The sequence below is a fragment of the Methylosinus sp. genome (genome assembly GCF_036560965.1).
Lineage (GTDB): Bacteria > Pseudomonadota > Alphaproteobacteria > Rhizobiales > Beijerinckiaceae > Methylosinus.
The window spans coordinates 55,047-108,426 of sequence record NZ_DATBQF010000054.1 but is presented as its reverse complement, the minus strand read 5'-3'; the positions used below and the strand labels follow the sequence as shown (position 1 = coordinate 108,426).

The 53,380-nt window shown below is 64.4% G+C and carries 59 protein-coding genes (1 of these 59 running past the window's edge); 18 read left to right on the top strand and 41 right to left on the bottom strand.

Annotated elements, in window-relative coordinates; genetic code table 11:
• Positions 1–3 precede the first annotated feature (3 nt).
• From kdpC to VIF40_RS13880, 6 genes are all read right to left on the bottom strand, one after another.
• Positions 4–603, bottom strand: coding sequence for a potassium-transporting ATPase subunit KdpC (kdpC, locus tag VIF40_RS13905; protein WP_331938104.1), 600 nt, complete (start codon positions 601–603; stop codon positions 4–6).
• 12 nt (positions 604–615) lie between these two features.
• Positions 616–2,736 (bottom strand): potassium-transporting ATPase subunit KdpB, encoded by a 2,121-nt coding sequence (gene kdpB / locus VIF40_RS13900; protein WP_331938103.1) that lies wholly within the window; start codon positions 2,734–2,736, stop codon positions 616–618.
• A gap of 17 nt (positions 2,737–2,753) precedes the next feature.
• Positions 2,754–4,463 (bottom strand): potassium-transporting ATPase subunit KdpA, encoded by a 1,710-nt coding sequence (gene kdpA / locus VIF40_RS13895; RefSeq protein ID WP_331938102.1) that lies wholly within the window; start codon positions 4,461–4,463, stop codon positions 2,754–2,756.
• 34 nt (positions 4,464–4,497) lie between these two features.
• On the bottom strand, positions 4,498–4,587 hold the full coding sequence (gene kdpF / locus VIF40_RS13890) for a K(+)-transporting ATPase subunit F (RefSeq protein ID WP_064031928.1): 90 nt from the start codon (positions 4,585–4,587) through the stop codon (positions 4,498–4,500).
• Positions 4,588–5,105: 518 nt separating this feature from the next.
• Positions 5,106–5,378, bottom strand: coding sequence for a hypothetical protein (locus VIF40_RS13885; RefSeq protein WP_331938101.1), 273 nt, complete (start codon positions 5,376–5,378; stop codon positions 5,106–5,108).
• A 142-nt stretch (positions 5,379–5,520) separates the two neighbouring features.
• The gene (locus VIF40_RS13880) at positions 5,521–6,717 is read right to left on the bottom strand and encodes a cation:proton antiporter (protein ID WP_331938100.1); all 1,197 of its coding nucleotides are present in this window, start codon (positions 6,715–6,717) and stop codon (positions 5,521–5,523) included.
• 236 nt (positions 6,718–6,953) lie between these two features.
• Between VIF40_RS13880 and VIF40_RS13875 the strand changes: the two genes are divergently transcribed.
• Together VIF40_RS13875 and VIF40_RS13870 are read left to right on the top strand one after the other, a co-directional pair.
• The gene (locus VIF40_RS13875) at positions 6,954–9,656 is read left to right on the top strand and encodes a sensor histidine kinase KdpD (RefSeq protein WP_331938142.1); all 2,703 of its coding nucleotides are present in this window, start codon (positions 6,954–6,956) and stop codon (positions 9,654–9,656) included.
• Positions 9,653–10,339, top strand: coding sequence for a response regulator transcription factor (locus tag VIF40_RS13870; protein WP_331938099.1), 687 nt, complete (start codon positions 9,653–9,655; stop codon positions 10,337–10,339). The genes VIF40_RS13875 and VIF40_RS13870 overlap by 4 nt, the downstream gene beginning before the upstream one ends.
• A 14-nt stretch (positions 10,340–10,353) precedes the next feature.
• Here the strand turns inward: VIF40_RS13870 and kdpA (VIF40_RS13865) are convergent, their stop codons facing one another.
• The 4 genes from kdpA (VIF40_RS13865) to VIF40_RS13850 form a co-directional block, all read right to left on the bottom strand.
• Positions 10,354–12,063, bottom strand: coding sequence for a potassium-transporting ATPase subunit KdpA (gene kdpA, locus VIF40_RS13865; protein WP_331938098.1), 1,710 nt, complete (start codon positions 12,061–12,063; stop codon positions 10,354–10,356).
• A gap of 1,306 nt (positions 12,064–13,369) precedes the next feature.
• The gene (locus VIF40_RS13860) at positions 13,370–13,702 is read right to left on the bottom strand and encodes a hypothetical protein (RefSeq protein ID WP_331938097.1); all 333 of its coding nucleotides are present in this window, start codon (positions 13,700–13,702) and stop codon (positions 13,370–13,372) included.
• Positions 13,703–14,013: 311 nt separating this feature from the next.
• On the bottom strand, positions 14,014–15,456 hold the full coding sequence (locus tag VIF40_RS13855) for a sigma 54-interacting transcriptional regulator (protein ID WP_331938096.1): 1,443 nt from the start codon (positions 15,454–15,456) through the stop codon (positions 14,014–14,016).
• A gap of 380 nt (positions 15,457–15,836) precedes the next feature.
• On the bottom strand, positions 15,837–16,898 hold the full coding sequence (locus VIF40_RS13850) for a site-specific integrase (protein WP_331938095.1): 1,062 nt from the start codon (positions 16,896–16,898) through the stop codon (positions 15,837–15,839).
• A gap of 106 nt (positions 16,899–17,004) precedes the next feature.
• On the opposite strand from VIF40_RS13850, the gene dusA reads away from it, so the two are divergent.
• Positions 17,005–18,018, top strand: coding sequence for a tRNA dihydrouridine(20/20a) synthase DusA (gene dusA, locus VIF40_RS13845; RefSeq protein WP_331938094.1), 1,014 nt, complete (start codon positions 17,005–17,007; stop codon positions 18,016–18,018).
• A 10-nt stretch (positions 18,019–18,028) separates the two neighbouring features.
• On the opposite strand, the gene cobS is transcribed toward dusA, so the two are convergent.
• Positions 18,029–18,802: an adenosylcobinamide-GDP ribazoletransferase gene (gene cobS / locus VIF40_RS13840; RefSeq protein WP_331938093.1), complete on the bottom strand. Its 774-nt coding sequence runs from the start codon at positions 18,800–18,802 to the stop codon at positions 18,029–18,031.
• Positions 18,803–18,999: 197 nt separating this feature from the next.
• On the bottom strand, positions 19,000–19,257 hold the full coding sequence (locus VIF40_RS13835) for a hypothetical protein (RefSeq protein ID WP_331938092.1): 258 nt from the start codon (positions 19,255–19,257) through the stop codon (positions 19,000–19,002).
• A gap of 169 nt (positions 19,258–19,426) precedes the next feature.
• Between VIF40_RS13835 and VIF40_RS13830 the strand changes: the two genes are divergently transcribed.
• From VIF40_RS13830 to pqqE, 5 genes are all read left to right on the top strand, one after another.
• Positions 19,427–20,125, top strand: a complete 699-nt coding sequence (locus tag VIF40_RS13830) for a phosphatidylserine decarboxylase (protein ID WP_331938091.1) — start codon at positions 19,427–19,429, stop codon at positions 20,123–20,125.
• 26 nt (positions 20,126–20,151) lie between these two features.
• Complete coding sequence (gene pssA / locus VIF40_RS13825; protein ID WP_331938090.1) at positions 20,152–20,991, top strand: CDP-diacylglycerol--serine O-phosphatidyltransferase; 840 nt, start codon at positions 20,152–20,154, stop codon at positions 20,989–20,991.
• Between the two features lie 224 nt (positions 20,992–21,215).
• Positions 21,216–22,145, top strand: a complete 930-nt coding sequence (gene pqqB, locus VIF40_RS13820; protein WP_331938089.1) for a pyrroloquinoline quinone biosynthesis protein PqqB — start codon at positions 21,216–21,218, stop codon at positions 22,143–22,145.
• Positions 22,142–22,903 (top strand): pyrroloquinoline-quinone synthase PqqC, encoded by a 762-nt coding sequence (gene pqqC / locus VIF40_RS13815; RefSeq protein WP_331938088.1) that lies wholly within the window; start codon positions 22,142–22,144, stop codon positions 22,901–22,903. The genes pqqB and pqqC overlap by 4 nt, the downstream gene beginning before the upstream one ends.
• 11 nt (positions 22,904–22,914) lie before the next feature.
• Positions 22,915–24,381, top strand: a complete 1,467-nt coding sequence (gene pqqE / locus VIF40_RS13810; RefSeq protein WP_331938087.1) for a pyrroloquinoline quinone biosynthesis protein PqqE — start codon at positions 22,915–22,917, stop codon at positions 24,379–24,381.
• A 13-nt stretch (positions 24,382–24,394) separates the two neighbouring features.
• On the opposite strand, the gene VIF40_RS13805 is transcribed toward pqqE, so the two are convergent.
• Complete coding sequence (locus tag VIF40_RS13805) at positions 24,395–24,889, bottom strand: cupin domain-containing protein (protein ID WP_331938086.1); 495 nt, start codon at positions 24,887–24,889, stop codon at positions 24,395–24,397.
• A gap of 230 nt (positions 24,890–25,119) precedes the next feature.
• On the opposite strand from VIF40_RS13805, the gene VIF40_RS13800 reads away from it, so the two are divergent.
• Positions 25,120–25,494, top strand: coding sequence for a flagellar export protein FliJ (locus VIF40_RS13800; protein ID WP_331938085.1), 375 nt, complete (start codon positions 25,120–25,122; stop codon positions 25,492–25,494).
• Positions 25,495–25,508: 14 nt separating this feature from the next.
• Here VIF40_RS13800 and VIF40_RS13795 read toward each other — a convergent pair whose 3' ends face one another.
• The 3 genes from VIF40_RS13795 to VIF40_RS13785 are packed head-to-tail and all read right to left on the bottom strand — an operon-like array spanning position 25,509 to position 27,854.
• Positions 25,509–26,069, bottom strand: a complete 561-nt coding sequence (locus VIF40_RS13795; protein ID WP_331938084.1) for a hypothetical protein — start codon at positions 26,067–26,069, stop codon at positions 25,509–25,511.
• Positions 26,060–26,914 carry a DUF692 domain-containing protein gene (locus tag VIF40_RS13790; protein WP_331938083.1) on the bottom strand — a complete coding sequence of 285 codons (855 nt, stop codon included), beginning with the start codon at positions 26,912–26,914 and terminating at the stop codon, positions 26,060–26,062. The genes VIF40_RS13795 and VIF40_RS13790 overlap by 10 nt, the downstream gene beginning before the upstream one ends.
• 4 nt (positions 26,915–26,918) lie before the next feature.
• Positions 26,919–27,854: a TIGR04222 domain-containing membrane protein gene (locus tag VIF40_RS13785; RefSeq protein ID WP_331938082.1), complete on the bottom strand. Its 936-nt coding sequence runs from the start codon at positions 27,852–27,854 to the stop codon at positions 26,919–26,921.
• Between the two features lie 160 nt (positions 27,855–28,014).
• On the opposite strand from VIF40_RS13785, the gene VIF40_RS13780 reads away from it, so the two are divergent.
• A complete protein-coding gene (locus tag VIF40_RS13780) occupies positions 28,015–28,986 on the top strand; it encodes a UPF0104 family protein (RefSeq protein ID WP_331938081.1) in 972 nt (323 codons plus the stop codon).
• 90 nt (positions 28,987–29,076) lie between these two features.
• Here the strand turns inward: VIF40_RS13780 and VIF40_RS13775 are convergent, their stop codons facing one another.
• From VIF40_RS13775 to VIF40_RS13750, 6 genes are all read right to left on the bottom strand, one after another.
• On the bottom strand, positions 29,077–29,352 hold the full coding sequence (locus VIF40_RS13775) for a DUF1153 domain-containing protein (protein ID WP_159725907.1): 276 nt from the start codon (positions 29,350–29,352) through the stop codon (positions 29,077–29,079).
• Between the two features lie 206 nt (positions 29,353–29,558).
• Complete coding sequence (locus tag VIF40_RS13770) at positions 29,559–29,903, bottom strand: septal ring lytic transglycosylase RlpA family protein (protein ID WP_331938080.1); 345 nt, start codon at positions 29,901–29,903, stop codon at positions 29,559–29,561.
• 285 nt (positions 29,904–30,188) lie between these two features.
• Positions 30,189–30,590, bottom strand: coding sequence for a DoxX family protein (locus tag VIF40_RS13765; RefSeq protein ID WP_331938079.1), 402 nt, complete (start codon positions 30,588–30,590; stop codon positions 30,189–30,191).
• Positions 30,591–30,630: 40 nt separating this feature from the next.
• On the bottom strand, positions 30,631–31,242 hold the full coding sequence (locus VIF40_RS13760; RefSeq protein ID WP_331938078.1) for a malonic semialdehyde reductase: 612 nt from the start codon (positions 31,240–31,242) through the stop codon (positions 30,631–30,633).
• Positions 31,243–31,299: 57 nt separating this feature from the next.
• On the bottom strand, positions 31,300–32,010 hold the full coding sequence (locus tag VIF40_RS13755; RefSeq protein ID WP_331938077.1) for a hypothetical protein: 711 nt from the start codon (positions 32,008–32,010) through the stop codon (positions 31,300–31,302).
• Between the two features lie 124 nt (positions 32,011–32,134).
• Complete coding sequence (locus VIF40_RS13750) at positions 32,135–32,344, bottom strand: cold-shock protein (protein ID WP_018264633.1); 210 nt, start codon at positions 32,342–32,344, stop codon at positions 32,135–32,137.
• A gap of 376 nt (positions 32,345–32,720) precedes the next feature.
• Between VIF40_RS13750 and VIF40_RS13745 the strand changes: the two genes are divergently transcribed.
• On the top strand, positions 32,721–32,966 hold the full coding sequence (locus tag VIF40_RS13745; RefSeq protein ID WP_331938076.1) for an acyl carrier protein: 246 nt from the start codon (positions 32,721–32,723) through the stop codon (positions 32,964–32,966).
• A gap of 10 nt (positions 32,967–32,976) precedes the next feature.
• On the opposite strand, the gene VIF40_RS13740 is transcribed toward VIF40_RS13745, so the two are convergent.
• From VIF40_RS13740 to VIF40_RS13715, 6 genes are all read right to left on the bottom strand, one after another.
• On the bottom strand, positions 32,977–33,342 hold the full coding sequence (locus tag VIF40_RS13740; protein WP_331938075.1) for a hypothetical protein: 366 nt from the start codon (positions 33,340–33,342) through the stop codon (positions 32,977–32,979).
• A gap of 103 nt (positions 33,343–33,445) precedes the next feature.
• Positions 33,446–34,060: a Holliday junction branch migration protein RuvA gene (ruvA, locus tag VIF40_RS13735; RefSeq protein WP_331938074.1), complete on the bottom strand. Its 615-nt coding sequence runs from the start codon at positions 34,058–34,060 to the stop codon at positions 33,446–33,448.
• Positions 34,057–34,581, bottom strand: a complete 525-nt coding sequence (gene ruvC / locus VIF40_RS13730; RefSeq protein ID WP_331938073.1) for a crossover junction endodeoxyribonuclease RuvC — start codon at positions 34,579–34,581, stop codon at positions 34,057–34,059. Before ruvC ends, ruvA begins: the two co-directional genes overlap by 4 nt.
• Positions 34,582–35,085: 504 nt before the next feature.
• The gene (locus tag VIF40_RS13725; protein WP_331938072.1) at positions 35,086–36,234 is read right to left on the bottom strand and encodes a hypothetical protein; all 1,149 of its coding nucleotides are present in this window, start codon (positions 36,232–36,234) and stop codon (positions 35,086–35,088) included.
• Entirely contained in the window at positions 36,231–37,505 is a 1,275-nt protein-coding gene (locus VIF40_RS13720; RefSeq protein WP_331938071.1) for a hypothetical protein, read from the bottom strand. Before VIF40_RS13720 ends, VIF40_RS13725 begins: the two co-directional genes overlap by 4 nt.
• A gap of 179 nt (positions 37,506–37,684) precedes the next feature.
• On the bottom strand, positions 37,685–38,821 hold the full coding sequence (locus VIF40_RS13715; protein WP_331938070.1) for an L-lactate dehydrogenase: 1,137 nt from the start codon (positions 38,819–38,821) through the stop codon (positions 37,685–37,687).
• Positions 38,822–39,027: 206 nt separating this feature from the next.
• Between VIF40_RS13715 and VIF40_RS13710 the strand changes: the two genes are divergently transcribed.
• On the top strand, positions 39,028–40,482 hold the full coding sequence (locus VIF40_RS13710) for a DUF1800 domain-containing protein (protein ID WP_331938069.1): 1,455 nt from the start codon (positions 39,028–39,030) through the stop codon (positions 40,480–40,482).
• A 2-nt stretch (positions 40,483–40,484) separates the two neighbouring features.
• Positions 40,485–41,711: a DUF1501 domain-containing protein gene (locus tag VIF40_RS13705; RefSeq protein ID WP_414684810.1), complete on the top strand. Its 1,227-nt coding sequence runs from the start codon at positions 40,485–40,487 to the stop codon at positions 41,709–41,711.
• A 17-nt stretch (positions 41,712–41,728) separates the two neighbouring features.
• Here VIF40_RS13705 and VIF40_RS13700 read toward each other — a convergent pair whose 3' ends face one another.
• Complete coding sequence (locus VIF40_RS13700; RefSeq protein ID WP_331938068.1) at positions 41,729–42,166, bottom strand: iron-sulfur cluster assembly scaffold protein; 438 nt, start codon at positions 42,164–42,166, stop codon at positions 41,729–41,731.
• A 130-nt stretch (positions 42,167–42,296) separates the two neighbouring features.
• Here VIF40_RS13700 and folE point away from each other — a divergent pair, with 130 nt between their 5' ends.
• The 3 genes from folE (at position 42,297) to VIF40_RS13685 (ending at position 44,548) form a co-directional block, all read left to right on the top strand.
• On the top strand, positions 42,297–42,926 hold the full coding sequence (gene folE, locus VIF40_RS13695) for a GTP cyclohydrolase I FolE (protein WP_331938067.1): 630 nt from the start codon (positions 42,297–42,299) through the stop codon (positions 42,924–42,926).
• A 58-nt stretch (positions 42,927–42,984) separates the two neighbouring features.
• Positions 42,985–43,380 (top strand): phosphoribosyl-AMP cyclohydrolase, encoded by a 396-nt coding sequence (gene hisI / locus VIF40_RS13690; RefSeq protein WP_331938066.1) that lies wholly within the window; start codon positions 42,985–42,987, stop codon positions 43,378–43,380.
• Positions 43,381–43,501: 121 nt separating this feature from the next.
• Positions 43,502–44,548 (top strand): patatin-like phospholipase family protein, encoded by a 1,047-nt coding sequence (locus VIF40_RS13685; RefSeq protein WP_331938065.1) that lies wholly within the window; start codon positions 43,502–43,504, stop codon positions 44,546–44,548.
• Positions 44,549–44,636: 88 nt separating this feature from the next.
• Here the strand turns inward: VIF40_RS13685 and VIF40_RS13680 are convergent, their stop codons facing one another.
• Both VIF40_RS13680 and VIF40_RS13675 read right to left on the bottom strand, forming a co-directional pair.
• A complete protein-coding gene (locus tag VIF40_RS13680; protein ID WP_331938064.1) occupies positions 44,637–45,068 on the bottom strand; it encodes a CBS domain-containing protein in 432 nt (143 codons plus the stop codon).
• A 38-nt stretch (positions 45,069–45,106) separates the two neighbouring features.
• Positions 45,107–45,898 (bottom strand): rhomboid family intramembrane serine protease, encoded by a 792-nt coding sequence (locus tag VIF40_RS13675; protein ID WP_331938063.1) that lies wholly within the window; start codon positions 45,896–45,898, stop codon positions 45,107–45,109.
• 162 nt (positions 45,899–46,060) lie between these two features.
• Between VIF40_RS13675 and VIF40_RS13670 the strand changes: the two genes are divergently transcribed.
• Complete coding sequence (locus VIF40_RS13670; RefSeq protein WP_331938062.1) at positions 46,061–46,657, top strand: PAS domain-containing protein; 597 nt, start codon at positions 46,061–46,063, stop codon at positions 46,655–46,657.
• 80 nt (positions 46,658–46,737) lie between these two features.
• On the opposite strand, the gene smbP is transcribed toward VIF40_RS13670, so the two are convergent.
• Complete coding sequence (gene smbP, locus VIF40_RS13665; RefSeq protein ID WP_331938061.1) at positions 46,738–47,073, bottom strand: small metal-binding protein SmbP; 336 nt, start codon at positions 47,071–47,073, stop codon at positions 46,738–46,740.
• Positions 47,074–47,220: 147 nt separating this feature from the next.
• Positions 47,221–47,427, bottom strand: a complete 207-nt coding sequence (locus VIF40_RS13660) for a hypothetical protein (protein WP_331938060.1) — start codon at positions 47,425–47,427, stop codon at positions 47,221–47,223.
• 408 nt (positions 47,428–47,835) lie between these two features.
• Between VIF40_RS13660 and VIF40_RS13655 the strand changes: the two genes are divergently transcribed.
• A complete protein-coding gene (locus VIF40_RS13655) occupies positions 47,836–48,045 on the top strand; it encodes a hypothetical protein (RefSeq protein ID WP_331938059.1) in 210 nt (69 codons plus the stop codon).
• Positions 48,046–48,052: 7 nt separating this feature from the next.
• On the opposite strand, the gene VIF40_RS13650 is transcribed toward VIF40_RS13655, so the two are convergent.
• The 8 genes from VIF40_RS13650 to VIF40_RS13615 all read right to left on the bottom strand — a co-directional run.
• A complete protein-coding gene (locus VIF40_RS13650) occupies positions 48,053–49,147 on the bottom strand; it encodes a flagellar basal body P-ring protein FlgI (protein ID WP_331938058.1) in 1,095 nt (364 codons plus the stop codon).
• Positions 49,147–49,611 (bottom strand): flagellar basal body P-ring formation chaperone FlgA, encoded by a 465-nt coding sequence (gene flgA, locus VIF40_RS13645; protein ID WP_331938057.1) that lies wholly within the window; start codon positions 49,609–49,611, stop codon positions 49,147–49,149. The genes VIF40_RS13650 and flgA overlap by 1 nt, the downstream gene beginning before the upstream one ends.
• Positions 49,608–50,396, bottom strand: a complete 789-nt coding sequence (gene flgG / locus VIF40_RS13640; RefSeq protein WP_331938056.1) for a flagellar basal-body rod protein FlgG — start codon at positions 50,394–50,396, stop codon at positions 49,608–49,610. Before flgG ends, flgA begins: the two co-directional genes overlap by 4 nt.
• Before the next feature lie 18 nt (positions 50,397–50,414).
• Complete coding sequence (locus tag VIF40_RS13635; protein WP_331938055.1) at positions 50,415–50,735, bottom strand: flagellar hook-basal body complex protein FliE; 321 nt, start codon at positions 50,733–50,735, stop codon at positions 50,415–50,417.
• Positions 50,732–51,151 (bottom strand): flagellar basal body rod protein FlgC, encoded by a 420-nt coding sequence (gene flgC / locus VIF40_RS13630; protein WP_331938054.1) that lies wholly within the window; start codon positions 51,149–51,151, stop codon positions 50,732–50,734. Before flgC ends, VIF40_RS13635 begins: the two co-directional genes overlap by 4 nt.
• Positions 51,152–51,159: 8 nt before the next feature.
• The gene (locus VIF40_RS13625) at positions 51,160–51,543 is read right to left on the bottom strand and encodes a flagellar basal body protein (RefSeq protein WP_331938053.1); all 384 of its coding nucleotides are present in this window, start codon (positions 51,541–51,543) and stop codon (positions 51,160–51,162) included.
• Between the two features lie 74 nt (positions 51,544–51,617).
• Positions 51,618–52,706: an EscU/YscU/HrcU family type III secretion system export apparatus switch protein gene (locus VIF40_RS13620; protein WP_331938052.1), complete on the bottom strand. Its 1,089-nt coding sequence runs from the start codon at positions 52,704–52,706 to the stop codon at positions 51,618–51,620.
• A gap of 13 nt (positions 52,707–52,719) precedes the next feature.
• A protein-coding gene (locus VIF40_RS13615; protein WP_331938051.1) for a flagellar motor switch protein FliG crosses the window boundary here: on the bottom strand, positions 52,720–53,380 show its 3' portion. The gene runs 362 nt beyond the window's last position; the window shows 661 of its 1,023 coding nt (coding positions 363–1,023); its start codon lies beyond the right edge, outside the window; the stop codon is at positions 52,720–52,722.

Here is a 53,380-nt window from a genome sequence, read left to right as displayed (position 1 = left end):
TCGTCAATGAAGCTCGTCCAACGCCAGATTGAGCTCCAGAACGTTGACGCGCGGCTCGCCGACGAAGCCGGCGAAACGCTGCTCGATCTGCGCCTCGACCAGGGCGCGGACGCGGCTCTCGGGCAGCTTGCGCGCGGCGGCGATGGCGGACGCCTGCGCCAGCGCGAATTGCGGCGAGATATGCGGATCGAGGCCGGACGCCGAGGTCGTCACAGCGTCGGCGGCCACCATGTCGATGCGGCCCGCCGCGAATTCCGTCTCGATCGCGGCGTTTACGCGATCGACGAGCTTTTGCGAGGTTGGTCCGAGATTGGAGCCACCGGAGTTCGCCGCATTATAAGGCGCGTCGACCGTCTTGCTCGAATCATTCGGGTCGGGCGCGCTCGTCGCCGAGGGGCGGCCATGGAAATAGTTGTCTGCGGCGAAGTTCTGACCGATCAGCCGTGAGCCGACGATGACTCCTTTGCGCTCGATGAGGCTGCCATTGGCCTCGTCGTGGAAGGCGAGCTGCGCGATGCCGGTGATCGCCAGAGGATAAGCGAGCCCCGTGAGAAGCGTGAACAATACGATCATGACGATCGCAGGACGAATTTGGGAGAGCATTGTTAGGCTCCTTTACGCGAGATGCAGAATCGACACGATGATGTCGATCAGCTTGATGCCGACGAAGGGAATGATGACGCCGCCGAGGCCGTAAATCAGCAGATTGCGCCGCAGCAGCGCCGCAGCGCCGATCGGCCGATAGGCGACGCCCTTCAACGCTAGCGGGATCAGCGCAATGATGATCAGCGCGTTGAAGATCACCGCCGAGAGGATCGCCGATTGCGGCGAGGCGAGCTTCATCACGTTGATCGCGCCGAGCTCGGGATAGGTCACGATGAACAGCGCCGGAATGATCGCGAAATATTTCGCGACGTCATTGGCGATCGAGAAGGTCGTGAGCGAGCCGCGCGTCATCAGGAGCTGCTTGCCGATGGCGACGATCTCGATGAGCTTGGTCGGATCGCTGTCGAGATCGACCATGTTGCCGGCCTCGCGCGCCGCCTGCGTGCCGGTCTGCATGGCGACGCCGACATCGGCTTGCGCGAGCGCCGGCGCGTCATTGGTGCCGTCGCCGCACATGGCGATGAGGCGTCCGCCCTGCTGCTCTCTCCGAATATAGGTGAGCTTGTCCTCGGGCGTCGCCTGCGCGAGAAAATCGTCGACCCCGGCTTCCGAAGCGATCGCCGCCGCCGTGACCGGATTATCGCCCGTCACCATCACCGTCTTGATGCCCATGGCGCGCAGCTCGGCGAAGCGCGCCTTGATGTCGGGCTTGATAATGTCCTTGAGATGCACGACGCCAAGCAGGCGATCGTTCTCGCTCACGGCGAGCGGCGTGCCGCCGGCGCGCGAGATGCGCTCGACCGCGCGGGTGAAGTCTTCCGGCGCGCGCAACGTCGCGACGCCGGCGCGCTCCAGAATCTCCGTGACCGCGCCGCCCGCCCGCCCGCCGCCGACCTCGGCGTGACCGGCGAAGGGCTGCGTCTGGGCGAGAACCGCGTCGACCGCGCCTTTGCGCAACGAACGGCCAGGCAGATCGAGACCCGAGATCCGCGTATGCGCGGAGAAGGGAACGACGCGCGCGTCGGAGCCGAGATCCGGGGCCGCGAGGCCGTAACGGCTCTTGGCGAGAGCGACGATCGAGCGTCCCTCCGGCGTCTCGTCCGCGAGGGACGCGAGCAGGACGGCCTCCGCGAGCTCATGCTCGCCGACGCCGCCGACGGGGATGAACTCGTCGGCCATGCGGTTGCCGAAAGTGATCGTGCCGGTCTTGTCGAGCAGCAGCGTGTCGACGTCGCCAGCAGCCTCGACCGCGCGGCCCGAAGTGGCGATGACATTGAAGCGGATCAGGCGATCCATGCCGGCGATGCCGATCGCCGACAAGAGGCCGCCGATCGTTGTCGGGATGAGGCAGACGAGCAGCGCGATCAGCACAGTCAGCGACAGCACCGTTCCCGAATAGTTGGCGAGCGGCCACAGCGTCGTGCAGACGATCAGAAAGATGATCGTCAGGCCCGACAGCAGGATCGACAGCGCGAGCTCGTTCGGCGTCTTCTGCCGCTCGGCGCCTTCGACGAGCGCGATCATGCGATCGATGAAGGTCGAGCCGGGCGCTGCGGTGATCTTCACCCGCACCCAATCGGACAACACAGTGGTGCCGCCGGTGACGGCGGAACGATCGCCGCCCGCCTCGCGAATGACCGGCGCGGATTCGCCGGTGATCGCCGACTCGTTGACGGAAGCGACGCCTTCGACGACCTCGCCATCGCCGGGAATGAGATCTCCCGCCTCGACGAGCACGACATCGCCGACCCTCAGATCGAGCGCCGAAACGAGATCGAAGGCGTCGCGCGAGCCGCCCTTCATCCTCTTGGCCTTCGTGTCGGTTCGCGTGCGCCGCAGCGCATCGGCTTGCGCCTTGCCGCGGCCCTCGGCCACAGCTTCCGCGAAATTGGCGAAGAGCACTGTGAACCAGAGCCAGGCCGCTATCTGGCCCGAGAACAGCGCGGTTCCGTCGTGCGCGAAGAGATCGCGAACGAACAATATCGTGACGACGGCCGAGACGGCCTCGGTGACGAAGATCACCGGATTGCGCGCCAGCCTGCGCGGATCGAGCTTCTTGAAAGCGTCGATTGCCGCGCGGCCGACGATGGCCCGATCGAGCAGGCCAGGAGCAGCGACTTTGGACGACATTTGCGTGGATCTCCGGATCAGAAGGTCTTGCCGGCCGCGAGCAGCAGATGCTCGACGACGGGACCGAGCGCGAGCGCCGGGAAATATTGGAGCAGATAGAGGATGACGATGACGCCGATCAGCAATCCGACGAACAGAGGTCCATGCGTCGGGAACGTGCCGCTGGAGGCTGGGGCCTTCTTCTTGGCGGCGAAGGAACCCGCCATCGCCAGCACGGGAATGACATAGGCGAAGCGTCCGAGCGTCATCGCCAGGCCGAGCGTGGTGTTGTACCAAGGGGTATTGCCGGTAAGGCCCGCGAAGGCGGAGCCATTATTGTCGGTCGTCGAGGCGAAGGCGTAGAGAATCTCCGACAGGCCGTGCGGGCCGGCATTGTTGAGGCTCGCGAGCGCGCTCTGCAGCAACACCGAAGCCCCGGAGAAGCCGAGCACGCAGAGCGGGTAGATCAGCACGGCGAGCATGGCGAGCTTCATCTCGCGCGCCTCGATCTTCTTGCCGAGATATTCCGGCGTGCGGCCGACCATCAGGCCCGCGACGAAGACGGCGACCACGGCGAGCACCAGGAAGCCATAGAGGCCGGCGCCCACGCCGCCCGGCGCGATCGAGCCCATGAGCATGTTGAACAAGGGAACGAGACCGCCGATCGGCATGAACGAATCATGCATCGAGTTGACGGCGCCTGTGCTGGTGCCGGTCGTCGCAGTAGCGAAGAGCGCGCTGGTCGCGACGCCGAAGCGCACTTCCTTGCCCTCCATATTGCCGGGCGAAGGATCGACGCCGATCGACGCCAGCAGCGGATTGCCGCCGGCCTCGGCCCAGTAGGCGATGAGCACGCCCGAGACGAGCACGATGAGCATAGTGATCGCAATCGCGCGGCCCTGACGAAAGTCGAGCACGGCGCGGCCGAAGGCGAAGGCGAGCGCGAAGGGGACGACGAGCAGTGACCAGATCTCCAGCATATTGGAGATCGCGTTGGGGCTTTCGAACGGATGGGCCGAATTGGCGTTGAAGAAGCCGCCGCCATTGGTGCCGAGCTCCTTGATCGCCTCCTGGCTCGCGATCGGGCCGATCGAGATGACCTGCTTGGCGCCTTCGAGCGTCGTCGCCTCGACGGAGCCGAGAAGCGTCTGCGGCACGCCGAGCGCAACGAGCACGAGCGCGACGACGATCGACAGCGGAAGCAGCACATAGAGCGTCCCGCGGGTGAGATCGACCCAGAAATTGCCGACCGTCGGCGACTCGGCCCGCGCGAAACCGCGCACCAGCGCGAAGGCCATGGCGAGGCCGGTCGCCGCCGAGAGGAAGTTGTGAACGGTGAGACCGAGCATCTGCACGAGATGGCTCATCGTCGTCTCGCCGGAGTAATTCTGCCAGTTGGTGTTGGTGATGAAGCTGATCGACGTGTTGAAGGCGAGATCGGACGGCACCGGGTCGAAGCCCTGCGGATTGAGCGGCAGGACGTTCTGCAGCCTCTGCAGCGCGTAGAGCGACACAAAGCCCGCGACGCTGAAGACGAGCATGGCGATCGTATAGACGAACCAGCTCTGCTCGCGCGCAGGATCGACGCCGGAAAGCCTGTAGAATGCGCGCTCGACCGGAAGGATAACGGGCGTCAGAAAATTGCGCTCGCCCGCGAGCACGCGGGCGATGAAGGCGCTGAGCGGCACGGCCGCGACTATGACGGCTGCCAAAACGAAGGCGATTTGCGCCAGGCCAATGGCGTTCATGATATTTTCCTTTGCGGAACCCGAAGTGCTCGGTTCAGAACTTTTCGGGATGAAGGAGCGTGTAGAGGAGATAGGCGCCGAGCAGCACGGCGACGCCCAAGCCGATGATCGGTTCGAACATCATTCGTTCCTTTTTCAGAGGCGCCCGCAGGCGCGTGCATAAAGGCCCATCAGCACGAACAGAAAGGCGCCGAGGCCGACATAGACGAGGTCGAGCATAGTCTGTCTCCATATTGACAATGCGTAGGGATATGCCTGCAAAGCACATAAAGGCGCTATTCGGATTTGCGCCTTATGACATAAGGACGGCATAAAAAATCGACGCGCCCCGCCGTAGGCCCGGGTTGTCGATCGAAGCGGAATTCTTTGATATTGGCCGCAGATCAGGGTCGCGCGCGTAAACTGCGCAAGCGGGCGTCACGGGGACGCCCCTTTGCGCGGCGCTGGCGTCGAAGCGTCACACCCATCAGGATGAACAATGCTCCGGCTCCAAGCCCGATCAGCGAATGATTCATCCGCGACCTCTCGGCGTGACCAATGTGGCAAATCGACCCGAAGAGCGGATCGGACGCGCGCAGTCCTCCTCGAAGGACGAACCGCAGCGCTCTCATGAATGACGCAAGACGCAGTTCGAGGCCGCCATCAATGGCGCTCTACCCATCCCGTAGAATATGCATCGCCAAAAAGCTCCGCCGCTCTGCGGCTATCGACGCTGGGCCTCCCCATCTTCTCGAGCGCATGTCGACGACGCCTCAGCCGAGCCAAGGCGCGCGCGCGCCTTTCATCCTTGGAAAGTTCCCACTCCAATTCAGGCGCCGAGCGATTGTCCCACGCGCCGCGGTAGATTCGCCAAGCATAGGCGTAGGCAACCACCAGCCCGATAAACGCGACCGCGATTTCCAGAAAGCCGAACACTTCCGCCTCCCACTCTGGGGTGAACGAGGAGGAGAGTGCCGCAGTCCGACGTAAAGAGGCTATACGAATTACCGCCCCCTCACATAAGGATCCCATAAACAAAAGGCAGATCTCGCGCCAACGCGGGCCATTAATGATCGCGCTAGCGAAAACCGAGACGTTTCAGCACGATCGGCATCGTCAATCCCTGCACGATAACCGAGAAAGCCACGACGCCGAAGGTGACGACCACGACTTCCTCGCGCAGCGGTAGGCTCGTCGGAAGCGACAATGCCAGAGCGAGAGCCAGAGCGCCACGCAACCCGCCCCACCACAACACATGTTGCTCGCGGAGCGGGATCGCCCAATTCGAACGACTGAACATCAGGCTCAGCGGGTAGACGGTCAATCCTCGGGCGACGAGGACCAGGATGATGGCGATCGGCAGCGCAGCCAATTCTCTGGATTCGAACGTCGTGCTCGCGATAGCCGCGCCCATTAGCAAAAAAACCACGGAATCGGCGAGAAAAGCAGCGAACTCCCAGAACAAGAGAATGAACTCACGCCCCCTCGAGCTCAAGAAGCCCTTTCTGTCCGGCTGCCGAGGCCCGAAGTTGCCGATGAGAAAGCCAGTGCCGACAGTGGCGAGCACGCCAGACACATGCAATTGCTCGGCGAGAAAAAATGATCCAAAGGCGGCGACGGTGGTCAGAGCGGCTTCGATCATATGTTCCGACGTGCGCCAGGCCACCAGCATAGCAGCGCCTGCGCAGACGATTCCAACGGCGACGCCGCCTAAGACAATGCGCGCCAGTGCGCCCACGGTCGAAAGACTCACGGGCTCTCCGTCACCTTGCGCCCACGCGAGCGCTACGACGAAGAGAACCGCCGCGACCCCGTCATTGAACAGACTTTCGCTCTCGACCAGAACTCGGAGGCGACCCTTCAGCCCCTGATCCTTGAACATCGCAATGACCGAGACCGGATCGGTCGCAGCTATCAGCGCGCCGAAGACGAGAGCTGTGGGCGCCGGCCAATGAAGCGCCAGCGCCATTCCACACGCGACAACGCCCATGGCGATGACCGTTCCAAGGCATGACAAGACCAATATCGGCGGGGCGTCTCGTAGCAGATCGCGGGCCGACAGGGTGAGCGCCGCCTCGAACAGCAGCGGCGGAAGTATCAAATGGAAAATGAGGTCATGCGTCAGTGGAACGCCCAAATTCGCTTTCGACAAGGCCAGAACAGCCCCCGTCGCGACAAGTCCGACGGTGTAAGGGAGCTCGAATCGCCGCGCGGCTATTGCGACGATCATCGCGACCGCGAGCACGCCGATGATTTGTTCGACCGAGTTGTCCATTTAGCGATTCTGCCGCGAGGGAAGTTCCAGCTCTGCCTCGGCCATGATAAAGACTCGTCCTCTCGCCTTCATCCAAAATCGAAGCCGAGCATCGAAAATCGGCGCCGGCCCCGATGGCCAGGAGCTATGCTTCACCCGAGACGGGCATGAAGGTCTCGTGGTTCTTGCACACGCTGCGCCCGTTGTTCAATCTGGCTTCCACTCGAAGCGGCACGGCAATTGGACTCGTAGGACGAATGGCCGAAACGGAAAGGAACTTCGAACGGCGCCCTGATCCCGACGCGCTTCTCGCGCTGGCGGACCAGGAAAAGGACGGCAAGCTGCGCGTCTTTTTGGGCGCGGCTCCCGGCGTAGGAAAGACCTACGCCATGTTGGCCCGGGCACGGGGGCTGAAGATGGACGGCGTCGACGTCGTGATCGGCCTCGTGGAGTGTCACGGTCGGTGCGAAACAGAAGCGCTGCTGGAAGGTCTCGAGATCCTCCCCCGTCGTAAGATCGAATATCGCGGGCGCGAGCTCGAAGAGTTCGACATCGACGCTGCGCTGACGCGCAGACCGAAGCTCATCGTCGTCGACGAGCTCGCGCATACTAACGCGCCCGAGAGCCGGCACCCCAAGCGCTGGCAGGACGTCGAGGAGTTGCTCGGCGCCGGCATCGACGTCTGGACCGCTCTCAATATCCAGCACCTCGAAAGCTTGGCCGATGTCGTCGCCAATATAACGGGCGTCGCGGTGCGAGAGACCGTGCCCGACCGCATGCTGCAGGATGCGGCCGATGTCATCCTGGTCGACGTCACGCCAGACGACCTCCTTCAAAGATTGAAGGAAGGGAAGGTCTATGTTCCTGAAACCGCCAAGCGCGCCATCCAGAATTTTTTCACGACCCGTAATCTGACCGCGCTACGCGAGCTGGCCCTGCGCCGGACGGCCGAGCGCGTCGATGACCAGATGGTCGATTATCTACGTCAGAGCGCCATCGAAGGCCCATGGGCGACCTCCGAACGATTGCTCGTATGCGTCGGACCCGACACACTATCGGAAATCGTCGTCCGCGCGGGCGCTCGCCTCGCGACCGGCCTCAATGCATCCTGGATCGCCCTTTACGTCGAGCGCTCCGGACAGGAAGAACGAAGCCCCAAGCGCCTCGAGCGCATCGACGACGTGATGAAGCTGGCGGAACGCTTGGGGGGCGCGATCGAGCGGCTCTCCGGTCCAGATGTCCCGACCGAGGTGTTTCGTTTCGCTAGCCGAGAGAATATTACGCAAATTGTAATCGGCCATTCACGCGCCGGATTCGTCTCCAGGCTGCTGCATCGGTCTTTGACCGAAGAAATCGTACGACGCTCGCGAGACATCGCCGTGCATGTCATCCCGGATAGCCAAGTAAAGCCGGAAGCCGAAAGCGGCATGCAACGGCGCGTCCCACGCGGATCCGAATTTTGGGTGGGCATGGTAGCCGCGGCGGCTTCGGTGGCATGCGCGGTCGGCGCCGTGCGATTGCTGGAGTTATGGCTGGCGCTACCGCCTCGTTCGACCATTTTCTTCATTTCCGTTGCGCTTTGCGCGCTGGGTTTCGGAACGTACTCGGCGATCGCAGCCTCGATTTTCTCATTTGCTGCTTTCGACTTCTTCTTTTCCGAGCCGCGCTATCAGCTGACGATTTCACAACCTGTCGAATTCCTCTCACTGCTCGTCTTTCTCGTCGCCGCGATCATCATCGGGGCGCTCGCTGGGCGCGTGCGCGAACAGTCCCAGTACATGCGCATGCGGACACAGGCGGCTCAGGCCCTGTTCGAATTTTCGCGCAAGCTGTCCAGCGCCCCCAAGCTCGATGATGTGCTTTGGGCCGCGGCGGTCGACGCGCAAAAAGCGCTCGATGCGAAATGCGCCGTTCTGCTCTTGCCCGACGATGGCGAGCTGCGCGTATCCGCCGCTTGGCCTCCTATCGATCAATTGGACCCCGGTGAGTCCAGCTCAGCCCGATGGGCCTACCAAAAAGCCGAACCGGCCGGATGGCGCACCGCGACCTTGCCGAATGTCCGTTTTCAATTTCGTCCGCTTGCGACGACCCGGGGCGTCGTCGCCGTGCTCGGCATCGAACCCGAGAAGCCCGACGAGCCGCTGTCGCCGCAAACGGAACGGATGCTGACCTCGATCCTCGAGCAGACGGCGATTGCGATCGATCGCTCCCTCCTGGTCGGCGAATCCGTGAAAGCGGCCGCTCTCGAGGAAAATGACAAGCTCCGCACGACCCTGCTCGCGTCGCTCTCTCACGACCTGCGCACGCCGCTCGCCTCGATCACAGGAGCGGTCACGAGCTTGCGGCAGCTCGGAGATAGGATGACGGCGGACGACCGTCAGGATTTATTGGCTTCGATCGAGGAAGAGTCCGGACGCCTCTCGCGCTTCGTCGTCAATCTGCTGGACATGTCGCGCATCGAATCGGGCGCTCTCAAGCCCCGTCGTGAGCCGGTGGACATCGGCGACGCCGTCCACAATGCAGTCGAGCGAAGCCGCAAGGAATTTCCGCAACTCGCAATCTCCGCCAGCCTGGCGCGGGACTTGCCGGTCATTCGCGGCGACTCTAATCTATTGAGCCAGATCCTGTTCAACCTGCTCGACAATGCGCATAAATATGGCGGCGATTCCGCGGCTCTCTACGCGAGACGCGATGGAAACGAGGTTGTCCTCACCGTCACCGACGAAGGGCCGGGCGTGAAGCCCACGGATCTCGAGCGCATCTTCGAGAAATTCTATCGCGGAGGGCGCGTCGATGGACGGAAGGCGGGAACCGGCCTCGGTCTATCGATTTGCCGCGGGCTCGTCGAAGCGATGGGCGGAACAATTGTCGCGCAAAGCCCCGCGATACGCCGGCGCGGCACGCGCTTCATATTGCGCTTCCCCATTCCCGAGGAGCAGCGACAAGGGGCGCCCGCATGAGCGGCCCTCGCATTCTCATTGTCGATGACGAACCGCAGCTTCGCAGGGTCCTGCGACCAGCTCTCGGCGCCTGCGGTTACGAGGTGATCGAAGCGGCGACGGGCAGAGCCGCCCTCGAGGCGATCGCAGCCTCGGCGCCCGATATCGTCGTGCTCGACCTCGGTCTTCCCGATATGGATGGAAAAGAGGTGCTCGCGCGAGCGCGCGCCTTTTCACAGGTGCCGATCTTGATCCTCTCGGCCCGCGAACGAGAGGCCGAGAAAATCGCCGCGCTCGACTCCGGCGCGAATGACTATATCGAAAAGCCATTCTCGATCGGCGAGCTCCTGGCTCGGCTGCGCGCCGCCTTGCGTCACACACCCCGGACCGAGGGCGGACCTCGAGAAGTCGAGAGCTGCGGCCTCCGCGTCGATATGGACAAACGGCTAGTGACGAAGAATGGCAGGCCGATCAAATTGACGCCAAAAGAATACGACCTCCTGACGGCTCTCGCGCGGCATCCCGGCCGCCTCCTCACGCATAGTCAAATCCTTTCCTCGGTCTGGGGCCCTGCTCATCGGCAAGACACGCAATATCTCCGAGTTTTCATCGGTCAATTGCGCGCCAAGATCGAGGACGACCCCGCAGCGCCAAAGATCGTGCTGACCGAGCCGGGCGTCGGATATCGCTTCGTCACGGCATGACGGCTCGCAGATCGTCAGAATGTCCGGCCGTGCGACATCAGCGCCTGTTCGGCCAGCGGGCCGAGAGTCAGCGCGGGGAAGAAGTCGAGCAGCGTGATGATCAGCGCGATACCGAGTAGTAGCAGGGAGAACAGCAGGCCATCCGTCGGAAATGTGCCCGATGAGGGCTTGGCCTTTTTCTTTCGGGCAAGTGACCCTGCGATAGCCATGATCGGTATGATGCTTCCCAGACGGCCGATCAACATTACGACGCCGGTGGACGTGTTGAACCAAACCGTATTCACCGAAAGCCCACCAAAAATCGAACCATTGTCGGCGCTCGTCGAGGCGAAAGCATAGAGGAGCTCGCTGAAGCCATGTGGTCCTGCGTTGCCAAGACTGTCGAGCGCGGTTTTGAGATTGACCGATACAGCGGCGAAGCCGAGCACCAATGCGGGAGTGAGCAACAGCGACAACATTGCGAGGCGAATTTCCCGCGCCTCGATCTTCTTGCCGAGATATTCCGGCGTGCGGCCTACCATGAGACCGGCGATGAAGACCGAGAGAATGGCGAGCAGAAGCATGACGTAGAGATTCGTTCCCACTCCGCCGGGAGCGATACATCCCATCAGCAGATTCAGCATCGGCACGAGCCCGCCGATGGGCGTCAATGAATCGAGCACGGCATTGGCTGCGCCTGTTCCCGTTCCCGTCGTAGCGGCGGCGAAGAGCGCAGCGCCCGCTTGTCCGAAACGCAGATCCTTTCCCTCGAGGTTGCCGCCCGCAGCGTCGACGCCCAGCTCGGTCAAGAGCGGGTTGCCGGCCGCCTCACTCCGATAGAGAAGCACGAGGCTGACGAAGAAAATGATCGACATGGTGATCAGGAGGCTGCGCCCCTGACGTAGATTGCCCACCATTCGGCCAAAGGCGAAAATGAAGGCGACCGGAAGCACGAGCTGGCTCCAGTTCTCGGCCATATTGGACAATGCGGTCGGATTTTCAAACGGGTGCGCCGAATTGACGTTAAAGAATCCGCCACCATTGTTCCCGAGCAACTTTATCGCTTCCTGGCTCGCCACAGGTCCTATCGCGATCGTCTGTCTCGCGCCTTCGAGCGTCGTCGCCTCGAACGATCCGGACAAAGTCTGCGGAACGCCGAGAGCGACGAAGAGCAGAGCCGTGAGAATCGACAGCGGAAGGAGCACGTAGAGAACTGAACGTGTCATGTCGACCCAGAAGTTTCCGATCGTCGTGGATTCGTTACGAACGAAGGCGCGCGTCAATCCGATTGCGAGGGCCATGACAACGGCCGTGTCGAGAAAATTGTGCGCGGTCAGGCCGGCCATTTGAGCGAAATGGCTCATTGTCGTTTCGCCAGCGTAAGCTTGCCAATTGGCGTTGGTGATAAAGCTGATCGCGGTATTGAACGACAGGTCAGGCGCAAGCCCGTCGCGGCCCTGAGGATTGAAAGGAAGGACGGCTTGCGATCTCAAAGTCAGATATAGACAGAGAAAGCAGCCGCCGACAAAAGTCAGCATCGAAAGCGTGTATCGCAACCAGTCTTGTTCTTCATCTGGATCGATGCCGGACAGTCGGTAAATGCCTCGCTCCAACGGACCGACAATGGGACTGAGAAAAGTCCGACGGCCTTCGAATATTGCCGCCATGAAGCTTCCGATAGGAATGGCGCATACGACGACGAGCGCCAAGACGATGATGATTTCGAGCCAGCCGAAGGCGCTCATGTTGTCCTCGCTTCTATTTGCACTGCATTCATAGAAGCGTCAGGACATTCTTCGTTTGGCGGAGTTGCATCGCGGCCGCACCCGCCAAGCCCGAAACGGATAAGAGTGACCGGATATGGCATTTGCTCCGGCGAGAACCAAGAGAGCCGCGAGGCCGAGAGCAATGATCGGCTGATCGAGAGCGCCCAGCTCCGATTGAACCAGTTCCAACATGTTCGTCTCCTATCGCTGTTGAAGCTGACAAACTATGTTGGATAGTCTCGTAAAGGCGCCATTCCGAATGTGCTCCCCAGACGTAAGGACCACATAAAGCGCAGCGCCTGGTATAAATATCGACTTCGCCATGCGCCACATCGCTCTAGGCGTTCGGCGTGACCTCGATCTCCCCCCGCGCCCGACCTCGAGCATGACCTGGAAGTGCGGATTTTGTCACGCTCCAGTTGATGACGATGGAGCGGGTGCATTGCCTCACGTTACTGTTACGTCCATGCAAGAGATCCCGCTTCGGTCACACGGAGATTCGGCCAATCATTCGGCCGAATACGCAACAACTCGCCATACGACGGCGCGTCCTGCGCTTCCACCTATCACCGCGGTTTTGTAAGCGCGGTCGCGTTTATACGATCCTTGCGCGCTCTGGTCTCGGTTCGTATCGATCCTTTACCTCGAGATGACGCATATTGTTCGTACCCTGCAACTCGACGCAGGGCTGACGATTGGCCAAAGGCGCGGGCGCCGAAGAGGGGATCGCATGATTGCCGTGAAAGAGATATCCAGCCATCGGAGCGTAAGGTAAGCGCTCACCGAAGAGATCGAGCTAGTAGAAGGCGCAATTCAGGTGAGAACCGCATCCTTCCACAGGTCTGACGAGTGGTTAAAGAAGCTGTTCGACTGGCACGCTCGGCTCATAGAGGCGCTCGAGCATGAGACGGCATAGTGTTCATGATTATCCGACTCTGAACCGCCGACGTGCGCCAGCGTTCGTTTGAACTCTTGCTCGTCGGCGGTCAGGAACTTTGCATATTTCTCAAGCCCGACCGATGCGCGGCCGCAGCCATGCCATCACGATATCGTACGGCTCTCGCCTGCTGCGAGGCAAACTGTGGCGCTGCAGGGCTACCGTCGCAAAAGCAGCCGCCTGCTGGATCGTTTGTCGTTTCTCACGCGCAAGCGAAGTCCATTCTCGAATAATCGTGCGTCTCGGATTCGATTGGGCCATCTGACTCTCCATTGTCGAGGTGACGGGAAGGCTCACAATGGGATGCGGCGTCATGTTGCGACGCCGCATTCCCCACGTGATGGCGCATCACGCCGCCTTCTTTAGCGGATTGGGTTGAAGTCTCCGCGCTACGAGCGCACGGCCGCACTCATGGATCGAGTCCTGCTGGATCACGTAACGCCGCGTCTCCAGCAACATGCGAAGGCTCTGATTGGCTGCTGGTTTCTGAGCATCGACCCAGACGACCAGGACTCCAGCGGGGCTGAGAAACTTGCGGAGCCAGTCCAACGTCGTCTCGAGATCATGAAGCGTGCGCCCGCGCCAATCGATAAGCGCAATGTCGTATTGACCCGCCGGGCGCCCGCAATTTCCGCTAGATGCCGTTCGAGCGTAGCCGCGTCGTTGCAGCTCGATCATCATAGCTATGCTATTCGACCCAGCCATGAGGATGCGATGCTGCTTCGTGCAGTCGCCGAGCGCAAGCATCGGATCAATAATTCTGTGACCAGAAGCGACCCGAACACCAGCCATGACATCACCTGTTGAATGCGAGCTGAGGAAGAGACGATCGCGATGTGACCATCGACGTCTCATCGTCATCCGCGATGACGATGGCGATCATTGTCACGAACGCGAATAAACGTTCCATTCAGAAAATGGACGCTCGAAATAAGAGCCGCATAAAAAAGGTCGCTTCTGGGGACAATTATCAGGCTGCTCCGCACGAGCGACTAGAGCTTGGAAAGCCTAGGATGAACATCGAGGCCGATCATTTTCTTTCGCAACGTATTGCGATTGAGACCGAGCAATTCGGCGGCTTTGATCTGGTGACCGCCAGTAGCCGCTAACGCCTCCGTGATCAGTGGCGCTTCAATCTCGCGGATGACACGGTGATACAGGCCTGGCCTGGGCAGGCGATCGCCGCAGTCCTCAAATAGCTTTCTCAAGACGGGTTTGACCGCGCCAGCGAACGGCGGTTCTTCGCCAACCAGTGAGCGAACAACAGCGCCGCCGAGCTCGTATTGCAGTTCCTGCTCGACGAGTTGCTCCGTTATGATGCTCTGCGGATGAAGAATGGCGATGCGACGAATGAAATTTTCCAGCTCGCGTATATTCCCTGGCCAGCGATAGCGCTTCATGCAATCGAGGGCCCGTGGATCAACATGTTTCGGCGCTGATCCTTCTCTGGCCAAGATTTTCAGGAAGTGATGGACGATATCCGGAATGTCCTCTGTGCGCTCGCGCAAAGGCGGCACGCGCAGAGGCGCTACGTTCAATCGGAAATATAGATCCTCGCGAAACAGACCGTGCCGAACGAGCGCGCGCAGGTCCTTACTGGTAGCGGCGACGATACGGACACTCGTCTTGACGGGCGCACGACCGCCGATGGTCACATATTCGCCCCGCTCGAGAACACGCAAGAGTTGCGCCTGCGCCTCCATCGGCAATTCGCCGATTTCGTCGAGAAACAAGGCGCCACCTTCGGCCTCCGCGAAACGGCCGCCCCAGCAGGATTCAGTGCAGCCGAATCCCCTCGGATCGTGCCCGAATAACTCGCTCTCGATCTGCTCTTGCGGAATAGCCGCCAAATTGACGCCGACGAACGGGCCTCCGCTGCGTTTGCCTTGCGCCTGAAGGGTGCGCGCAATCGCCTCCTTGCCCGTGCCGAACTCACCCTCGATCATTACCGCGAAATCCGTCCGAGCGAGATGGGCGAGCAAGCGATGAATGTCCTGCATGGCTTGCGAGCATCCGTTTAACGGGATCCCCGCGATCTCATCGTAAAGGCGCAGCTCGTTCTTTTCGCGCGGCTCGGCAATAGCGCGACCTACGACGCCAATCAGTTCTTTTGCATCGAACGGCTTGGGCAGATAGCCATAGGCGCTGTGCTCGCAGGCGGGGATTGCGGTCACAAGATCACTCTGCGCGCCCGTCACGATGATAGGGAGGTCTGGCCGCAGCTTCTTGATGCGTGGCAGCAGCTCATAGGCGCTCTGCTCTGGCGTGGCAGTGTCGGTCACCACGAGATCGCCTTCACCCGATTGCACCCACCGCCACAAGGTCGCCGCCGCTGCAGTCGCGCGCACTTCGTAACCCGCGCTCGAGAGCGCCTGCGCTACGGCGATCCGGTCCGCGGCGTTATCGTCGGCAATGATAATTTCGCCCTGAGCCATTCCGCCGCCCTCGAATATCGGAGAGAGATCTTTCACCACAAGATGGGCGTTTCTTCCTGGCCAAATTCGAGGACTATCAGTAACAACGCTAGAATTAGAATGGCGGAGGCGACTCCGAGCAGATCATATGTCAGCCCTCGCCCATGCGCCTTATACGGCCCAGCCGTATGCCTTTGCGGCTGCAACATGCTCATGCTGTCCCTCATTCGACGCAAAGCGCAAACTGCGGCGAAATGGGATAAAGATTCCATATGTCTTTGATCGCTCGCCCATAAGGGCAGCATAAAGGAGAGAGGCGGATGGCAATTTCAGGGAACGGAGTTTATTGTCATCTGCAAAGCGCACCGAGAATTGGACATCTTGGCAGCGTAGCCGAAATTCTATGCAGCCATTCCCCTTTTCCTCGTGTGCAATTGCTCAGGTTTGAGGTGCGTATACCGGCGAAGCATCTTCCAATCTCGATGGCCGGTGACCAGGGCCACCTGTTCGATCGAAAATCCCGCCTCGAACAGACGGCTTGCGCCTTCATGCCGTAGGTCATGAAAGTGTAGGTCTGAGATCTTGAGCTGGCGACACGTCCGCCGAAACGCGGTCCCCACAGATCGACTGTTGTACGGGAAAATTCGCCCCTCGCCGCTTTTCGAAGCTTCCTTCTGCTCGTGAACGAGAGCGCATGCGTCATAGCCGCTCACGTCGAGAAGCGGAATCTTCTGATTGTTTCCCGACTTCCGGCGTGGGTCTTTCCGATCTCTGACGAGAAGCATCTTATGGTCGGGATCGAAATCCTCCCATGCGACGCGGCAAATTTCATCGAGCCGCATCGCAGTCGCGATCGCGAAACGCACGATCCGTCCCAACGGAATTGTCAGCTGCGGCGTCAAATCGGATCGTGCGATGATGCGATCGATCTCGTCCTGCGTCGGCCGGCGATCTCGCTCGTTTCCCTTCCCGACCAATCCCAGACGGTTCAGCGCGATGCGTGCGAGATCGGTCGACTCCGTCGAAAGCTGAATGCCGTGAACCGCCGCTGCATGCGACAAGATAGTTTTGACATAGCCGAGGTCGATGCCGAGCGTGACGGGACCGGCTCCTTCCTTCGCTCTATCTCGACCGAATTGAATGAGGCGCTCTCGATCCAGCTCTGAAATCTTCAATCGCCCGAGGCGACGCTCAAGGAATGTAAGGCTTGCGGCCTTCGACCGGCCGATCCGCTTTCCAACTTCCGCGAGATCGTCCCTATGGAGCCGGACGAGATCGCCGAATGTTCGAGCTTCCTTGCGCGCCCGCTTCGACGGCGACTCGCCACGGTCGATCCGGCGCTCTATGTCGAGCGCCCACTCCTCGGCGTCTCGTCGGCGGAGAAACGTCTCGTTGACGTATTTCCCCTTGCGACGAACTTGAGCGCGCCAGGAACCGGATTTGAGCCTCGTGAAGGTCGCCATTTCGTGTGCGCTCTGTGTGCACTGAGAAGTCGAAAAGGAGCGAAAAGTGTCGTATCGAGGCGTACCGGAGAGTGCACACGCCCCGACCTATGGCCTTGAGACTAAAATGAAATCGCTTACAAATCAAGACATTAGATTCTCTACCGCGCCTATGATGGAATGGACCGACCGTCATTGTCGGTTCTTCCATCGGCTGATGTCGCGCCGCGCGCGGCTCTATACGGAGATGCTCACGACCGGCGCCGTGATCTTCGGCGACCGCGAGCGGCTGCTCGGCTTCGACGCTGCGGAGCGTCCGCTCGCGCTGCAGCTCGGCGGCTCCGATCCGGCCGAGCTGGCGAAGGCCGCCCGCATCGCCGAGCCCTTCGGCTTCGACGAGATCAATCTCAATGTCGGATGCCCGTCCGATCGCGTGCAGAACGGCGCTTTCGGCGCCTGTCTCATGCTGCAGCCCGATCTCGTCGCCGATTGCGTGAAGGCGATGAAGGACGCCGTCGCGCTCCCCGTCACCGTCAAATGCCGCATCGGCGTCGACGATCAGGAGCCGCGAACGGCGCTGTTCGGGCTCGCCGAGCGCGTCGTCGCATCGGGCTGCGACGCGCTGGTCGTCCATGCGCGCAAGGCCTGGCTCTCCGGCCTCTCGCCCAAGGAGAACCGCAACGTTCCGCCGCTCGACTATGGGCTCGTCTATGAGCTCAAGCGCGCCTTTCCCGATCTGCCCATCGCGATCAACGGCGGGATCGCGACCATGGAGGAGATGCGCGCGCATCTCCTCCATGTCGATGGCGTGATGATCGGCCGCGCCGCCTATCACGAGCCGGAGCTTCTGCTCTCGGTCGATCCGCAGCTGTTCGGCGAGGCCCCGCCGCTCGCCGACGGCTTCGCCGCGGTCGAAGCGTTCATCCCCTATATCGAGATGCAATTGGGGCGCGGCGAGCGCCTCTCGAATATGACGCGGCACATGCTCGGCCTTTTCGCCGGCCGGCCCGGCGCCCGCGCCTTTCGTCGACGCCTCGCCGGCGAGGCCGTGCGGCCCGGCGCCGGCGTCGAGACGCTGCTCGCCGCCGTCGATGAAGTGCGGCGCGCCACCGCTCGCATGGCGGAAGCGGCGAACGCGTGAGCGCGCAGCCTCAGCCGCCCGCCGAAAAGACCAGCAACGCCGCGATCTCGGCCGCCTGCTGCGCGCCGCCCAGCACATCGCCGGTGAGGCCGCCGATCTGACGCTCGGCCAGCTTGGCCGTCGCATAGGATGCGGCGACGGCCAGCGCGCCGGCGAGGAGGGCGGTCAGCGGCGAGACGCCCATGGCGATCGGCAGAATGGAGAAGGCGGTCGCCAGCAGCGCAGCCGTCTGCAACGCTTCCTTGAACGGGCGCATGGCGGCGTGGCCGGCGCCATCGGCGCGCGCCGGCGCGAGGATCATGATCGGCAGCAGCCCCGCCGTGCGGGAGAGCGCCGCGGCGAAAATCAGCACGGCCGCCGCCTCGAAGCCGCCGTGCTGCGCGATCGCCGTCAGCGCGCCGACGCGCAGCAGCAGCGAGAGCGTCAGCGCGACGGCGCCATAGGAGCCGAGCCGACTGTCGCGCATGATCTCGAGCTTTTCCTCCCGCGTCGCGCCGCCGCCGAGACCATCGGCGAGATCGGCGAGCCCATCCTCATGCAGCGCGCCGGTGACGGCGACCAGCGCCGCCAGCGCCAGCGTGGCCGCGAGAAAGGGCGGCAGGCCAAAGGCGTGCGCGGCGAGCAACGCCCAGGCCGGCGCGAGGCCGATCAGCGCGCCGGCGAGCGGCAGCGCCCGCACCGCCGTGCGGAAGTCCGGCATCTCATGCCCCCGCGGCGCCGGAACCGGCAGGCGGGAGTAGAAGCGCAGGCAGGCGAGGAAGTCGTCGACGAAGGGGCGGAACATGGGGCCCCCTCATGACGCCAAAGGGGCGTTTTGTCGAGACGGGGGCTTCGGCGGCGCGTCAGGAGGTGAAGGAAGATCGTGGACGGAATCTCATCGAGGGCCAGGGCCCGATGGCGCGGCCGGACCGCCGCTCGCGATTTCAGGGGAGCGCGGCTCGAAACCCCTCTCCCGCCCCCGCGGCGGGAGAGAGGTAGGGATCAATTCAGCGTCTTGCCGCCGGCCGCCTTGCAGGCGTCCTCGGACTCCACGAAGGCCCAGCCCTTGCTTTTGCAAGCGTTCATGCCTTTGCAGGCGTTCTTGGGGCTGTGGCAGTCGCTCTTGCCCTTGCAGCTATTGGCGCCGATGCATTGCACCTTGCCGGGCGTCGCCGCCAGAGCCGTGGTCGCCGCGCCGGCGAGCGCGAGAGAGACGGCCGCTATGGCCAGAGCCGTTCCGTTGCGAATCGTGTCTTTCATGTTTCCTCCCCGAGGGGCCGCCGCGCCTTTGTGGCGTCGACACGCCTATCTGTCGTGAATCGGCCGGCTGGGCAAGCGCTTCGACGCCCCGCCCGCGTGACTTTCGCGCCGCGAAATGCCAAAACTCGCCCCGCCTGCGGCGACGGGCCGCATTCGGAGCCACTCATCCATGTCGATCCTCGAATCGGTCCGCAAATCGCTCGTCCCGATCCATCCGGAAGGCTATATCTTCATCGCCGCCTTCGCTATCGCCGCCCTGCTGCTGCATTGGATATCCTCGACGCTCGGCTGGGTCGGCTTCATCGCCACGGGCTGGTGCGTCTATTTCTTCCGCGATCCGCAGCGCCTGACCCCCTTGCGCGAGGGGCTGGTGGTGTCGCCGGCCGATGGCGTCGTCTGCTCCATCGGCTTTTTCCTGCCGCCGGCGGAGCTCGGCCTCGGCGCCGAGCCGCTGCAGCGCGTCTCCATCTTCATGAGCGTCTTCGACGTGCATGTGAACCGCGCGCCCATCACCGGCCGCATCAGCAAGGTGGCCTATAAGCCCGGCATCTTCCTCAACGCCGATCTCGACAAGGCGAGCGAGGACAATGAGCGCAACGGCATCGTCATCGACGCGCCCTCGGGCCGCTATGGCGTGGTGCAGATCGCCGGCCTCGTCGCGCGGCGCATCGTCTGCTTCGTGCAGGACGGCGAGCCGATCGGCGTCGGCGACCGTTTCGGCCTCATCCGCTTCGGCTCGCGCGTCGACGTCTATATGCCGACGGGGGCCAAGCCCCGTATCGCCGTGGGCTCGCGCGCGATCGCCGGCGAGACCATTCTGGCGGATGTGAACTCCACCGCCGCCCCGCTGAGCTTCAAGGCCGGCTGAGCCGTCGCCGCGAGAGAGGCCACCCGATGAACGAACCTTTTTCCTTCGACGCCGGTCCCGAAGGCCGCGACGCGCAATTGTCGCCCTCCGAACGGCGGAGGCTGCGCTTCCGCAACATTCCGATCCGCGTCGTGCTGCCCAATCTGGTCACGCTGCTGGCGTTGTCGATGGGGCTGACGGCGATACGCTACGCCACCGAAGGCAAGTTCGACACCGCCGTCACCGCCGTCATCGCCGCGGCCGTGCTGGACGGGCTGGACGGCCGCATCGCGCGTGCGCTCAAGGGCACGTCGCGCTTTGGGGCGGAGCTCGACTCGCTCGCCGATTTCGTCGATTTCGGCGTCGCTCCGGCGCTGCTGCTCTACCTCTGGTCGCTGCATGAGATCAAAGGCCTCGGCTGGTTCGCGGCGCTGGTCTTCGCCATCGCCTGCGCGCTGCGCCTCGCCCGCTTCAACGTCACCGTGGACCAGCCGGGCCGGCCCGCCTGGCACTCGGATTTCTTCGTCGGCATGCCGGCGCCGGCCGGCGCGGTCGCGGTTCTGCTGCCGCTCTATCTCAATCTCTCGGTCGTCGACCTTCCCGGCTCCAAAGCGCTGGTGCCGCTCTTCATCATCTATGTGCTGGGCATCGCCTTTCTGATGGCGAGCCGCATTCCGCATTTCTCCGGCAAGCGCATCGGCCGCATTCCGCGCGAATATGTCATTCTGGTGCTGTTCTGCGTCGGCGTGACGGCGCTGCTGCTCGCCATCTATCCGATGGAGACGCTGGTGCTGGCGAGCCTCGCCTATCTCGTCGCCATCCCCTTCGGCGTGAAGCGCTACAAGGAGCTGGAGCGGCAGGAGGCGGAGAAGACGCAGGCGGCGTGACGGGGAAGCGCGAGCGGCGCGACAAAGTGGCGCTTGCGCGCCGCCGCGCGCGCCGACATAGTGCCCGCCAAATCAAGCCGTCCGGGGCCATGCGCGCCGGGAAAAAGCGGCAAAAGCGGGAGGGTGGCGAAACAGCGCTTCGAAGAGAGGCGGTTTCGCTTTAATACGTCGGCTCGAGAGGAGAGACGGCGCCTCGAGCAGGCGGCGCCGTCGCGGATCGCGTCATGTTCATCAAAATACTCGGATCGGGCGCCGGCGGCGGCTTCCCGCAATGGAACTGCAATTGCGCCAATTGCCGCGCCGTGCGCGCGGGCGCGCCGGGCTTTTTGCCGCGCACGCAATCCTCGCTCGCGGTCAGCGCCAATGGCGTCGATTTCGTGCTGCTCAACGCCTCGCCGGATCTGCGCCAGCAGATCGCGCAGGCGCCGCAGCTCTCGCCCGGCCCATCCGACGGATTGCGCGCCAGCCCGATCAAATCCGTCGTGCTGACCAATGGCGACGTCGATCATGTCGCCGGGCTCTTGAATCTGCGCGAGGCGCAGGCCTTCTCGATCTATTCCTCCGGGCGCATATTGAATGTGCTCGCCGGCAATCGCATCTTCGACATTCTGGTTCCCGAGCTGGTGAGCCGCGTCGAATTTCCCTTCGACGAAGCGGTTCCGCTGCAGGGCGCCGGAGTCGATCTCGGCCTCTCGGTGAAGGCCTTTCCGGTGCATGGCAAGATCGCGCTCTGGCTCGAGGACAAGAGCGTCGCGGGTTTCGGCACGCAAGTGGGCGACACGCTCGGCGTCGAGATCATCGAGACGGCGACGGGCAAGAGCTGCTTCTACATTCCCGGCTGCGCGAAGATCGACGAGCCGCTGAAGGAGCGTCTGCGCGGCGCGAGCCTCGTCTTCTTCGACGGCACTTTGTTCCACGAGAATGAGATGATCGAGCAAGGATTGCTCGGCAAGACCGGCTCGCGCATGGGCCATGTGAACATGAGCGGCGAGGACGGCTCGATCGCGGCCCTCGAGAGCCTTTCGGTGGCGCGCAAGATCTATGTGCATATCAACAACTCCAATCCGACGCTCGACGCTTCCTCCAAGGAGCGCGCGATCGTGAATGCGGCCGGATGGGAGATCGGCGAGGACGGCATGGAGGTGACGCTATGAACGACTTCTCGACGGCCGAGTGGCATGACGCTCCTCCCTTGTCGAAGGAGGCGTTCGAGGCGGCGATCCGCGCCGTGGGCGAGGAGCGCTATCACGACAAGCATCCTTTTCATAAGATGCTGCATGGCGGAAAGCTGAACAAAGGCCAGGTGCAGGCTTGGGCGCTCAATCGCTATTGCTATCAGGAGGCCGTGCCGCGCAAGGACGCCGCCTTCATGAGTCGCGTGCACGACCGCGACTTGCGGCGCGAATGGATTCACCGCATCCACGATCATGATGGCTTGGGCGAGGAAGGCGGCGGCATAGAGCGCTGGCTGGTGCTCACCGACGGACTCGGCCTCTCGCGCGATTATGTCACGTCGCGCAAAGGCGCGCTGCCGGCGACGAAATTCGCGGTGGAGGCCTATGTGCGCTTCGTCGTCGAGCAGCCGCTCGTCATCGCGGTGGCGTCATCGCTGACCGAGCTGTTCGCGCCGGCGATCCATCGCGAGCGCATCGCCGGAATGCTGGAGAATTACGCTTTCGTCGACGATTCCGTGATGGCCTATTTCAAGCGCCGCCTCGCCCAGGCGCCGCGCGACAGCGATTTCGCATTGTCGTATATTAAAGCGCACGCCTATACGCGGGCCGAGCAAGAGGCCTGCGTCGGCGCCGTGCGCTTCAAATGCGATGTGCTGTGGGCGCAGCTCGACGCGCTCTATCAGGCCTATGTGACCGGCCTCATCCCGCCGGGCGCTTTCGCGCCTGGAGAGAACTGAAGGACGAGCGGATGAGCGACGCGCGTTTCGTGGTGACGCCGGAGTCGAAGCCGGCCTTCACGCGCTATTCGCGCCTGCACGAGGATGTCGTGCGACGGCGCAAGGTGATCCTCGCGCCCGAGCGCGCCTATGAGCTGGACCCGATCGGCCTCGCCGTGCTCGGCCATGTCGATGGCGTCGCCAGCGTCGCCGAGATTTCGCAACGCCTCGCGCAAACTTACTCCGCGCCCGTCGATGTGATCCAGACGGATGTGGTGAAGCTGCTGCAAGGCCTCGCCGACAAGCGTCTGCTGCGCGACGGGCCGGACGCTTTCACGCCGCCAGCCATCTCCGCAACGGCCCAGTCCTACGCGCCCTTCGAGCGCGGCCCGGCGGGCCTGCTCGCCGAGCTGACGCATCGCTGTCCGCTGCAATGCCCCTATTGCTCCAATCCGCTGGAGCTCGAGCGCGTCAACACGGAGCTGACCTCGGGCGAATGGGGCGACGTGTTCCGTCAGGCCGCCTCCATCGGCGCGCTGCAATTGCATCTCTCCGGCGGCGAGCCGACCCTTCGCCGCGATCTCGAGGAGATACTCGCTCACGCGGTCGACGCCGGCCTCTACACAAATCTCGTGACCTCGGCCGTGCTGCTGACGCGCGAGCGTTTGGCGCATCTCGCCGAGATCGGCCTCGATCATGTGCAGGTGTCGGTGCAGGACGTTTTCGCCGAAAGCTCGGACCATATTTCCGGCTATGAGGGCGGCGTCGCCAAGAAGCGCGACGTCGCGCGCTGGACGCGGGAATTGGGCCTCGGGCTCACCATCAATGCGCCGATCCATCGCCAGAACATCGATCATCTGCCGCAGATCATCGATTTCGCGGTCGAGGTCGGGGCGCAGCGGCTCGAAGTGGCGCATATTCAATACTACGCCTGGGCGGAGCTGAACCGCGCCGCGCTGATCCCGACGCGCGAGAAATTCCTCGCCACGGTCGGCATCGTGGAAGAGGCGAAGAAGCGCCTTCAGGGCGTGCTCAATTTCGATTTCGTGATCCACGACCATTACGCCTCGCGCCCCAAGGCCTGCACGGGCGGCTGGGGCCGCAGCATCATGGTGGTGACGCCCTCCGGCAAGGCCCTGCCCTGCCACGCCGCGCAGACTCTGCCGGGCCTTTCCTTCGACAATGTGCGCCAGCGCCCGCTCGCCGACATCTGGCGCAAGGGCGCGGCCTTCGAGGCCTTCCGCGGCGAGGAATGGATGCAGGAGCCCTGCCGCAGCTGCGACAAGCGCGGCGTCGATTATGGCGGCTGCCGCTGCCAGGCGCTGGCCGTCGCCGGCGACGCCGCGGCGACCGATCCGGCCTGCCATCTCTCGTCTCATCACGAGGAATTCGCGGCGCTCGGGCAGACGGAGTCGCTGCTGCCGGCGCCGCCTTTCGTCTATCGCCGCCTGGGCGGAGCGGACCGCAAGGAAAAGGCGCTGGACGATCAGCCGGCCTGAGTGATCGGCCGCCTCACCTCTGCGCCGGCGCGATCTGATTGCGGGGATCGTCCTTCGGACTGACGTAGTCGATGCTCCACGGCCCCATGCCGTCGATCTGGATCACCGTCTCCTCGTCGAAGAAGGCGTAATGCGCCACGCCCGGCGGCATGATCGAGACGGCGCCGGGGAGAAGCTCCTCGACGCTGGCGCGGTCGGCGGCCGGGCCGAGACCGAGCCGCATCCGCCCGGCGACGACCGACACCACCTCCGCCTTCGGATGGGTGTGGGGCGGAATGCGATAGCCACTCGGCGCCTTCAGCCGCATCACGAAAAGCCCCTCTTTCACGGGATCGCCATAGAGCACCGCGGCCTCCGCCCCGGCCGGCAGCGCCGCCGGCGCGGCCGCGAAGCGAATGTCGCCCGGCAGGAGGACCTTATGCGTTCCCACCTGATCGGCCCCCGCCGGCGCGGGCGACAAAAGCGCGGCGACCGCGGCCGTCGCAATCACTGCATAGGCTCGTCTCATCTCCGCCTCCTCCATTCGTCAGGAACGGGAGCGCCCCGCGCCCGCCAATATAGGGCGCAGCCTCGAAGGGCCGAGCGGAGCGATTGAAATTACGGCGCTTTTTTGTTTCGGCTGGAGAATTCTCGGGCCAGTAACACTCGAGCAACCTCCTTGCGCCATATTTTCGATCGTCTCGCGGATAAAGCGTCCGAGCTTGCAGTCGTAAGTAACTAGTGCCGGAGAGTAGTGTCATGAAGTCGCGAGATGCCGTGGTTCGGCTGAAACGTTTTCACGCCGAAGAATGCCGGCGCCGTGTGGCGCAGCTTCAGACGATGATCGCCGAATTCACCCGCATGACGGGCGATCTCGATCGCGAGATCGCTCACGAGGAGCAGCGGGCCAATATCAGCGATCCCAATCATTTCGCTTATCCCACCTATGCTCAGGCCGCGCGCACGCGCCGCGACAATCTCCTGCGCTCGGTCGCCGATCTGAAGGATCAGCTGGTCGAGGCGGAGACGCATATGAAGGACGCGGGCGAGGAGCTGAGCAAGGCGCAGGGCCAGGAAGCCCGCGACCGTGGCGGCGACCGCATCATAGATCTCGTCGCCGAGCGGCGGGCCTGACGCGTCTTCAGCGTTCAGAGCCGAGCATAAAAGAGGCGCGAGCCGAACAGCCGCAGCCATAGTCCGACGCTGGGCCGCCTGTGCGCGCCCGGCGCTTCGCCGCGCGCGAGCCCGGTCGCGATCTCGGCGACGGGATAGCGAAAGAGCCGCAGCCACACGCAATTGCGGCGCGCGGCCGCCGCGACAAAGGCCAGCTCGAAACGCGCGAGATCGCCGATCCAGTCCGGTTCGGCCGAGCGCCGCGCGAGACGCCGGGCGAGCGCCGCCGCATCGGCGAGATGGCGTCCGGGCGCAGGCGCGCCGGCGATCGCGGCGAAGAGCTCGTCGTCGAAACGCGCGCCCAGCGCCCTATGGGTCAGCGGTAGCGTCTTGCGCGCGTCGAGCGCCCTTTTGCCCTTCAGGCAATCGGCGAAGCGCGCGACGGCGGCGGGATCGATGCGCGCCAGCGTTTCGGCCTCCGCCTCGCCGAGCCCGAATTGGCGGGCGCAGTCCTGCGGCGTGCGAAAGAAGGCCTCGCGGAAACGCGCGTCGGTATAGAGAAGCGCCAGCAGCGCCTGCGTCTCCTTCAGCGGCATCGGCGGCCGATCGCGCGGGCGCGCGCGACCTCCTCCAGCAGCGCGCCGAAGGGCGGCAGATTTTCGTCCCGCTCCAGCACGATCGCCTGCGCATTGCGCGCGAGCGGCAGGATCGTCTCCAGCAGCGCCCAGATTTCCGGCGGCGTGGGAGCGTCATGACTGTCCATCAGCAGCCCGCGCAGCCGCCGCCCGCCGGCGATGTGGAATTGGACGACGCGCTCCCAAGGCCAGCGGTCCAAGGCCCAACGGTCCAAGGCCCCGCGGTCGAGCGCGGCCTCGAGATCGCCGCCATGGTTGACGGCGTTGGTGTAGAGATTGGTCACGTCGCAGAGCCAGCCGCAGCCGGTCAGCTCCAGCACACGGGTCAAAAACGCCGGCTCGTCCATTTCCGCGCCGGGGACGAGCGCGATCGCCGTCGGATTTTCGAGCAGCAGCGGCGTCGCGATCGCACGGCGCACGGTCTCGACATTGCGCGCCACCGCCTCGGCCGCCTCCCGCGTATAGGGCAGAGCGGCGAGATGGCCGATGGCGACGCCGCCGGCCTTGGTGAAGGCCAGATGCTCGCTCCACCAGGGCGGATCGAGACGGGCGACGAGCCGCGCCATTTTCCGTAGATAGGCGGGATCGATCCCCTCGGCGGAGCCGAGCGACAGATCGAGCCCATGCGGCACGACGGGGAAATGATCCGCGAGCAGATCGAGCTCGGCGAGCTTTTCTCGCGACGCGTCGAGATAATGGTCGGCGATCACCTCGATGATGTCGACAGCCTCGCGAGCGGCGAAGAGATCGGCGCAAAATTGCGGCCGGAAGCCGAGACCTGCGCGCGGGGCCGCGGTCGTCTCCATGGGCTCAGTCGCCCCCGCCGCCGCATCCCCCACAGCCGCCGCCGCTGTCGCCGCTCCCGCAGGAGCTGGACGAGCCGCAGGAGCCGGAGGAGTCGCTCGACGATTTCTTGAACAGACTCATGAATTCGGGCTCGACGGCGCCCTTCAGCGCCTCATAGCCGAAGACGGAGACGAGAAAGAGCGAGCCCGCGTCGAAAGCCGTCGCCCCGGCGGGACGCGATCCGCCCGCCTTGCCGATCCGTTCGGACAGACGGCGGCCGTAGGCGCGCTTGATCGCCGCGAGATAGGCCGTCCCGCGCGCGCTCGCGATGCGCTTGCGGGCGCGCGAGACCATCCCCCAGAGCAGGGCCTCGACGACGGCGGCGAGGAGGAGGAGGAAGATCACATTCTGATGTCCGCCCGAAAGGGCGACGACGAACTTCACTCCGGCGAGCCCGAGGAGGACCGCCGATCCGACGATCAGCGTCGCCTGCGCCGTGCGCTCGACCTCCGGGGGCGCGAGCAGGTCCTGCTCGACCAGCCGCCGCCGCTCGGGCGCGCAGAGCCGCTCGAGATCGGCGGCCAGCGTCCAATCGTCGAACAGCTCCGCCGGCGTCGGCCGCGTCCGCAGCGCCGCGAGCACGCGCGCCGGTCGGGCGTCGAGCACGCGTCCCGACTGGGGGCCGGCCGCGGGCTCCAACCGTTTGTCCGCGCCGACGCCCACATAGCCGCGCTGGCGCAGATCGAACAAAAGCGTGCGGATGACATTGCCGACGCCGCCCGCGAGATAGGCGAGCGTGATCGCATCCGGCTCGCTGGGCACTTTCGGCGGACTGAGGTCTCGCGTCGGGTCGCTGGCGCGGATAAAGAGATGGGCCAACAGGAGCGTCAACGCCGCCACGCCCGCATAGACGCCCAAAAACGCCGGTCCCGAAAGACCGAGGATCGAAAAGCCGGCCATATCCGCTCCCCGCCGCTCGCTCGATGAAATTGCGGCGCCGAGCTTAGCAGCGCCCGCGCGGCGGACAAGCCGAAGCCGGCATTGAGGCTTGCGGTCGCGCCGTGGCCATGCCAGTGAAAGCGCGCGTTCCGCACCGGGAGCGCCGAAACCGCAGCGTCCCATGAAAAAAATTTTGGAATTTATCTGGCCCCTCGTCGGGCTGGTGGCGGTGATCGCCTCTTTCTATCTTCTCTATGGCGAATTTCGCGGGGAATCGGTCGGTGAAGAGGTCTGGGCCGATCTTCAGGCCATTCCGGCCACCCATTGGGTCGCCGCCGGCTTCTCCTCTCTGCTCGCCTATGCTGCGCTCGCCTGGTACGATCGGATCGCCCTGCTCCATCTCGGCGTGAAGCACATCTCCTGGATGTTCATCTCGGTCTGCTCCTTCACCACTTACGCGCTCTCGCATAATATCGGCGCCTCGGTGTTCTCCGGCGCCGTGGTGCGCTACCGGGCCTATTCCACCAAGGGCCTCACGGCCGGCCAGGTGGCGGTGCTCGTCGTGCTGTGCTCCTACACTTTCGGCCTCGGCACCGTGCTGCTCGCGGGGCTTCTGCTCACCTATCAGCCGAGCCTGCTCGGCCGCCTCTCGGGCATGCTGCCGGATGCGCTCACCAATGAGCATACCGCTCTGATGATCGGCCTCGCCTGCCTCGCCGGCGTGGCGCTCTATGTCATCGGCTCGCTGATGCATTTCAAGCCGATCAATATCGGCAAGCTGCATGTGATGTATCCACGGCCGGAGATCATGGTGCGGCAGATGTTCGCGGCTCCGATGGAGCTGGTCGGCGCCGCCGGCATCATCTATTTCGCTCTGCCGGAAGGCAGCGGCACCCCGTTCATCGTCGTGCTCGGCACTTTCCTGCTCTCCTTCTCGGCGGCGCTCGTGTCGCATGCGCCGGGCGGGCTCGGCGTGTTCGAGCTCATCTTCATCAAGGCCATGCCGGACGTGCCGCGGCTCAAAGTGCTGACGGCGCTGCTGGTGTTCCGCCTGCTCTATCTCATCGTGCCGCTGCTCTTCGCGCTCGTCGTCGTGCTGCTGTTCGAGCGCGGACGCCTCGCCGAGACGCTGCGCAGCGGCGACGACGGCTGAAAAAGACGAAGAGCCGGCCGCCCGAGGCGAACCGGCTCTTCGTTCTGAGGTTTCTCTAATTCTGTGGCGCCCCGTCGCAGGACGCCGAAATCACATGCGATATTGCTGCAGCCGGGTCGTCCGCAATCCGGCGAGACCGTGCTGGTCGATCGACATCTGCCAGCTCAAGAACTCGTCCACCGTCAGCGTGTAGCGGTTGCAGGCCTCCTCGAGCGAGAGGAGCCCGCCGCGCACGGCCGCGACCACTTCGGCCTTGCGGCGGATCACCCAGCGCTTCGTCGTGGGCGGCGGCAGATCCGCAACGGTCAAGGGGCTGCCATCGGGGCCGATGACATATTTGACACGCGGACGATGCGTCTCGGTCATTTTGTTACTCGCATACTCTCACTCGACCCTTCCTCTATAGGCGCGGCGATTTAACATTTGCCTAAGCCAAACTCCTGTGTTTGCGGCCAATTGAGAACGCCGTGTTTACCAAAGCCCCGGCTGCGCCAGCGCGGCGTCGGCCGGGCCGTAAGGGCCTCGCGTTTCTCGCGCGCCGACGGCCCAGCCAGACGGCCCGCTAGACGAGACTATTCGCCCGCGCTGATCCGCTCGACCTTCACCCGGGCGACGCCCGCCGATCGGAAGCCGAGGCTCTGAGCGGCGTGGACCGAGACGTCGATCACCCGGCCGCGCACGAAGGGACCGCGATCATTGATCGTGACGACCACGGAATGGCCATTGCCGAGATTGGTCACGCGCGCCCGCGAGCCGAAGGGAAGGCTGCGATGGGCCGCGGTCAGCAACCCCACATGGCCTCCGCTCGCAGTCCGGCCGTGATAGCCGTAGTAGGAGGCCTTCCCCACCCAAGATTGGCCCGCCGCCGCTGCTGTCGAACCTGCAAAAACCGCCGCTCCGATGATCCATTTTTTCAATGCGCCGTCCCCCCTGTCGTTTCATGCCCGACGGCCGACCGAGCTCGGACGACGCCATCGAGTAGACCCGCGCTAAGGGTGAGTTGTGATCAAATAGTGGCGAGAGCGCTAGCGCCGGATTTTGCCTAGTTCCGCGCCAGACGGCCAAGTAGCCACTCATAATATTGGAGCATATTCTATACTAAAGTCTCAAATAAACACTGATGTATTTTGAAATATATTTGTCACAGAATTACTTTTCTGTTGCAGAAATGCCACAGGATTCGAGAATCTGTGGCGAGGCTGTCAAGCCCTTCCGCAAAAAAGACGATCGAGCGCGAAGCGGCCGGGGCCGGCGAGCGCGAAAAGCAGGAAGACGACGCCATAAACGAGTGCCAGCTCGCCGCCATTGTGGAGCGGCAGCGCGCCGCGGCCGGCGTGGCCGACGACATAGGCCACGAGCATTTCCGCCGCGAGCACGATCGCCGTCGGTCGAGTGAAGAGGCCGAGCAGCAGCAGCAGTCCGCCGAGGATCTCGATCGCGCCCGCGAGGCCGAGCAGCGAGACCAGCTTCAGCCCGTCGAACATTGCGACATGGGGAAAGCCCACGAGCTTGGCGGTCCCGTGCTGCAGGAACAGCAGAGCGATCAGAATGCGCGCGAGGCCGAGCAGCGTCTGCGCGCCGCCCGGCGGAAGCAGCGAAGCCATGAGCGTTCCTCTCCCGGAGGCGCTTCCTCGAGCTGCTGGCTCAGAGGATCGAGGCGACCTCCTCGAAAGCGAAACGCGGACCCCTCGGATAGAGTTTCACCGGATCGCCATAACCGATGTTGATCAGGAAATTCGATTTCGTGGTCCCGCCGGGGAAGAATTCCGCATCCACCTTGGCGTTGTCGAAACCGCTCATCGGCCCGGCGTCGAGCCCCATCGCGCGCAGCGCCAGCAGGAAATAGGCGCCCTGCAGCGTGCCGTTGCGAAACGCCGTCGTCTCGACGAGCGGGGCGTTGCCGACGAACCAGGCGCGCGCGTCGGTCGCCGGATAGAGGCGCGGCAAATGCTCGTAGAATTGCGTGTCATGCGCGACGATCGCCGTCGCCGGCGCGGCCAGCGTCTTGTCGAGATTGCCCGGCGCCAGCGCTGGCGCCAGCCGCGCCTTGGCCGCGGCCGAACGCACGAGCACGAAGCGCGCCGGGAGACAATTGGCGCTGGTCGGCCCCCAGAGCGCGAGCCGGACCGCCTGCTCGAGCAGCGCGTCCGGGACCTCCCGATCCGCCCAGCCATTATGGGTGCGCGCCTCGGTGAACAATTGGGCGAGCGCTTCCGCGCTCAAAGGCTGGTGATGCGAAAGCTGGTCTTGCGTCATGTGCGTCTCTCCTCGTCTCGCTCGCGTCGCGGCTCGGCGGGGGAACGCGCGCCGCGCTCAGATGTCGCGGCCCTCGACCTCGAGCCGCAGCCGCTCCTCCGCCTTCCGCCATTCCTCGCGCCGCGGATCGAGCGCGCGGGCGCGGCGATACGCCTCCAGCGCGCGCGCCGAAGCGCCGATACGCTCGCGCAGCGCGCCCAGCGTTCCGAGCGCGTCGAAACGGCGCGGCTCCAACCGCAGCGCGGCGTCGAGATCACGCTCGGCGTTGTCGAGATCGCCGAGCGCGATGCGGACATTGGCGCGGCCGACCAGCGCCTCGGCCCAGCTCGGCTCGAGCGTGACGATGCGGTCGAAGAGATCGAGCGCGAGACTGTCGGCGCCCAGGCTCGCGGCGGCCATCGCCCGGCGCAGCAGCAGATCGGCCGTCGGCGAGCCCGACCGCGCCCATAGCCGGCCGATCGCCTGGGCGAGCGCGCCCTCCTCCTCCTCGCTGTCGGCGAGGCCGAGGCGGCGGATCAGATCCTCGAGCGAGTCGCGCGCGATCAGCGGCGCCCGCTCTGGCGCGAGCTCGACAGGCGGGGAGCGGCGCGGCGAGAACAGACGCGCGCCCGGCGGCAGCGGGATCGGCACGCGTCCCAGGCCGGGAATGTCGAGATATTGCGGCTCGGTGAAGGGCGGCTCGGCCCCTGCGGCGAGCGCGCCGGGAGCAGTGAGAAGCGCGGCCGCGAATGCGGCGGCGAAAAATCGGGACGAAGGCGCGAGGCGCATGAGCGCGACTGTAGCTTACGCGCTGGCCGAAAGACAAGAACGACGAAAAAGCCGGACCGATGAAAAATGGCGCTAGCGACGAAAAAGGGTCGCCACTGCGCGGCGACCCTCTCGCCTCGGCGCCTCAGAGCGCCTTGAGCTGGTCCGCAGAGGACTTGCCGGTACGGCGGTCCTGAGCGATCTCGAAGCTCACCTTCTGACCCTCGCGCAGATCGCGCAGGCCGGCGCGCTCCACAGCGCTGATATGGACGAACACGTCCTTGTCGTCGCCGTCGGGCTGGATGAAGCCGTAACCCTTCTGGGCGTTGAACCACTTAACCGTTCCAGTCGCCATTCGTCTCTCCGAACAAAGAGGAGATGGCCCGCCTGCGCGGGGCCGGGTCGATCGATGTTAGGGAGAGGTCGTCAGCGGCTCCGTCTCCGAAGCGCGCCCAAGTCGCCGGCCGAAAATCGATGCGAGGGAACATAGAGGGCCCAGCCGCCGCGGGCAATGGCGGATCACGCTATGGGCCATAAGTAATTACCGAGAATGAAAGGCTTTCCTAACCTTGAAAAACAACAACCTGCCCGGTTCATGTCACATTCAGGCCGCCGCCGCGATCTTTGCATTGGATTCACGATCATCGGGTCAAATTATCGTCGAATGATTGTGATCTGCGATAGCGAGGGCGCGGCCGCCCCCGCGCGCAGCCAAGGAGCGGAGAGCAAAAGTGATCGACCTCGTTCGGCAAGCGATCGACGAACATGGACGCCTGCCTGTGCCGGCGCGTAATCTGCCAGCCACTTCCGACCTCTACGAGCTCGGCCTCACCTCCTTCGCGGCGGTCCGGATCATGCTCGCGCTCGAGAACGCTTTCGGCGTTCAATTCCCCGAGCATATGCTCCGCCGCCGCAACTTCGCCTCGATCGACGCCATCGTCGCCTGCTTGCACGAGCTCGAGCGCAAGGCCGCCTGAGCGCGGCCGTTCAAATCCGCGCGCCCGAGGGGCAGATGCGGACCTCGGGATCGGCCCCGGCGGAGAGCGCCGCCGGAAAGACGTCCTTGCGCAGGCCGAAGGCCAGCAGCCCGGGCGTCACCGGCCGAGCGGCGGCCACGAAGCTCTGGAAAGCGGCGGAGCGGCCCTCCCGGGTCACGCGGGCGGCGAGCATCTCGGCGCCCGGCTCCGGGCCGAGACGGTCGAGCCCGCATTGCGCGAAAAGCGGCTGTCGATGCGCCGAAAGCGGCGCGGCGCAGGCGTGGTCCATCAGCACGACGATGGTGAAGAAGACAAGCGCCGAGAAGGCGACGAAAAGCGCGCCGATCTGACGCGCGCCCAAATCCGTTCGTGACATGTCTGACCCCCTTGGGCCGCGAGAACCGGCCGAGGGTGTCAAATGGAGCGGCGCCCTCGCCCCTCCAGCGGGAGCGCGAGACATGATTAGCGCGCGGTGACCATCAACCCGCCAGCTCCTTCAACCCGCGCCGGATCAGCGCGCCCGTGTCCGCGCCCTCGCCCATCGCCTCGAGGCTGCGGGCCACGGCCGCCGCCGCCTGCGGCCGCCCATAGCCGAGATTGACCAGCGCCGAGATCGCATCCTGCGCCGCCTGCGGGGCTTGCGCCGGCTCCTCGCCGGAGAGCCGCGCGACGGCGGGATCGAACCCCGCGAAGGCCGGCGCCTTGTCCTTCAGCTCCGCGACGATGCGCGCCGCCAGCTTGGGCCCCACGCCCGAGGCGCGCGCCACCATCGCCTTGTCCTGCCCCGCTATGGCCGAGGCCAGCTCGCCGGGCGAGAGAATGGAGAGAATGGCCAGCGCCACTTTGGCGCCGACGCCCTGCACGTTTTGCAGCAGGCGGAACCAATCGCGCTCGGCGTCCGAGGAGAAGCCGAACAGGCGGATCGCATCCTCGCGCACCTGCGTCTCGATGGCGAGCGCCGCCGCCTCGCCGACGGGCGCCAGCTTCTGCAATGTGCGCGCCGAGCAATTCACCACATAGCCGACGCCATGCACGTCGAGAATGACGAAATCCTCGCCATAGGAATCGACGATTCCCTTGAGCTTGCCGATCATCGCGCCCTCGCGGCGAGCTTGCGCGCGGCGGCGCGGCTGGCCCGATGATGGGCGTGGCAGATGGCGACGGCCAGCGCATCGGCGGCGTCGGGGCTCTCGGCGCGGCTCGCGGGCAGCAGCACGCGCACCATCATGGCGATCTGGTCCTTGTCGGCGTGGCCATTGCCGACGACGGTCTTCTTGACGACATTGGCGGCATATTCCTCCACCTCGAGGCCGGCGAGCGCCGGCGCCGCCAGCGCGACGCCGCGCGCCTGGCCGAGCTTCAACGCCGATTGCGGATCGCGATTGACGAAGGTCTCCTCGATCGCCGCCTCATCGGGCGCGAGCTCCTCTATGACGCGCGCGAGGCCGCGCTGCAATTGCGCCAGCCGCTCGCCCATGGGAGCGGCCGAATCCGAATGCAGCGAGCCGCAGGCGATAAAGGAGAGCCGCGAGCCGCGCGACGCCTCGACGATCCCCCAGCCCGTGTTGCGAAGGCCCGGATCGATGCCGAGGATGCGAATCGTCTCGTCTGTCATGGGCGGAGGTTAGGGGGAAAGGGGGGCGAGCGGTAGCGACGTCTCTCGCGCCGGGCGCGCGGCGTCGCGCCCGCCGCCGGAATTCGGCGCGGGAGGATGGGAGGTCCGGGACGCGGCGGCTCCGTTTGGCCGTCGCGTAAGAAGATATTGCGCATCGAAGCCGGAAAGCATCCCGGACCACGGCCGCCGTTTCTGTTCGCCGCCTGCGGGCTCAGGGTTGTTTTCCCCTTTCGGGTAATCTATCCCCGCGCGAGCCTCGGATATTCGGCCGACTTTCGCATGTGTTCCCACATGCCTCCGCACGAAGGAGAAGCCGTGCCGGCGGCGTGGCGTCGCTCGAGCGAGAGAGGGTCTGCCCCCGCCCCTGCGAACCGCGCCCCCGCCGACGCCGCCTACCCTTCAAGGCGACGCCCCACCAGCGGAGGCAGAGAGGAAGATAGGAATTTAGTCCGCACGCGTCAAGGGGGCGGCGTCTCCGAGCGGCGCGGTCCGCCTCCCTCCTCGTTATTCGTCGCTAAATAGCTTTTTTTGGGACGAACCGTTCTTAAAATCCGCGTGCGTCACTTCATTTGCCATCCCCGCCTCCTGTCCACCTATCCAAGCGTTCGCGAAGCGCTCACGGTCAACTCCTGAATAATCCAATAAAGCGCCTAGCATTGATTTTGTCAAAATACCAAGAACATCAAACGGTGGAAGCATAACATGATAGGCTGCATGCTCTAATTCACGGCCGGTTAAAAATAATTGATCCATTTTGAGCAGTTTTATAGCCTGATCAGCGACAATTTCAGCAGGTATACGCTCAAGATCGCGCTTTAACCCGGTCTCGACGGCCCTAGCGGCCCCTTTTCCGCCTGGTGCATATTTCTCGACGAGCGCAATCGCCAGCCGAAGTGTTTTTTCACCGTCGTCGCTACTGAGCGCCCCTAGCCGTACGGCCTTTAAAAGTAGGTCCCGTCTCTCCTCTATGGTACGAAATACGGCCCCTACGCTGACATAATCCAAACTCTGACAAGCGATCGCTGCCGCCAAGTATGCCAAGCGACCGGCCGCGCGCGCTGCGTTTGAATTTGGGTGATATGTAGTAGCTGCTGTCGCAAGACGTCCAAACGCCTCTAATGCTCGGACAGCTGAAGGCGCACCAAAGCCGTCCGACACTGCAGAAAGAATGTCTATTCTAGCCTCTTGCAGCGCTTTGTTACGAAAACCCTTATCAACTACTTGTAGTAAGATGGCCAATTGCTCATCGCTGATCCGGTCAGCATCGATCATCGACTGACTGTTCTGTATGCGCTGGATGTCAGTACCGTCAATTAGCTGCAAATCAAGCTTTTCTGCGACGGCGCGGAGACTCTTCCTTTTGTCGGTCGTGGCCACATATGCTCCATCGACCGCAAGCGCGTCAGCCAAACCACTCGTCCAGAAAATGCGCTCCACCGCCTTCGGCCGCTGCTTGTACTTAACGTCACAAATCTGCACGCGCCTAGAGGTACCAGTCGGCCGCTCATAGAGCCAGAGGTCGACATCGGTCAGGTCCTCATCAGCAAACCGGAATGGCACTCCACGAATTACGAAAAAACCCGAGCGAAGAAAGTATGCACGGAGCACCTCTTCGAGGACAGCACCTTTTGAACTTGTGGCCTTGTCGCTCATCTCAGTGATCGCCCTCCTCGAACTGCCTCAAGGATATCTAGTGTCGTCCGCTTGCTCATCTGCGATTGATTCTTACGTACAGCAATGCGACTCGCCTCCGGGCCTACATAACCGGACATCGGAGCACTCGGTAAGCCTGCCAGAGATTCTGCGTATGCATTGCCTTGCGTCAGCACCTGGAGAGCCAGTTGCCCTACTTCTTTTTTTAATAGGCGGAGGTAGAACCTGCTCTGATGACGTGAATCCGGGCGAAGTTTCACCACCCTGCTGACTTCCAAGACGCGATAATCTTGACCAATTGAGGTAGTCGGGCCGACCTCCCGTCCCGCGATCAGTTTCCCAACAAGATTAGGAAGATCATCGATACGACCCTGCGAATGCGGACGCGACATCATACCGTAGGTCAGCGCAGCAACTAACGCCTTAGCCATATCGAAGCAGTCGTCAACCATAGGGTCTACGAACTTATGAAATGCAGCCGGAGCCGTCACATATACGTGGCTGCCTCTTTCGTTCGTCACGCCATTAAGGTCATAAAGCCCTGCGGCGACAAGCTTCACAAAAAGCGGTTTAGAAAGAACAGATTCTACTTGAGACGCTGTCAGACAACCAATCTTGGCAAGCCACTCCGCGATCTCCGCTACGAGCTTTTGCTCTGTTCCAGTCAAAGACTGCAGAACCTTTTCTGCCTTCGCAACTGATTCCCGCCGGAAAAGATTTCCATTGAAGAGGAGGCGGTCATCACCATCACCTTCTTTATCTACAAACCCGACACCCTCAGCCCTATCAAGAAAGTCGCTAACCTGAGATTTGGAAAATCTATGAGTGTCGCGAATGTTTTCCGCTATATCAGCCCGGCGTACAGGAGATCGCGATACAATCTCAGAAAGTGTAATAGAGGCTTCCTCGTAAGGGCTCGGCTCCGCTTCATGATACATTTCTGCGGCATACGTCAGCGACCCCCGAGTAGTTACTCCAAGGACCGCGATCTCGTCTGCGGATTGATCTATGAGACGCTTCTTCTCTAATACTTGAAGAAGACCAGCAAGCTCGTGACGAGGATTCAATCCAGACGCGACTGCGATCCCTCGTAATTCACTCTTTGAAATGCAAGTTTGGTTTGTTTCGCCCAACTTGGTAAGAAGGGTCGCAGCCTTGGCCGCTTCGTCGATAGCAGGAAACTCGGCCGGACCGTTCGAATCTAGTACAAGCTTCCGACCGTGGTGAATGACCCACGCACCTACAGTTTCCTTGTTGCTTATGCCCGCCATAATGCCCTCACTAATATGTGCACTTTTAAGACTATAATCTGGTAGAAACACCGCCAGAGGGAGCGCGATCGTTGATTCGTTGCGCCAAGCTTTTTGCTATCTGATACTCCATGAGTCGAGCAGTTTTCTATCCCGATATGAAGCATATCTACGTATTTAATTCAACGATGAGCGACCCGCTATCTCTGGGCCGAGATACACAGCCCCACGCCCTTCACCTCCCCCACCCCGCACAACATCATCCCCACCCGCAGCTCCGCCGCGACAATATCCAGCATGGTCTCCACGCCCCCCTGCCCCGCCGCGGCCAGCGCATAGGCGTAGGCGCGGCCCAGCAGAACGCCCTTCGCGCCCAGCGCCAGCAGGCGCAGCACGTCGAGGCCGGAGCGGGCGCCGGAATCGGCGAGGAGGAGGAGATCGTCGCCCACCGCGTCAGCGATGCGCGGCAGCATGCGGGCGACGGAGGGCGCGCCGTCGAGCTGGCGGCCGCCGTGATTGGAGACGACGATCGCCTCCACGCCGCAGCGGACGGCGTCGCGCGCGTCGGCCTCGTCCAGCACGCCTTTCAGAATGATGCGGCCGCCCCAGCGCGCGCGCACCCAATCCAGCGTCGACCAGTCGAGCGTGGGATCGACATTGGCGGCGATGTCGCGCAGATAATTCTGCTGCTTCATCGCGCCGCCGAGATAGGCCGCGACATTGCCGAGATCATGCGGCCGGCCCATGAGGCCGACGTCCAGCGCCCAGCCGGGCCGGCCCAGCGCCTGCAACAAGCGCCGCTGCGCCGCGAAGGGGCCGGACATGCCGGAATGCGCGTCGCGATAGCGTATGCCGAGCGCCGGCAGATCGACGGTGAACACCAGCGTCTCGACGCCGGCGGCTTTCGCCCGCGCCAGCATATTCTCCATGAAGCCGCGATCCTTCAGCATATAGAGCTGTAGCCAGATCGGCCGCTCGCTGGCCGCGGCGACCTCCTCGATCGAGCAGACCGAGAGAGTGGAGAGAATGAAGGGCACGCCCTTTTTCGCCGCCGCCCGCGCGCCCTGGACCTCGCCGCGCCGCGCGAGCATGCCCGCCATGCCGATGGGCGCGATCAGCACGGGCAGATTCGCCGCGACGCCGAGCCATTGCGTCGAGAGATCGACAGTCCCGACGCCCTGCATCACGCGCTGGCGCAGCGTCACGCTCTGGAGATCGGCCCTATTGGCGGCGAGCGTGCGCTCGGCGCCGGCGCCGCCGTCGATATAGTCGAACAGAAAGCGCGGCAGGCGACGCCGCGCGGCGTCCCGATAGTCGCAAGCGGAAGAGATGATCATCGCGGCCCTCTCGCGCATCCCCGCCGGCGCTGTCGTTGTTCCGCCGCGGAATCGCGCGCCATCTTCTACACCGGAACGCGCGCGGGAACGCGAAATCATGGACCGCTCCGCCCGCGGTTCATCCCCTGGTCATCTGCGCGGGCGCATAGACGCGGCGCCGCTATTTCGCGGCTTCGATCGATGGAGAGACCATCGGTGGAGGGACCATGGCCGTCGATCCCGATCCTCGCGGGGCGCTGATCGCTCTCAACCGTTTCGGCCTCGGCGCCAAGCCCGGCGATCTCGCCGCAGCCGCCGCCGATCCGCGCGGCTTTCTGCTGGAGGAGCTGCGCCGGACCGGCGTCGCGCGGCTCGACGCCGCGTCGCTCGCCCTGTCCAATGTCGCCCTGCAGGCGCTGTTCGCCGATCAGCAGGAAAAGCGCATGGAGCGCGAGCGGGTCATGGCGGTCGAGACGACGCGCGTCTCCATGGTCGGCCCGGCGGCGGCGATGGCCGCGCCCGCCGCGCCGCCGCCCGGCGTCGACGGCAAGCCGAAGCCACAGGAGCCGCCGGTCGAGCAGAAATTGTTTCGCGCCGAGGCGATGGCGCGCTTCGACAAGCAGGCGAGCGCTCAGGCCGGCTTCGTCGAGCGGCTCGTCGCCTTCTGGTCGAACCATTTCGCGGTCTCGGTCGCCAAGGGGCAATTCGTCCGCGTCGCCGCCGGGCCGTTCGAGCGCGAGGCGATCCGGCCGCATGCGCTCGGCCGTTTCGCCGATATGCTGGCGGCGGTCGAGAGCCATCCGGCCATGCTGTTCTATCTCGACAATCAGCGCTCCATCGGGCCGGGCTCGGCGGCCGGGCGTTTCGCCGGCAAGGGCCTCAACGAGAATCTGGCGCGCGAGATTCTGGAGCTGCATACGCTGGGCGTCGGCGGCGGCTATTCGCAAGCCGATGTGACGGCGCTGGCGCGCATCATCACCGGATGGAGCTTCGCCGAGGCCGAGAGCGAGGCCGGCGAGCCGGGCGGCTTCGTGTTCAAGGCCAATTGGCACGAGCCCGGCGCGCCGACGCTGCTCGGCAAGAGCTATCCGCAGACGGGACGCGATCAGGGCGCGGCGGCGCTCGCCGACATTGCGCGCCATCCGGCGACGGCGACGCATCTCGCGACGAAGCTGGCGCGCCATTTCATCGCCGACGCGCCGCCGAAGCCGATCGTCGAAGCCTTGGCGAAGACGTTCCGCGAGACGGACGGCGATCTCGCCGCCGTCGCCGAGACTTTGATCGAGAGCGATCTCGCCTGGAGCGCGCCCTTCTCGAAAATTCGCACGCCGGACGAGTTTCTCGTCGCCGCGGCGCGGGCGACCGGCGCCCTTCCGAATGATCCCGGCCAATATCTCAATATGCTGAATGCGATGGGAATGCCGCTGTGGCAGCCGCCCGGCCCCAATGGCTATCCCGACAGGCTCGACGCCCTGGCCTCTCCCGAGGCGATGAAATTGCGCCTCGACGTCGCCTGGCAGATCGCCCAGCGGTCGAAAGACATCGGCCATCCGCTCAGCGTGCTCGACACGGCCGCCGGCCTCGCCGCCTCGCGCGAGACCCGAGAGGCCGTCTCCCGCGCGGAATCGCGTCCGCAGGCGCTCGCCATTCTTTTGATGTCCCCCGAATTTCAACGGAGGTGACGATGATGTCTCATGCTTCTGCCGCTCTCTCCCGACGCCGTCTTCTCGCGCTCGGCGGCGTCTCGCTGGCGCTGGCGCATTTTCCACGTCCCGCGAGCGCTGCGGCGGCGCGCGATCCGCGCCTGATCGTCGTGGTGCTGCGCGGCGCGCTCGATGGTCTTTCGGCGGTCGCGCCGATCGGCGATCCCGATTATGTGGCCTTGCGCGGGGCGCTGGCGCTGTCGCCCATCGGCGACAAGCCGGCCTTGCCGCTGGACGGATTTTTCGCGCTTCATCCCGCGATGCCGGTCTTCGCGCGGCTCTACAAGGAAGGCCGAGCGAGCGTCGTTCACGCGGTCGCGACGAGCTATCGCGATCGATCGCATTTCGACGGGCAGGACGTGCTGGAAAGCGGCTACGCCGGGCCGGGCCACACCGAATCCGGCTGGCTCAATCGCGCCGTCTTCGCGCTGCAAGCCGCCGAGCCGGCGCGCCGCCGCGGGCTCGGCGTGGGCGCGGCGCCGCCGCTCGTCATGCGCGGGCCGGCGCCGACGCTGGGCTGGGCGCCGCAAGTGCTGCCGCCGGCGGGCGAGGATCTCGCCCAGCGCGTGCTCGATCTCTACACCCATAGCGATCCGGTCCTCGGCGCGGCGCTGCGCGCCGGGCTCGACGCCGACAGGATCGCCGCCGCCGGCGGGCTCACCGGCGATATGGCCAAGGCGCGCGGCGGCATGGATCAGCCCAATGGCATGCGCCAGGCGGCGATGGGCGCGGCGCGGCTGCTGGCGACGCCGGACGGCCCCCGCGTCGCGGCGCTCGCCTTCGACGGCTGGGACACGCACGCCAATGAGAACGGCCTGTTGGCCACGCGCCTCGCGGGCCTCGACGGCGCCCTCGAGGAATTCGAGAAGGGCCTCGGCGAAGCGTGGAAGGACACGGCCGTCGTCGCCATCACCGAATTCGGCCGCACGGCGCGCATCAACGGCACCGGCGGCACCGATCACGGTGCGGCGAGCGTCGCTTTTCTGGCCGGCGGCGCTGTGAAGGGCGCGCGCATCATCGCCGACTGGCCCGGCTTGAAGACGAGCCAGCTCTATCAGGGACGCGACCTCGCCCCGACGCATGATCTGCGCGCGGTGCTGAAGGGCCTGCTCGCCGATCAATTCGGCCTCCCCGCGCAAGCGCTCGCGGAAAAGGCCTTTCCCGACTCCGCCGCGGTCGCGCAGATGTCGGGCTTGATCGCCGGATGAGAGCGCCGAAGCGCCCCTCAGCCGGCCTGCCGCTTCTCGATCTGGCCGATCGCGTCGACGACGGCGTCGAAGGTCAGAAGCGTCGAGGCGTGGCGCGATTTGAAGTCGCGCACCGGCTCCAGAATGGCGATTTCCTCCCATTTTCCGTCCGGGGGGGCGCCATTCTCCTTCAGCATTTTGCGGACGGTCTCGCGCAGGGCGCGCAACTCTCGCGGCGTGGAGCCGACAATGTTGCGCGCCATGATCGAGGAGGCCGCCTGACCCAAGGCGCAGGCTTTGACCTCATGTGCGAAATCCGCCACTTTTCCATCGGATAGGGTGACGTCCACAGTCACGGTCGATCCGCAGAGCTTGGAATGGGCGGTGGCGCTGGCGTCTGGGGCCGCGAGACGACCGACACGCGGTATCTGCGCGGCAAGCTCCAGGATGCGCTGGTTGTAGACTTGATCGAGCATTGTGGCCGATAAGTTGCTAGCTGGGGGGTTACGTGGAATCCTGACACTGAGTATATAATTCCATGGGCCGCGTTGAAAGCGGCCGTCGTCCCCGAAATGGTCGGGCCCGTAATTTCTCTGGAGGCGCCACATGGATGCCGTGGTTAAGTCCTTGCTCGACCGTCCCGAGACGGCCGAGACGCCCGTCCAACGTCCGACCCGCGAGGAAGCGGAGGCGGCAGTGCGCGTGCTGCTGCGCTGGGCAGGCGACAATCCCGACCGCGAAGGCCTCAAGGAGACGCCGCGCCGCGTCGTGAAAGCCTATGAGGAGTTCTTCCGCGGCTATACCGAGGACGCCGGCGAAGAGCTGGCCCGCGTCTTCGAGGAGGTCGAGGGGTACGACGACCTCGTGCTGGTGCGCGACATTCCGTTCTTCTCGCATTGCGAGCATCACGTCGTTCCCTTTGTCGGAAAAGCGCATATCGCCTATTATCCGACAGGCGGCGTCGTCGGCCTGTCCAAGCTCGCGCGCCTCGTCGACGTCTACGCCCGCAGGCTGCAGACGCAGGAAGCCATGACGGCGCAGATCGCCACCGCCATCAATCAGCATTTGACCCCGCGCGGGGTCGCCGTGCTGGTGGAGGCGGAGCATATGTGCATGTCCATGCGCGGCGTGATGAAGCAGGGCTCTTCCACGGTGACGGTGCAGTTCTCGGGCGTGTTCCGCGACGATCCCGCCGAGCAGGTGCATTTCTACACGCTGCTGCGCGGCGCCCGCTGAGCCTTCGCCCCGAACCTTCGCCTCGAGCCTTCGCCGAACGACACCCCGGAGACCCGCAATGTCCGCTCTGCCGCCGGCCGAGGCTCACGCGCTCGAGGAGGGCCTCGCCTTCACCCCGCGCTATGACGCGCAGGGGCTCATCGTCTGCATCACCATCGAGGCGGCGACCAAGGAGGTGCTCATGGTCGCCTATATGAACGAGCTCGCGCTTTCGAAGACGATCGAGACCGGGATCGCGCATTATTGGTCGCGCTCGCGGCAGAGCCTGTGGCGCAAGGGCGACACCTCGGGCCAGGTGCAGAAAGTCGTGTCGCTCGAAGTCGACTGCGACCAGGACGCGCTGCTGCTGACGGTCGAGCCCGGCGGCGATGGCAAAGCCTGCCACACGGGGCGAAAGTCCTGCTTCTATCGTCGCTTGGACCCCGTCTCCGGCCGTCTCGTCCTCGCCGGCTGAGCCGGCCGGGACACGCTCGCCCGCGCATCCGGCGCCGTTAACCCGGCGGCTACTTTCTGCGCGCAGCCTTCCTCCCAATATAAGAAAAAATCGCCTTGGGAGGAAAACGAGGAGCGCCTCGATGACGGCCTTTTTCCGCAATCCGTTCGAGAGATGGTCTGCAGACGGCGACGGCGTGATCGCGCCTCCGGTCGACGGGCCGCCGACGCCGATCGCCGAGCCCGAGAAGCCCGAGAGCAGGCCGAGGATCGGCCTGGCGCTGGGCGCCGGCGCGGCGCGCGGCTGGTCGCATATCGGCGTGCTGCGCGAGCTCGCGGCGCATGGCATCGTTCCGGACGTCGTCGCGGGCACCTCGATCGGCGCCGTCGTGGGCGCCTGCTACGCGGCCGGCAAGCTCGACGCGATCGAGGCCTTCGCGCGCTCGATGACCAAGCGACGCGTGTTCACCTTCATGGACTTGTCCTTTTCCGGCATGAGCCTCATCGGCGGCGAGCGTCTGCGGGCCGCGCTCGAGAAGGAGCTCGCCGATTTGATGATCGAGGATCTGCCGGTCGCTTTCGCCGCCGTCGCGACCGAGGTCGGCACCGGACACGAGGTCTGGCTGAAGCGCGGCGCGCTCGCGCCGGCGGTGCGCGCCTCCTACGCTCTGCCCGGCATTTTCGAGCCGGTGCGCATCGGCGACCGCTGGCTGTTCGACGGCGCGCTGGTCAATCCGATCCCGATCACCGTCTGCCGGGCGCTGGGCGCCGATTTCGTGATCGCGGTCAATGTCACCGCCGACACTATGTATCGCTCCCATGTGATCCACGACCATCACGCCCATGCGGCCGGCGGCGCCGTGGAAGCGGGCGCGGGCGCGCCCTTCGGCGCGGCGTCCGAGCCCGGCCTCGCGGCGCATCTGCTGCCGCGCTATTTCCAGCGCCGTCCCAGCGCCGCGCCCAATGTCGCCGCCTCGATGATCGACGCCTTCAACATTATTCAGGATCGCATTTTGCGCTCGCGCATGGCCGGCGATCCTCCGGACGCGACGATCCACGCGCGCCATGAGGAGGTCGGCATGTTCGACTTCCACCGCGCCAAGGAATTGATCGAGCTGGGCCACGAGGCGACGAGACGCTCGCTGCCCAATATTTTCGCGCATATCCCGCTCATCGGCGCGACGCCGTGACCGGCTGGAGCGAGAGACATCGCGCTCCTGCCGAACACCGCTCCGCCGAACATCGCTCCCGCCGACTCGCCGTTGCGCGCGGGAGCTCTCAGGCGGTCGCGATATAGGCGCGCAATTCCTGACGCTCGGCCTCGATCTCGTCGATCCGGCATTTGACCACGTCGCCGATCGAGACGAGGCCGGCGAGCCGCCCGCCGCGCAGCACCGGCAGATGACGGCGGCGTTCCACGGTCATCGCCTCCATCGTCGCTTCCAGCGTATGGTCTTCGGCGATCGACATGGGATCGGCGGTCATGAAGCGCGCGACCTCGTCGCAGAGCGCCTCGACGCCATAGCGAGCGATGGCGCCGACGATGTCCCGCTCGGTGATGAGGCCGACGACCTCGTCGTCGGAATTGACGACGACGAGCGCCCCGATCCCACGGCGGGTCAATTCCTCCGCCACTTGCAGCAATGTCCGTCTCGGAGCGATGGTGACGACCTCGGCCCCCTTGCGGGCGAGTATGCGGGCGACGTTCATATCGAAATCCCTCCCCTCTCGCTTTATAGAACCGTCTTCTAGCGTCTCGTCTCCTGGCCTCCGTCACGGCGGCGGTCGAAAGCGCCGAACAGCAGCAGGCCGGCCGCGAATCCCCCGATATGCGCCTCCCAGGCGATCTGCTCCGTCGACCCCGCCGCCCCGGGGAACAGGCCGAAAATCAGATTGACCGCGAACCAGAGCCCGACAAAGGCGAGCGCACGCCGGTTGGACCAGAGCTCGGCGAGGCTCGACGCGCGTCGCGACGCCACAGGCGCTCCGAAATCCGCATCCCGGGCGAAAGCGAAACGCGCGCTCGCCGCCATGGTTCCCGAGATCGCCGCGGAGGCGCCGACGACCGGGCCGAGACCGAAGGGGTGGATCGCAAAATGCGCCGCCGCGCCGGCGGCCGCCGTCAGCGCCATGAAGGCCAGGAAGCGCGCCGCGCCGAAACGGCGGGCCAGCGGCGAGCCGAAGGCCGCGAGCGTCACCCCATTGACCGCGAGATGCGTCCAATTGGCGTGCAGCAGCGCATAGGTGACGAAGGTCCACCAGGGCAGGCGCCCGACGCCGAGCGCCTCCGCTATGTCGCTCGCCTCGACGCCCGGGGCCAGCTGAGCGGCGATGGAGCGCATGAAGGCGTCCGGCGCCAGGACGATCGAAATCCGTCCCGGCACGAAGGCCAGCGCCGAGAAGACCTCGGAGACCGTCGCCGCCGGCAGCGCGCCGAGCGCGAATTGAATCGCCGCCAGCGCCGCGAGCAGCCCGGTGATCTCACGGGGCAAATTGAGGATTTTCTCCCTGGCGGGACGCGCCTCGGATCGTTCGTTCATCTTTCGCCCGCCTCGCCTTCGCGGAAGCCGCCCGTCCGCGTGGTTACCGATTCCTTGCCGCTGGCATGCCGTCTGCTCTTCAGCTCTCGCCGCTCGGGGGCGGGCGGCAGGGCGCGCCGATTCGACGCAAAGTCCTTAACGATACGCCGTTTTGGAAACAAAATGAGACACAAGGTCAACCAGCAACTCTACGCTTATTGGAGCCGCTTGAAGGGGGCGCGGTCGGCGCCCGAGCGGTCCGAAATCGACCCGGCGGAAATTCGCGAGGCGCTGCCCGATTCCTTCATCATCGAGATCGACGAGGCGGGCCGGTTCCCGATCCGCCTGTGCGGCACGCGGCTGAACGCGCTCTGGCTCGACGAGCAGAAAGGGAAGTCCTTTCTCGATCTGTGGTCCGCCGACGATCGCCGAACGCTCGCCTCCGTCATGTTGACGGTCATTGACGGGGTGGCGCCTGTCGTGGCCGGGGTCGAGGGACGCGCCGGCGACGAAGGCGATCTATTGGAGCTCGAGCTGCTCCTGCTGCCCTTGCGTCATTTCGGCAAGACGCATTCCCGCGTGCTCGGCGCGCTCGCGCCGGCGCGCCGTCCGCGCTGGCTCGGCGTGGCGCCGGCCAGCCCGCTGCGGCTGAAGTCGTTTCGCGTCATCGCGCCGAGCGAGGCGCGATTCCGTCTGCTGGAGCCGACCGGCCGCCGCGTGGTGCGCCCCGCCTCGGCCGGACGTCCGGAGCTCGTTCTCTATCGGGGCGGAAAAGCCTGAAGCCTTCGCGCGGGCCGCGGCGCGCCTCCCATCGGGGGGCGCGCCGCGGCTTTCGCGTGGTTATTGCGCGACTTGCGAGATTATTGCGCGACCTGCTTGAGCTCGCCCTCGGCGGCCTTCGCATGGTCGGCGGCCTGCGCCAGATGGTTCTGGCGGGCCTCGTCGACCGCGGCCTTCAAATGGTCGATCGCGGCGGCGAGATGCGCGTCGGGCTTGAACTTCTGCAGCGACTCCGCCTTTTCCAGCGAGAGATCGGCATGATAGGCGAGCAGACCGGTGTCCTTGAGCTTGATCTGGGTGATCGCCTCCTCGACGTGGCGGAGGGCCTGATCGAGCCGGTCGTCGGCGAGAGCCAGGGTGGAGGCGAACAGCGCGCCGCCGAAAGCGAGCGTGAGAGCGGCGGTTTTGAACTTCATGGTCGTTTCCTCATGATCCGGCGGCCAGCACATCGCACTGAACGTGTCGACTTATCGCGGTTGCCGATGATCGTGTCCTGCATTTAAATGCAAGTCGGGGCGGCTTACTAGCCCATGTGTCCAATTTTCAGCCGCCCCCGCCGCGACTCACCAGAATTTCAGCGCCGCGAGCAGACCTTTTTGCGCCGCTTGGCGATCCTGCTCCCTGAGCTCCAGGAAGATTTGCCGCGCGCTCGCCCGCAATGCGAGGAGCTGTTCGTCCGAAATCTCGAAATCGACCGCCGCCGACCGTAATTCGCGGCGTGCGGAGTCGAGCTTCTGCTGCAGCAAGGCGATCAGGGAATTCTTTGCCATATTTTGTTCTCTCACTCGCTTGGGCGAGCCTGAGAGCGGGAGCGTGACGAGCGCTCGAATTCCCTCGAAGGGTTTCCTCAATCAGATTCGCCGGTCGGGCCTAGACCCCGGGCCCTCGGTATCGTCGAACGCCCACGCTCGAGCGTCGCGGCGATTATCATAGAAACCGCGTCGATCCGCAATCCGGCTGCAACGCAGTTGCGACCGCCGCCGGCGCAAATCGTTCGAATCTTGCACACTCGCTTGAATTTGCGCGATGAACGACGCCAGGCCGTTTTCCGCTGGCCCGGCGGCGGCCTCCCACCCGATTATGAGAGGGGCCGGCCGACGCCGCCACTGTCCCCCTACCGCCGGACCGCCCCGTCTCCCAATTATGGCGACGAGACCAAGCGCATCCTGGAGGAGCATATGGGTGATCAGATCGAGCTTTCGCTCACGCTCGAGCGCGTCGACGCAGCGACGCTGCTCGAATGCCTCGAGCGTCAGCTCGAAGCGCTGCAGAGGATCGAGCAGGACGCGGGCGTCGAGCTCTTCGCCGCCGCGCAACGCGAGAAGGCGGCCGTCATACCGGTCATCATGGCGCTGGAGAGCGCTCTGCGGACGAGCCGGCCGCATTGATCCGACGTTATTGGATGACGAGATCGGCCTGCAAGGCTCCCGCCGTCTTGATCGCCTGCAGGATCGAGATGATTCCGGTCGGCTTCAATCCGATCTGATTGAGCCCGCGCACCAGCGTGCGCAATGTCGGCCCCTCGAGCGTCGCGACGCCGCCGACCTCCTCGGTCGCGGTGATGCGCGTCTGGCTGGTGACCGTCGTCTTGCCATTGGAGAACGGCGCCGGCTGCGAGACTTCCGGCGTCTCGTTGATGCGCACGGTGAGGCCGCCATGCGTCAATGCGACCGGCGATATCTTCACATCCTGGCCGATCACCACAGTGCCCGTGCGCTCGTCGATGACGACGCGCGCGGGCGTGCTCGGCTCGACGCGCAGCTCGCCGATCTCGGCGAGCAGCCGCGTCGCGCCGCCGCGCGTGGAGGTCAGCGCGACGCTGCGGTTGTCGCGTTCGCGCGCGATCCGCTGATGATATTTCTCTTGGCTATAGCGATTGATCGCATCGGCGATCCGCACCGCGGTCTCGAAATCGGGATTGCGCAGCTCGAGCACCAGCGACCCATTCTCGCCGGACGGGCGCGGCGCCTCGCGCTCCACGCTGGCGCCATTGGGCACACGGCCGACGGTCGCGACGCCATGGGTCAGCGTCTCGTTCTGTCCGCCGACGGAAAAGCCCGACACCGCGATCGGCCCTTGCGCGATCGCATAGACATTGCCGTCGATGCCGGTGAGCGAGGTGAGGAGCAGCGTTCCGCCCATCAGCGAGGTCGCGTCGCCCATCGCCGACACGGTGACGTCGATGGTCGAGCCCCAGCCGGCGAAAGGCGGCAGCGCCGTCGTCACCATCACCGCGGCGAGATTGCGCGTGCGCAACGCGCTGTTGCGCACATTGACGCCGAGGCGATCCAGCATGGAGGACACCGATTGCTCGGTGAAAGGCGCATTGCGCAATGTGTCGCCGGTTCCCGCCAGGCCGACGACGAGCCCATAGCCGAGCAGCTGATATTCCCGCACGCCGCGCGGAAACGTAATGTCCTTGATGCGCACAACGGCGAGCGCCGGCGCGCCCATCAGCACGAGCAGAGCGAGCGCGACGAGCCTGCGCATCAGCCCTCGCTCACGCGAACGGAGCCATCCGCCTGCACACGGCCGGTGACGACGAGACCGCTGTCCTGATTGCGCACGCGAATGAGATCGCCGACCGAGCCCGCCTGAAGCGCGGAGCCATAAGCGACGATGACCATGCCGCCCTCGTCGAAGACGATCTTCACCGCCGCATTGACGCCGACGACCTTCGGCGCGTCGACCGCTATGATCGGAATCGGCCGATCCGGCAAAAGCGTGCGCCGCGCGATCTTGCCGACGAGCGCGCCCTTGGTCTCCGCCATCGAGCCGTCCACGCCCCCGCCGAAGCCGAAGGCGCGCTCGCCGAGCATGGAGTCGCGAATGACGTCGCCCGGATAGATGACGGCGAGCGGCACGGGGAGCATGCGCTCCTCCGCGCGCAGCGGCGTGAGGCCGCAGACCGTTGCGGCCAGCACGAGAGCGACGAGCCGCGGCAGCCGCATCATCGGATTCCCTTCGAGACAGTGCCCTCCATCTCGTCCACCGCCTGGATCACCTTGGAGCTGAGCTCGAAGGCGCGCTGCGCCGAGATGAGATTGACGAGCTCCTTGACCGGATCGACATTCGAGCTCTCGAGATAATATTGGCTGATCGTGCCGAAGCCCGGATCGCCCGGCACGCCGACCACCGGCGCGCCGGAGGCGACCGTCTGGCGGAACAGATTGCCGCCCAGCGCCTCGAGGCCCGATTCATTGGCGAAATTGGCGATCGTCAATTGCCCGAGCTGCTGCGGCGCCGTCTGCCCGCCGATCGTCGCCGAGATGACGCCCGACTGATTGATCGTGATCGCCGTGGCGTTGGTGGGAATGACGACGGTCGGCGTCACCAGATAGCCGTCGCCCGTCACCAATTGCCCATTGGCGTTGGTGCTGAAGGAGCCGGCGCGCGTATAGACCGTCTCGCTGTCCGGACCCACGATCTGAAACCAACCACGGTTCTGCAGCGCGAGATCGAGCTGATTGCCGGTCTGCGTGAGCGAGCCTTGCGTCTGCAGGCTGCGGATCGCCGCGAGCCGCACGCCGAGGCCGGTCTGCGATCCTTCCGGAATCGTCGCGTCGCGGCCGCGGTTGGAAACGCCCTGGAGACGGTCCGCCTGATAGAGCAGATCGGTGAACTCCGCACGCGAGCGCTTGAACGCAGTCGTGTTGATATTGGCGATGTTGTTGGAGAGAACTTCGATATTCTGCTGCTGGGCGTTCATGCCCGTGGCCGCGATGGCGAGCGCTCGCATTGTCTTACCGATCCTTGTTCAAATCGTCATCCGGCTGATTTCCTGATAGGCGCCGACCGCCTTGTCGCGCACGGCGATGGCTGTCTGCAGAGCGCGCTCGGCGGACATGATCTCGTCCACCACCTGCTGCGCCGAGGCCTTGCCCTGCACGCCGGCGATCGAGGCCGCCTCGCTCGATTTCACCTTGTCGATGACGCCCGTCGTGAGCTGATCGAGCACTTGCGAGAAAGACGTTCCGTCGACCGACGAAGCGGCTGCGCTCTTGGCTGCGCCGCCCAACGCCGACACGCCGGAGCTGGACGCGACAGAGGCGACGATTCCGGGCACGAGTCCGATCATTGGCTTCCCTTCAACAGATCGATCGTCATGGTGAGCAGATCGCGCGTCTGCTTCATGACCTGGAGATTGGCCTCATAGGCGCGATTGGCCTCGCGCATATCGGCGACCTCGGTGAGAATATTCACATTCGGGAATTTGACATTGCCGTTTTTGTCGGCGGCCGGATTGCCCGGATCATGCTCGACGCGAAACGGCGAACGATCGACGCCGACGGCGCCGACATGCACGAGCTCCGCGCCGGTCGCGCGATCGAGCTCATTGGCGAAGGTGACCGTCTTGCGCACATAAGGATTCGCGCCCGCAACCGGGCCCGTGGAGCGCGCATTGGCCATATTCTCGGCGACGACCCGCAGACGCGAGGATTGCGCCTCGAGGCCCGCGCCGGAAATTTTCATGGAGGCTTCGAGAGCGTCCATCTTTCGCATTATCCCTTCAACGTCGCCATCCACATTCCGTGGAACGACTTCATGATGTTGGTGCCGAGCGAGAAGGCGCCGCGAATTTCGCCCGCCTTCATCATCTCCTGCTCGAGACTGACAGAATTGCCCGACAGGCTCGTCTCCCAATTCGCGCCGTCCTTGGGCGAGGACGGGCGCGGATCGAAGGCGGCAGTCTGAATATGCAGCCCATTGGTGCCGGCGAGCTCCAATGCGCTGCGGTCCATGACCTTCGAGAAAGACGTGACGTCGACCGCCTTGTAGCCGGGCGTATTGGCGTTGGCGACGTTCTGGGACACAGCCGATTGGCGCGCGGAGAGCCAGCTCCGCTGCTTTTCGACGAGATCGAAGAGAAAAACAGGCTCGACCATGATGCCTCGCGCAGCGTTCGTATTCGCAACGCTATTCGGCTGGTCTTGCGTCAAGCTGGAATTCTCGCACGCGATCAGCGTGACGCGGGACGCGCCGGCGCGCGGCCGCCATTGTGCAGGAAGTGAATGAGCTCGGCGACCGGCCGATAGAACTCCTGCGGGATCATCTTATCGACCTCGACGAGGTCGTACATGGCGCGCGCCAGCGCTTGGCGCTCGAGCACGGGAACGCCATTGGCCTCGGCGATTTCCCTGATCTTCAGCGCGATCAGATCCGTTCCCTTGGCGACGACGAGCGGCGCGCCGCCTTCCTCGCGCACATAGCGTAGAGCGATGGCGTAATGAGTGGGATTGGCGATGACGAAGGTCGCGCGTGGAACCGCCGCCATCATCCGTTTGCGCGTACGATCGAGCGCGATGGAGCGCAGGCGCGCCTTCATCATCGGATCGCCTTCCGACTGCCGATGCTCTTCCTTGATCTCCTGGCGACTCATGCGCATGTCGCGGCGCCATTTCGATCGGCTCCAGGCGAAATCCGCCATAGCCAACAGAACGACCGGAATGCAGATGACGCTGGTCAAGCGAATGACGAGCTTGAGCAGCAGTCCCGGCACCTGACCGGGCTCGACGCGCATCGAATCGGTGATGAGCCCGCGGTCGACGTTGAGCGAAAAAACAACCGCGCCCGCGATGATGACGATCTTGGCCACCGACTTGGCGAGCTCGACGACGCCGCCGATGCTGAAGATGCGCTTCAATCCCTCCATCAGGGAGATGCGCGAGAAGTCCGGCTCGATACGCTGGAAGACGAGACGCGGCGAGCCCTGGAGGAATGCGGCGACCAGCGCCGCGACGATGAACATGCCGAGAATCGGCGTGAGAAACGCGCTGGTCTCCAGCACCACCGTCCGCGACTGCATATAGGCGTCCGCGCCATTGGTCAGCGCGAACTGACCGACATTGCCGAGCATCAACGCCAGCGAGCCGGCGAGATGCGCGCCGGCCGACTGGACGACGAAGGCGGCGCAAAGGAGAAACGTGAGGAAGAGCGTGGCGATCGACAGATCGCGGGAGACGGGAGTCTTGCCCTGCTCCAAGGCGTCGAGAATCTTCTTCTCTGTCGCCTCTTCTGTTCGGGATTCCTTGTCGTCCGTGTCGCTCATCGCTCAGAGGCCGTCATTCGGCGACCTCCTCGGACGAGCGCGAGAGATCGATCTTGCCTTGCTCGGCGAGCCGCAGAACCGTATCGGCGATGATTCGGCGCGCCTCCATCACGTCGCGGCGCTGCGGCGTGGCGCCGCTCGCGAGCTCGGCCTCCACCATGCGCCGCGTGCGGGCGGAGAGCGCCGCGAGCGCGAAGTCGCGAACCTCCACCTCGGCGCCGCGCAGCGCCATGATGACGCGGTCCGCGGGAATGGCGTCGAACAGAATCATGCGGGCGCGGACGTTGAGCTTGGTGATGTCGTCGAAATTGAAGAGCATGCCCTTCAGCGCCTCGGCGTCGCGCGGGCGCCGCTCGGCGAGGCTGCGCAGCACGCCGTCCGCATGCTCGCGCTCCATCTTGTTGATGATCGCCGCGAGCTTGGCGTTTTTCGCAGCGGAGGCGGTGAGCTCGGAGTTCTGCAGAAGATCCTCCTGCAAAGTGGTCTCGAGCAGCCGCAGCGCCTCGTCGGTCACCGCCTTCGACGACAGCATGCGACGCATGACGTCGTCGCGGAACTCGGCCGGAAGGATCGACAACGCCTTGGCGGCGCGCGCCGGATCGATCTGCGACAGCGTCAAGGCCGTTGTCTGCGGATGCTCTTTCGAGAGATATTCGATGAAGGCGGCTTCCGGC

Excerpts from the sequence above, each read along its gene's own strand:
- kdpC (WP_331938104.1), bottom strand. The coding sequence starts at position 603 with ATGCTCTCCCAAATTCGTCCTGCGATCGTCATGATCGTATTGTTCACG.
- kdpB (WP_331938103.1), bottom strand. The coding sequence starts at position 2,736 with ATGTCGTCCAAAGTCGCTGCTCCTGGCCTGCTCGATCGGGCCATCGTC.
- kdpA (WP_331938102.1), bottom strand. The coding sequence starts at position 4,463 with ATGAACGCCATTGGCCTGGCGCAAATCGCCTTCGTTTTGGCAGCCGTC.
- kdpF (WP_064031928.1), bottom strand. The coding sequence starts at position 4,587 with ATGATGTTCGAACCGATCATCGGCTTGGGCGTCGCCGTGCTGCTCGGC.
- VIF40_RS13880 (WP_331938100.1), bottom strand. The coding sequence starts at position 6,717 with ATGGACAACTCGGTCGAACAAATCATCGGCGTGCTCGCGGTCGCGATG.
- VIF40_RS13875 (WP_331938142.1), top strand. The coding sequence starts at position 6,954 with ATGGCCGAAACGGAAAGGAACTTCGAACGGCGCCCTGATCCCGACGCG.
- VIF40_RS13870 (WP_331938099.1), top strand. The coding sequence starts at position 9,653 with ATGAGCGGCCCTCGCATTCTCATTGTCGATGACGAACCGCAGCTTCGC.
- kdpA (WP_331938098.1), bottom strand. The coding sequence starts at position 12,063 with ATGAGCGCCTTCGGCTGGCTCGAAATCATCATCGTCTTGGCGCTCGTC.
- VIF40_RS13860 (WP_331938097.1), bottom strand. The coding sequence starts at position 13,702 with ATGATGATCGAGCTGCAACGACGCGGCTACGCTCGAACGGCATCTAGC.
- VIF40_RS13855 (WP_331938096.1), bottom strand. The coding sequence starts at position 15,456 with ATGGCTCAGGGCGAAATTATCATTGCCGACGATAACGCCGCGGACCGG.
- VIF40_RS13850 (WP_331938095.1), bottom strand. The coding sequence starts at position 16,898 with ATGGCGACCTTCACGAGGCTCAAATCCGGTTCCTGGCGCGCTCAAGTT.
- dusA (WP_331938094.1), top strand. The coding sequence starts at position 17,005 with ATGAAATCGCTTACAAATCAAGACATTAGATTCTCTACCGCGCCTATG.
- cobS (WP_331938093.1), bottom strand. The coding sequence starts at position 18,802 with ATGTTCCGCCCCTTCGTCGACGACTTCCTCGCCTGCCTGCGCTTCTAC.
- VIF40_RS13835 (WP_331938092.1), bottom strand. The coding sequence starts at position 19,257 with ATGAAAGACACGATTCGCAACGGAACGGCTCTGGCCATAGCGGCCGTC.
- VIF40_RS13830 (WP_331938091.1), top strand. The coding sequence starts at position 19,427 with ATGTCGATCCTCGAATCGGTCCGCAAATCGCTCGTCCCGATCCATCCG.
- pssA (WP_331938090.1), top strand. The coding sequence starts at position 20,152 with ATGAACGAACCTTTTTCCTTCGACGCCGGTCCCGAAGGCCGCGACGCG.
- pqqB (WP_331938089.1), top strand. The coding sequence starts at position 21,216 with ATGTTCATCAAAATACTCGGATCGGGCGCCGGCGGCGGCTTCCCGCAA.
- pqqC (WP_331938088.1), top strand. The coding sequence starts at position 22,142 with ATGAACGACTTCTCGACGGCCGAGTGGCATGACGCTCCTCCCTTGTCG.
- pqqE (WP_331938087.1), top strand. The coding sequence starts at position 22,915 with ATGAGCGACGCGCGTTTCGTGGTGACGCCGGAGTCGAAGCCGGCCTTC.
- VIF40_RS13805 (WP_331938086.1), bottom strand. The coding sequence starts at position 24,889 with ATGAGACGAGCCTATGCAGTGATTGCGACGGCCGCGGTCGCCGCGCTT.
- VIF40_RS13800 (WP_331938085.1), top strand. The coding sequence starts at position 25,120 with ATGAAGTCGCGAGATGCCGTGGTTCGGCTGAAACGTTTTCACGCCGAA.
- VIF40_RS13795 (WP_331938084.1), bottom strand. The coding sequence starts at position 26,069 with ATGCCGCTGAAGGAGACGCAGGCGCTGCTGGCGCTTCTCTATACCGAC.
- VIF40_RS13790 (WP_331938083.1), bottom strand. The coding sequence starts at position 26,914 with ATGGAGACGACCGCGGCCCCGCGCGCAGGTCTCGGCTTCCGGCCGCAA.
- VIF40_RS13785 (WP_331938082.1), bottom strand. The coding sequence starts at position 27,854 with ATGGCCGGCTTTTCGATCCTCGGTCTTTCGGGACCGGCGTTTTTGGGC.
- VIF40_RS13780 (WP_331938081.1), top strand. The coding sequence starts at position 28,015 with ATGAAAAAAATTTTGGAATTTATCTGGCCCCTCGTCGGGCTGGTGGCG.
- VIF40_RS13775 (WP_159725907.1), bottom strand. The coding sequence starts at position 29,352 with ATGACCGAGACGCATCGTCCGCGTGTCAAATATGTCATCGGCCCCGAT.
- VIF40_RS13765 (WP_331938079.1), bottom strand. The coding sequence starts at position 30,590 with ATGGCTTCGCTGCTTCCGCCGGGCGGCGCGCAGACGCTGCTCGGCCTC.
- VIF40_RS13760 (WP_331938078.1), bottom strand. The coding sequence starts at position 31,242 with ATGACGCAAGACCAGCTTTCGCATCACCAGCCTTTGAGCGCGGAAGCG.
- VIF40_RS13755 (WP_331938077.1), bottom strand. The coding sequence starts at position 32,010 with ATGCGCCTCGCGCCTTCGTCCCGATTTTTCGCCGCCGCATTCGCGGCC.
- VIF40_RS13750 (WP_018264633.1), bottom strand. The coding sequence starts at position 32,344 with ATGGCGACTGGAACGGTTAAGTGGTTCAACGCCCAGAAGGGTTACGGC.
- VIF40_RS13740 (WP_331938075.1), bottom strand. The coding sequence starts at position 33,342 with ATGTCACGAACGGATTTGGGCGCGCGTCAGATCGGCGCGCTTTTCGTC.
- ruvA (WP_331938074.1), bottom strand. The coding sequence starts at position 34,060 with ATGATCGGCAAGCTCAAGGGAATCGTCGATTCCTATGGCGAGGATTTC.
- ruvC (WP_331938073.1), bottom strand. The coding sequence starts at position 34,581 with ATGACAGACGAGACGATTCGCATCCTCGGCATCGATCCGGGCCTTCGC.
- VIF40_RS13725 (WP_331938072.1), bottom strand. The coding sequence starts at position 36,234 with ATGAGCGACAAGGCCACAAGTTCAAAAGGTGCTGTCCTCGAAGAGGTG.
- VIF40_RS13720 (WP_331938071.1), bottom strand. The coding sequence starts at position 37,505 with ATGGCGGGCATAAGCAACAAGGAAACTGTAGGTGCGTGGGTCATTCAC.
- VIF40_RS13715 (WP_331938070.1), bottom strand. The coding sequence starts at position 38,821 with ATGATCATCTCTTCCGCTTGCGACTATCGGGACGCCGCGCGGCGTCGC.
- VIF40_RS13710 (WP_331938069.1), top strand. The coding sequence starts at position 39,028 with ATGGCCGTCGATCCCGATCCTCGCGGGGCGCTGATCGCTCTCAACCGT.
- VIF40_RS13705 (WP_414684810.1), top strand. The coding sequence starts at position 40,485 with ATGATGTCTCATGCTTCTGCCGCTCTCTCCCGACGCCGTCTTCTCGCG.
- VIF40_RS13700 (WP_331938068.1), bottom strand. The coding sequence starts at position 42,166 with ATGCTCGATCAAGTCTACAACCAGCGCATCCTGGAGCTTGCCGCGCAG.
- folE (WP_331938067.1), top strand. The coding sequence starts at position 42,297 with ATGGATGCCGTGGTTAAGTCCTTGCTCGACCGTCCCGAGACGGCCGAG.
- hisI (WP_331938066.1), top strand. The coding sequence starts at position 42,985 with ATGTCCGCTCTGCCGCCGGCCGAGGCTCACGCGCTCGAGGAGGGCCTC.
- VIF40_RS13685 (WP_331938065.1), top strand. The coding sequence starts at position 43,502 with ATGACGGCCTTTTTCCGCAATCCGTTCGAGAGATGGTCTGCAGACGGC.
- VIF40_RS13680 (WP_331938064.1), bottom strand. The coding sequence starts at position 45,068 with ATGAACGTCGCCCGCATACTCGCCCGCAAGGGGGCCGAGGTCGTCACC.
- VIF40_RS13675 (WP_331938063.1), bottom strand. The coding sequence starts at position 45,898 with ATGAACGAACGATCCGAGGCGCGTCCCGCCAGGGAGAAAATCCTCAAT.
- VIF40_RS13670 (WP_331938062.1), top strand. The coding sequence starts at position 46,061 with ATGAGACACAAGGTCAACCAGCAACTCTACGCTTATTGGAGCCGCTTG.
- smbP (WP_331938061.1), bottom strand. The coding sequence starts at position 47,073 with ATGAAGTTCAAAACCGCCGCTCTCACGCTCGCTTTCGGCGGCGCGCTG.
- VIF40_RS13660 (WP_331938060.1), bottom strand. The coding sequence starts at position 47,427 with ATGGCAAAGAATTCCCTGATCGCCTTGCTGCAGCAGAAGCTCGACTCC.
- VIF40_RS13655 (WP_331938059.1), top strand. The coding sequence starts at position 47,836 with ATGGGTGATCAGATCGAGCTTTCGCTCACGCTCGAGCGCGTCGACGCA.
- VIF40_RS13650 (WP_331938058.1), bottom strand. The coding sequence starts at position 49,147 with ATGCGCAGGCTCGTCGCGCTCGCTCTGCTCGTGCTGATGGGCGCGCCG.
- flgA (WP_331938057.1), bottom strand. The coding sequence starts at position 49,611 with ATGATGCGGCTGCCGCGGCTCGTCGCTCTCGTGCTGGCCGCAACGGTC.
- flgG (WP_331938056.1), bottom strand. The coding sequence starts at position 50,396 with ATGCGAGCGCTCGCCATCGCGGCCACGGGCATGAACGCCCAGCAGCAG.
- VIF40_RS13635 (WP_331938055.1), bottom strand. The coding sequence starts at position 50,735 with ATGATCGGACTCGTGCCCGGAATCGTCGCCTCTGTCGCGTCCAGCTCC.
- flgC (WP_331938054.1), bottom strand. The coding sequence starts at position 51,151 with ATGGACGCTCTCGAAGCCTCCATGAAAATTTCCGGCGCGGGCCTCGAG.
- VIF40_RS13625 (WP_331938053.1), bottom strand. The coding sequence starts at position 51,543 with ATGGTCGAGCCTGTTTTTCTCTTCGATCTCGTCGAAAAGCAGCGGAGC.
- VIF40_RS13620 (WP_331938052.1), bottom strand. The coding sequence starts at position 52,706 with ATGAGCGACACGGACGACAAGGAATCCCGAACAGAAGAGGCGACAGAG.